General features: G+C 67.7%; 48 protein-coding genes and 2 pseudogenes. 38 read left to right on the forward strand and 12 right to left on the reverse strand.

Going from position 1 to position 52,829, the window contains the following annotated elements:
- Positions 1 to 117: 117 nt before the first annotated feature.
- A pseudogene (locus AC1RQF_RS15060) lies at positions 118 to 678 on the forward strand (LysE family transporter); the annotation flags it as partial.
- Between the two features lie 94 nt (positions 679 to 772).
- Here AC1RQF_RS15060 and AC1RQF_RS15065 read toward each other — a convergent pair.
- The 3 genes from AC1RQF_RS15065 to AC1RQF_RS15075 are packed head-to-tail and all read right to left on the reverse strand — an operon-like array spanning position 773 to position 2,524.
- Positions 773 to 967, reverse strand: coding sequence for a DUF1289 domain-containing protein (locus tag AC1RQF_RS15065; protein WP_273996506.1), 195 nt, complete (start codon positions 965 to 967; stop codon positions 773 to 775).
- 3 nt (positions 968 to 970) lie between these two features.
- Positions 971 to 2,242 carry a CDF family Co(II)/Ni(II) efflux transporter DmeF gene (gene dmeF / locus AC1RQF_RS15070; RefSeq protein WP_492872361.1) on the reverse strand — a complete coding sequence of 424 codons (1,272 nt, stop codon included), beginning with the start codon at positions 2,240 to 2,242 and terminating at the stop codon, positions 971 to 973.
- 9 nt (positions 2,243 to 2,251) lie between these two features.
- Positions 2,252 to 2,524 carry a metal/formaldehyde-sensitive transcriptional repressor gene (locus AC1RQF_RS15075; protein WP_028206235.1) on the reverse strand — a complete coding sequence of 91 codons (273 nt, stop codon included), beginning with the start codon at positions 2,522 to 2,524 and terminating at the stop codon, positions 2,252 to 2,254.
- Positions 2,525 to 2,724: 200 nt separating this feature from the next.
- Between AC1RQF_RS15075 and AC1RQF_RS15080 the strand changes: the two genes are divergently transcribed.
- Complete coding sequence (locus AC1RQF_RS15080; RefSeq protein WP_492872362.1) at positions 2,725 to 2,910, forward strand: hypothetical protein; 186 nt, start codon at positions 2,725 to 2,727, stop codon at positions 2,908 to 2,910.
- Between the two features lie 246 nt (positions 2,911 to 3,156).
- Here the strand turns inward: AC1RQF_RS15080 and acnA are convergent, their stop codons facing one another.
- The 5 genes from acnA to AC1RQF_RS15105 form a co-directional block, all read right to left on the reverse strand.
- The gene (acnA, locus tag AC1RQF_RS15085; RefSeq protein ID WP_273996503.1) at positions 3,157 to 5,874 is read right to left on the reverse strand and encodes an aconitate hydratase AcnA; all 2,718 of its coding nucleotides are present in this window, start codon (positions 5,872 to 5,874) and stop codon (positions 3,157 to 3,159) included.
- Between the two features lie 50 nt (positions 5,875 to 5,924).
- Positions 5,925 to 7,376, reverse strand: coding sequence for a bifunctional 2-methylcitrate dehydratase/aconitate hydratase (locus AC1RQF_RS15090; protein WP_492872363.1), 1,452 nt, complete (start codon positions 7,374 to 7,376; stop codon positions 5,925 to 5,927).
- Between the two features lie 16 nt (positions 7,377 to 7,392).
- Positions 7,393 to 7,902, reverse strand: a complete 510-nt coding sequence (locus AC1RQF_RS15095; RefSeq protein WP_273996501.1) for a hypothetical protein — start codon at positions 7,900 to 7,902, stop codon at positions 7,393 to 7,395.
- A 165-nt stretch (positions 7,903 to 8,067) separates the two neighbouring features.
- Entirely contained in the window at positions 8,068 to 9,072 is a 1,005-nt protein-coding gene (locus AC1RQF_RS15100) for an HpcH/HpaI aldolase/citrate lyase family protein (RefSeq protein WP_492872364.1), read from the reverse strand.
- 143 nt (positions 9,073 to 9,215) lie between these two features.
- Positions 9,216 to 10,199 carry a malate dehydrogenase gene (locus tag AC1RQF_RS15105; RefSeq protein ID WP_492872365.1) on the reverse strand — a complete coding sequence of 328 codons (984 nt, stop codon included), beginning with the start codon at positions 10,197 to 10,199 and terminating at the stop codon, positions 9,216 to 9,218.
- A 289-nt stretch (positions 10,200 to 10,488) separates the two neighbouring features.
- Here AC1RQF_RS15105 and AC1RQF_RS15110 point away from each other — a divergent pair, with 289 nt between their 5' ends.
- The 7 genes from AC1RQF_RS15110 to gltA all read left to right on the forward strand — a co-directional run bounded on the left by AC1RQF_RS15110 (position 10,489) and on the right by gltA (position 16,394).
- Complete coding sequence (locus tag AC1RQF_RS15110) at positions 10,489 to 11,316, forward strand: GntR family transcriptional regulator (RefSeq protein WP_492872366.1); 828 nt, start codon at positions 10,489 to 10,491, stop codon at positions 11,314 to 11,316.
- A 156-nt stretch (positions 11,317 to 11,472) separates the two neighbouring features.
- Positions 11,473 to 11,889 (forward strand): succinate dehydrogenase, cytochrome b556 subunit, encoded by a 417-nt coding sequence (gene sdhC, locus AC1RQF_RS15115; protein WP_273996498.1) that lies wholly within the window; start codon positions 11,473 to 11,475, stop codon positions 11,887 to 11,889.
- A gap of 4 nt (positions 11,890 to 11,893) precedes the next feature.
- Positions 11,894 to 12,262 carry a succinate dehydrogenase, hydrophobic membrane anchor protein gene (sdhD, locus tag AC1RQF_RS15120; protein ID WP_273996497.1) on the forward strand — a complete coding sequence of 123 codons (369 nt, stop codon included), beginning with the start codon at positions 11,894 to 11,896 and terminating at the stop codon, positions 12,260 to 12,262.
- A 4-nt stretch (positions 12,263 to 12,266) separates the two neighbouring features.
- On the forward strand, positions 12,267 to 14,042 hold the full coding sequence (sdhA, locus tag AC1RQF_RS15125) for a succinate dehydrogenase flavoprotein subunit (protein WP_273996496.1): 1,776 nt from the start codon (positions 12,267 to 12,269) through the stop codon (positions 14,040 to 14,042).
- A 21-nt stretch (positions 14,043 to 14,063) separates the two neighbouring features.
- Complete coding sequence (locus AC1RQF_RS15130) at positions 14,064 to 14,765, forward strand: succinate dehydrogenase iron-sulfur subunit (RefSeq protein ID WP_273996495.1); 702 nt, start codon at positions 14,064 to 14,066, stop codon at positions 14,763 to 14,765.
- A 1-nt stretch (position 14,766) separates the two neighbouring features.
- Positions 14,767 to 15,039 (forward strand): FAD assembly factor SdhE, encoded by a 273-nt coding sequence (locus AC1RQF_RS15135; RefSeq protein WP_492872367.1) that lies wholly within the window; start codon positions 14,767 to 14,769, stop codon positions 15,037 to 15,039.
- A 53-nt stretch (positions 15,040 to 15,092) separates the two neighbouring features.
- On the forward strand, positions 15,093 to 16,394 hold the full coding sequence (gltA, locus tag AC1RQF_RS15140; RefSeq protein WP_273996493.1) for a citrate synthase: 1,302 nt from the start codon (positions 15,093 to 15,095) through the stop codon (positions 16,392 to 16,394).
- A gap of 52 nt (positions 16,395 to 16,446) precedes the next feature.
- On the opposite strand, the pseudogene AC1RQF_RS15145 reads toward gltA, so the two are convergent.
- Positions 16,447 to 17,406 (reverse strand): annotated as a pseudogene (locus AC1RQF_RS15145) (cupin domain-containing protein); the annotation flags it as partial.
- A gap of 119 nt (positions 17,407 to 17,525) precedes the next feature.
- On the opposite strand from AC1RQF_RS15145, the gene AC1RQF_RS15150 reads away from it, so the two are divergent.
- The 6 genes from AC1RQF_RS15150 (at position 17,526) to AC1RQF_RS15175 (ending at position 24,161) form a co-directional block, all read left to right on the forward strand.
- Positions 17,526 to 17,873 carry a VOC family protein gene (locus AC1RQF_RS15150; RefSeq protein ID WP_492872368.1) on the forward strand — a complete coding sequence of 116 codons (348 nt, stop codon included), beginning with the start codon at positions 17,526 to 17,528 and terminating at the stop codon, positions 17,871 to 17,873.
- A 44-nt stretch (positions 17,874 to 17,917) separates the two neighbouring features.
- Positions 17,918 to 18,298 (forward strand): VOC family protein, encoded by a 381-nt coding sequence (locus tag AC1RQF_RS15155; RefSeq protein ID WP_492872369.1) that lies wholly within the window; start codon positions 17,918 to 17,920, stop codon positions 18,296 to 18,298.
- 239 nt (positions 18,299 to 18,537) lie between these two features.
- A complete protein-coding gene (locus AC1RQF_RS15160) occupies positions 18,538 to 19,422 on the forward strand; it encodes an ABC transporter six-transmembrane domain-containing protein (protein ID WP_492872370.1) in 885 nt (294 codons plus the stop codon).
- Between the two features lie 349 nt (positions 19,423 to 19,771).
- A complete protein-coding gene (locus AC1RQF_RS15165; protein ID WP_492872398.1) occupies positions 19,772 to 21,007 on the forward strand; it encodes a DUF1479 domain-containing protein in 1,236 nt (411 codons plus the stop codon).
- A 367-nt stretch (positions 21,008 to 21,374) separates the two neighbouring features.
- Positions 21,375 to 23,699: a CHASE2 and HATPase_c domain-containing protein gene (locus AC1RQF_RS15170; protein ID WP_273996489.1), complete on the forward strand. Its 2,325-nt coding sequence runs from the start codon at positions 21,375 to 21,377 to the stop codon at positions 23,697 to 23,699.
- A gap of 120 nt (positions 23,700 to 23,819) precedes the next feature.
- Positions 23,820 to 24,161, forward strand: a complete 342-nt coding sequence (locus AC1RQF_RS15175; RefSeq protein ID WP_273996488.1) for a zinc ribbon domain-containing protein YjdM — start codon at positions 23,820 to 23,822, stop codon at positions 24,159 to 24,161.
- 159 nt (positions 24,162 to 24,320) lie between these two features.
- On the opposite strand, the gene AC1RQF_RS15180 is transcribed toward AC1RQF_RS15175, so the two are convergent.
- Positions 24,321 to 27,167: a glycosyl hydrolase family 18 protein gene (locus AC1RQF_RS15180; protein WP_492872371.1), complete on the reverse strand. Its 2,847-nt coding sequence runs from the start codon at positions 27,165 to 27,167 to the stop codon at positions 24,321 to 24,323.
- Between the two features lie 295 nt (positions 27,168 to 27,462).
- On the opposite strand from AC1RQF_RS15180, the gene gbpA reads away from it, so the two are divergent.
- From gbpA to AC1RQF_RS15250, 14 genes are all read left to right on the forward strand, one after another.
- Positions 27,463 to 28,926: an N-acetylglucosamine-binding protein GbpA gene (gbpA, locus tag AC1RQF_RS15185; protein ID WP_492872372.1), complete on the forward strand. Its 1,464-nt coding sequence runs from the start codon at positions 27,463 to 27,465 to the stop codon at positions 28,924 to 28,926.
- Between the two features lie 256 nt (positions 28,927 to 29,182).
- Positions 29,183 to 29,617, forward strand: a complete 435-nt coding sequence (gspG, locus tag AC1RQF_RS15190; RefSeq protein WP_273996485.1) for a type II secretion system major pseudopilin GspG — start codon at positions 29,183 to 29,185, stop codon at positions 29,615 to 29,617.
- On the forward strand, positions 29,592 to 30,116 hold the full coding sequence (locus tag AC1RQF_RS15195; protein ID WP_273996484.1) for a lytic transglycosylase domain-containing protein: 525 nt from the start codon (positions 29,592 to 29,594) through the stop codon (positions 30,114 to 30,116). The genes gspG and AC1RQF_RS15195 overlap by 26 nt, the downstream gene beginning before the upstream one ends.
- 2 nt (positions 30,117 to 30,118) lie before the next feature.
- Positions 30,119 to 31,315 carry a type II secretion system F family protein gene (locus tag AC1RQF_RS15200; protein ID WP_492872373.1) on the forward strand — a complete coding sequence of 399 codons (1,197 nt, stop codon included), beginning with the start codon at positions 30,119 to 30,121 and terminating at the stop codon, positions 31,313 to 31,315.
- Positions 31,316 to 31,372: 57 nt separating this feature from the next.
- Entirely contained in the window at positions 31,373 to 33,016 is a 1,644-nt protein-coding gene (locus tag AC1RQF_RS15205; RefSeq protein ID WP_273996482.1) for a GspE/PulE family protein, read from the forward strand.
- Positions 32,997 to 33,749, forward strand: a complete 753-nt coding sequence (locus tag AC1RQF_RS15210; protein WP_492872374.1) for a hypothetical protein — start codon at positions 32,997 to 32,999, stop codon at positions 33,747 to 33,749. The genes AC1RQF_RS15205 and AC1RQF_RS15210 overlap by 20 nt, the downstream gene beginning before the upstream one ends.
- Positions 33,746 to 34,276 carry a hypothetical protein gene (locus AC1RQF_RS15215; RefSeq protein WP_492872375.1) on the forward strand — a complete coding sequence of 177 codons (531 nt, stop codon included), beginning with the start codon at positions 33,746 to 33,748 and terminating at the stop codon, positions 34,274 to 34,276. The genes AC1RQF_RS15210 and AC1RQF_RS15215 overlap by 4 nt, the downstream gene beginning before the upstream one ends.
- Positions 34,273 to 34,827 (forward strand): hypothetical protein, encoded by a 555-nt coding sequence (locus AC1RQF_RS15220; protein ID WP_273996479.1) that lies wholly within the window; start codon positions 34,273 to 34,275, stop codon positions 34,825 to 34,827. The genes AC1RQF_RS15215 and AC1RQF_RS15220 overlap by 4 nt, the downstream gene beginning before the upstream one ends.
- Positions 34,824 to 35,315, forward strand: a complete 492-nt coding sequence (locus tag AC1RQF_RS15225) for a hypothetical protein (protein WP_273996478.1) — start codon at positions 34,824 to 34,826, stop codon at positions 35,313 to 35,315. Before AC1RQF_RS15220 ends, AC1RQF_RS15225 begins: the two co-directional genes overlap by 4 nt.
- Positions 35,316 to 35,361: 46 nt before the next feature.
- Positions 35,362 to 38,061: a secretin GspD/PilQ domain-containing protein gene (locus AC1RQF_RS15230; RefSeq protein ID WP_492872376.1), complete on the forward strand. Its 2,700-nt coding sequence runs from the start codon at positions 35,362 to 35,364 to the stop codon at positions 38,059 to 38,061.
- The gene (locus tag AC1RQF_RS15235; RefSeq protein WP_273996476.1) at positions 38,058 to 38,546 is read left to right on the forward strand and encodes a prepilin-type N-terminal cleavage/methylation domain-containing protein; all 489 of its coding nucleotides are present in this window, start codon (positions 38,058 to 38,060) and stop codon (positions 38,544 to 38,546) included. Before AC1RQF_RS15230 ends, AC1RQF_RS15235 begins: the two co-directional genes overlap by 4 nt.
- Positions 38,521 to 38,913: a type II secretion system protein gene (locus tag AC1RQF_RS15240; protein ID WP_273996475.1), complete on the forward strand. Its 393-nt coding sequence runs from the start codon at positions 38,521 to 38,523 to the stop codon at positions 38,911 to 38,913. Before AC1RQF_RS15235 ends, AC1RQF_RS15240 begins: the two co-directional genes overlap by 26 nt.
- A complete protein-coding gene (locus AC1RQF_RS15245; protein ID WP_273996474.1) occupies positions 38,900 to 39,424 on the forward strand; it encodes a type II secretion system protein in 525 nt (174 codons plus the stop codon). The genes AC1RQF_RS15240 and AC1RQF_RS15245 overlap by 14 nt, the downstream gene beginning before the upstream one ends.
- 17 nt (positions 39,425 to 39,441) lie before the next feature.
- The gene (locus tag AC1RQF_RS15250) at positions 39,442 to 40,125 is read left to right on the forward strand and encodes a response regulator transcription factor (protein WP_492872377.1); all 684 of its coding nucleotides are present in this window, start codon (positions 39,442 to 39,444) and stop codon (positions 40,123 to 40,125) included.
- Between the two features lie 2 nt (positions 40,126 to 40,127).
- On the opposite strand, the gene AC1RQF_RS15255 is transcribed toward AC1RQF_RS15250, so the two are convergent.
- The gene (locus tag AC1RQF_RS15255; protein ID WP_273998396.1) at positions 40,128 to 41,042 is read right to left on the reverse strand and encodes a LysR family transcriptional regulator; all 915 of its coding nucleotides are present in this window, start codon (positions 41,040 to 41,042) and stop codon (positions 40,128 to 40,130) included.
- 416 nt (positions 41,043 to 41,458) lie between these two features.
- Here AC1RQF_RS15255 and AC1RQF_RS15260 point away from each other — a divergent pair, with 416 nt between their 5' ends.
- The 8 genes from AC1RQF_RS15260 (at position 41,459) to asd (ending at position 49,436) form a co-directional block, all read left to right on the forward strand.
- Entirely contained in the window at positions 41,459 to 42,319 is an 861-nt protein-coding gene (locus tag AC1RQF_RS15260; RefSeq protein ID WP_492872378.1) for a sugar phosphate isomerase/epimerase family protein, read from the forward strand.
- Between the two features lie 66 nt (positions 42,320 to 42,385).
- The gene (locus AC1RQF_RS15265; protein WP_492872379.1) at positions 42,386 to 43,576 is read left to right on the forward strand and encodes an MFS transporter; all 1,191 of its coding nucleotides are present in this window, start codon (positions 42,386 to 42,388) and stop codon (positions 43,574 to 43,576) included.
- A 49-nt stretch (positions 43,577 to 43,625) separates the two neighbouring features.
- Entirely contained in the window at positions 43,626 to 44,396 is a 771-nt protein-coding gene (locus AC1RQF_RS15270; RefSeq protein WP_273996470.1) for an SDR family oxidoreductase, read from the forward strand.
- Between the two features lie 220 nt (positions 44,397 to 44,616).
- Positions 44,617 to 46,026 carry a 3-isopropylmalate dehydratase large subunit gene (leuC, locus tag AC1RQF_RS15275; protein ID WP_273996469.1) on the forward strand — a complete coding sequence of 470 codons (1,410 nt, stop codon included), beginning with the start codon at positions 44,617 to 44,619 and terminating at the stop codon, positions 46,024 to 46,026.
- Between the two features lie 4 nt (positions 46,027 to 46,030).
- Positions 46,031 to 46,162 (forward strand): entericidin A/B family lipoprotein, encoded by a 132-nt coding sequence (locus tag AC1RQF_RS15280; RefSeq protein ID WP_273996468.1) that lies wholly within the window; start codon positions 46,031 to 46,033, stop codon positions 46,160 to 46,162.
- A 68-nt stretch (positions 46,163 to 46,230) separates the two neighbouring features.
- Positions 46,231 to 46,881 carry a 3-isopropylmalate dehydratase small subunit gene (gene leuD / locus AC1RQF_RS15285; RefSeq protein ID WP_492872380.1) on the forward strand — a complete coding sequence of 217 codons (651 nt, stop codon included), beginning with the start codon at positions 46,231 to 46,233 and terminating at the stop codon, positions 46,879 to 46,881.
- A gap of 46 nt (positions 46,882 to 46,927) precedes the next feature.
- Positions 46,928 to 47,995: a 3-isopropylmalate dehydrogenase gene (gene leuB / locus AC1RQF_RS15290; protein ID WP_273996466.1), complete on the forward strand. Its 1,068-nt coding sequence runs from the start codon at positions 46,928 to 46,930 to the stop codon at positions 47,993 to 47,995.
- Positions 47,996 to 48,314: 319 nt separating this feature from the next.
- A complete protein-coding gene (gene asd, locus AC1RQF_RS15295) occupies positions 48,315 to 49,436 on the forward strand; it encodes an aspartate-semialdehyde dehydrogenase (protein WP_273996465.1) in 1,122 nt (373 codons plus the stop codon).
- A 105-nt stretch (positions 49,437 to 49,541) separates the two neighbouring features.
- Here the strand turns inward: asd and flgE are convergent, their stop codons facing one another.
- Positions 49,542 to 50,792: a flagellar hook protein FlgE gene (gene flgE, locus AC1RQF_RS15300; RefSeq protein ID WP_492872381.1), complete on the reverse strand. Its 1,251-nt coding sequence runs from the start codon at positions 50,790 to 50,792 to the stop codon at positions 49,542 to 49,544.
- A gap of 601 nt (positions 50,793 to 51,393) precedes the next feature.
- On the opposite strand from flgE, the gene AC1RQF_RS15305 reads away from it, so the two are divergent.
- On the forward strand, positions 51,394 to 52,829 hold a 1,436-nt coding region (locus AC1RQF_RS15305; RefSeq protein ID WP_492872382.1), incomplete at its 3' end, for a type IV pilus assembly protein FimV.

Below are 52,829 nucleotides of genomic sequence, written 5' to 3' on the forward strand. Positions count from 1 at the left end.
GCTCAACACGCTCAACACGCTCAACACGCTCAACACGCTCAACACGCTCAACACGCTCAACACGCTCAACACGCTCAACACGCTCAACGCGACGTGCCCGGCTTGTCCGCTGCGTGAAGCTTCGTGGTCGCGCGCAATGCCGTCGCCCTGTCGCGCAGGAACGGATTGGCTACGGCGGTCGGCATGGGCATCGGCTCGGTGTGCTTCAGCGGCATCGCCCTGGCGGGGCTTTACTCCCTGTTGAGCCGCGTGGAATGGTTGTACGTGGGGCTCAAGGTGGCGGGCGGCGCTTACCTGCTTTATCTGGCGGTGAAAATCTGGCGTGGAGCGGCCGCGCCGCTGTCGATCGACCCGGCATCGCCAACGACGACGGCGAGTCTGGGCAGTTCGTTCCGGACGGGCTTGAGCACGCAACTGACCAACCCGAAGACCGCCATCGTGGATGGCCGCATCTTCGCGGCGCCATTGCCGCAGACGCCGCCTCTCTGGTGCTACATCGCATTGCCGCCGCTCGTGTTCGCCGTCGAATGCGGCTGATATGCGGTCGTCGCGCTGTGTTTCTCGAACCGCGCGCTGGGGCGGTGGTATCTGGATGCGAAGCAATGGATCGACCGCGCCGCGTCGGCCGCCATCGCGGCGCCCGGGTTGCGCCTGATGCTTGCCGCGGGGCGGGGATAGCGTCCGCATCCACCCAGGCGGCGTGGGGGCGGTGCGCGATGCCGCGCGCCCGGGCCGTCCCGGGGCGGCGGCCCGGGCCCTCGCCGCGTCGACTTCATCCCTGCGGGTTCGGGGCGGCGCGCTTCACCTTGGCCTGCCGCCGGGCTCTCTCGTTGAGGATCTGGTGACGGCGATGGCCGGTCATTTTCTTCCAGCCGCGAATTTCATCGCGCGTGCGAAAACAGCCGATGCAAAGTCCGGATTTGCCGTCGAATGCGCATACGTCGATGCAAGGCGATTTGAGTCCCATGGTTCAGCCGGCGGCGTGCGCCGGATTCACTTCGACCGTCAAGTGCGACAGCGTCTTGAAGCGTTTGAGCGCGGCATGGTAGTAGCCGGGCGTTCGCTGCGACGCCGCCGTGGCCACCGAGATCGCGGCGCTCATGTGGCCCGGGCCCACGCGCCATACATGGAGGTCGAGCACGGTATCGCCGTTGTCTTCGATCACGTGGCGCACGCTCTCGGCCATGCGCCGGTCAGGGCTCATGTCGAGCAGGATGCGGCCCGTATCGCGCATCAGGCCCCACGACCAGTTCGCGATCACGAGAGCGCCGATCACGCCCGCGAGCGGGTCCATCCACAGCCAGCCGAACGCGCGCGCCAGCAGGAGGCCGACGATCGCGAGCACGGATACCGCGGCGTCCGCGATGACGTGAATGTACGCCGAGCGGATGGTGTGGTCGCGGTTTGTCGCGGCGTGAACACCCTCGTGCTCGTGCGCGTGCTCCTCGAACGCGATGCGGTGCTCGTCGCCCGCGAGGTGAACGACGGCCTCGAATGCGTGAGGTTCGGGAATCTCCTCCTTCGACTCCAGATAACCCTCGCGTTCGGCGAATGCGAAGGTTTGGCGTGTGCCGTCGGGGCGGACCGTCGTGACGGAAGCCTCGTCGGCGCCGAGTTTGGAAGGCGGTGCTTGCGGCGTGATGCGGAACACGGGCGGCACGCCGTCCTCGAAGACCGTCACGGCGAATGTGCCTGCGCGGCCGACGATGCGATGCTCCGCTGCGTCGTGGGCGTGCCCGTGACCGTGCGCATGGCCATGACCATGACCGTGACCGTGATGGCCGCCGCTCAGCAGCCAGACGCTCGCGAGATTGACCAGGAGGCCGAGCACGGCGATGGGAATCGCCTGGGCGAAGTGGATGGGCACGGGCGCGAGAAAGCGCGAGACGGCTTCGTATCCGATCAGCAGCGCGATCATGGCGAGCACGATGGCGCTGGTGAAGCCCGCGAGATCGCCGAGCTTGCCCGTACCGAATACGAAGCGCGTGTCGGCCGCATGCCTGCGCGCGTAGGTGTACGCGAGCGCGGCGATCAGCATCGCGCCGGCGTGCGTCGACATGTGCAGGCCATCGGCGACGAGCGCGAGCGAGCCGAACAGGCTGCCGCCGACGATCTCGGCCACCATCATCGCGCTGCACAGCGCAATCACCATCCAGGTCCGGCGTTCGTTGTCCTCGTGGGCGGCCCCCAGGAAGATATGGTCGTGGCCTGCCCCGAAAGCGGAATCTTCGAACGGGCTCATGTTTTCCTCTTACTTGAAGTAGCTGTGGACGACTTCGATCAGCTGCTCGGTGCCGCTGCCATGCTCGTCGTCCGGCTCGGCGTCGACGAGATGCGTCCGGATGTGGTCCTCGAGAACCACGGCCAGCAAGCCGTTCATCGCGCCGCGGCTGCTGGTGATGAGTTGGAGCACATCCATGCAGCCGCGCTCTTCTTCGAGCGCACGCTCGATCGCCTCGACCTGCCCCTTGATGCGGCGAACCCGGTTGAGGAGCTTCTGTTTCTCGCGAATCGTATGGCTCACGGCCTGCCTCCTGAATACGATAGGGGGCAATCTTACTTCGGATAGGGTAGGGAGGTATACGTTTACTTCGTGGATTCCGATTCCGCGCCTCGCGACACCTGAGGGCAGCCCGAATCGATGACGTGACGTTCTGCGAGGGACCGGGTGGGTGTCACCCGATGGCGGTGACGAGAGAGGCCCTGAGGATTGATCGGAAGGCGATGCTCGGCCTTGCAGGGGAAGCCGAGGTGCCTGCCGGTCACGCGGCAGGCGTCATCGATCGATTGTGCGACGTGGTCGGCCAGTTTGCCGCCAACGCCGAGAACCAGTTTCCGCGAGCAATCGCCGGAGATGCCCTGCGGACCATTCAAACTCGAATCGACGAGAACATCGACCTGCTCCGTTGAAGCAGCGCGGCCTTTCGATAGGGCTATGGGGGTGTCGGCAAGCGAAGCGTTCGAGGGTGGGCGGGTCAACGCCATCAAGGTCGTCGAACGCCGGGCTCATTGCCGACGCGACACGTTCTGTCTGAAGATCCGCGCTGCCTTCCCCGGTAATCCGCGATGAACCAAAAAAAAGCCCGGCGGAGCCGGGCGTCAAATCGGCCGCGCACCGCCTTGCGGAGGCACGCGGCACCTGCAAAAGCAGGGCGCTTAGGCTGCGAGCAGCGAGCGCAGCACGAACGGCAGGATCCCGCCGTGCTTGTAGTAGTCGACTTCGATCGGCGTATCGATGCGCAGCAACACCGGCACGCGCTTCGTTTCGCCGTTCTTGCGATGGATCACCAGCGTGACGTCCTGCTGCGGCTTGAACGCGTCGCCCAGATCCTCGATGTCGTAGGTCTCGTCGCCGGTGATGCCGAGCGACTGGATGCTGTCCGCACCCTTGAACTGCAGCGGCAGCACGCCCATGCCGACCAGGTTCGAACGGTGGATCCGCTCGAAGCTGCGTGCGATCACGGCCTTCACGCCGAGCAGCTGCGTGCCCTTCGCCGCCCAGTCGCGCGACGAGCCCGTGCCGTACTCTTCGCCCGCGAACACGACGGTCGGGGTGTCCGCGCCGACGTACTTCATCGCGGCGTCATAGATCGACAGCTGTTCGCCGCTCGGCTGGTGGATCGTCAGGCCGCCCTCGACGCGCGAACCGTCGGCCTTCGCCGGGATCATCAGGTTCTTGATCCGCACGTTCGCGAAGGTGCCGCGCATCATGACGTCATGGTTGCCGCGACGCGAGCCGTAGCTGTTGAAGTCGGCCTTCTGCACGCCGTTTTCCTTCAGCCACTTGCCGGCCGGCGAATCTTCCTTGATCGAGCCCGCCGGGCTGATGTGGTCGGTCGTCACCGAGTCGCCGAAGATGCCGAGCGCGCGCGCGCCCTGGACGGCGGCGATCGATGCGGCCGGCTCCATCGAGAAGTCGTTGCCGAAGAACGGCGGCTCCGCGATGTAGGTCGACTTCGGCCAGTCGTAGACTTCGCCCGTCTCGCCTTCGATCTTGCTCCAGAGGTCGCCCTTCTTGGTCAGCTTCGCGTAGTTCTCCTCGAACTTCTTCGGGTCGAGCGCGAACTTGAGCAGCGCATGGACTTCCTCGCTCGTCGGCCAGATGTCGCCGAGGTAGATGTCCTTGCCGCCCTTGCCCTGGCCGACCGGCTCGGTCATCAGGTCGCGCGTGATGTTGCCCGCGATCGCGTACGCCACGACGAGCGGCGGCGACGCGAGGAAGTTCGCGCGGATGTTCGGGTGGATCCGCGCTTCGAAGTTACGGTTGCCCGACAGCACGGCCGCCGCGACGATGTCGTTCTTGACGATCGCTTCGTTCAGTTCCGGCGTCAGGTCGCCCGCGTTGCCGATACAGGTCGTGCAGCCGTAGGCCGCGACTTCGAAGCCGAGCTTCGCGAGGTAGGGCAGGAGGCCCGTCTTCGTCAGGTATTCGGTGACGATCCGCGATCCCGGCGCGAGCGAGGTCTTGATCTTCGGGTCGACCGTGAGGCCGGCCTCGACCGCCTTCTTCGCGAGCAGGCCGGCCGCGAGCAGCACGCTCGGGTTCGACGTGTTCGTGCACGAGGTGATCGCCGCGATCAGCACGTCGCCGTTCTTCACCTTCACGTTGTTCGAGGTTTCGTACTGCGCGCCGAGGTCGTTGGCCTTCTTCGCGAAACCGTTGTCGGCGACGGGCTTCGAGAACAGGTCGGTGAAGGTCGACTTCACGTGGCCGATCTCGATGCGGTCCTGCGGACGCTTCGGGCCCGCGAGCGACGGCGCGACCGTGGCGAGGTCGAGCGTGAGGGTCTTCGTGTAGTCGATCTCGCCGGCCTTCGGGATGCCGTACAGATCCTGCGCCTTGAAGTACTTCTGGAACGCGTCGATTTCCGCCTTGGTGCGGCCCGTGCCCTTGAAGTAGTCGATGGTCTTGTCGTCGACCGGGAAGAAGCCCATCGTCGCGCCGTATTCCGGCGCCATGTTCGCGATCGTCGCGCGGTCCGGCAGCGCGAGCGTCTTGGTGCCTTCGCCGAAGAATTCGACGAACTTGCCGACGACCTTCTCCTTGCGCAGCATCTCGGTGATCGTGAGCACCAGGTCGGTGGCCGTCACGCCTTCGCGCAGCTTGCCCTTCAGCTCCACGCCGACCACGTCCGGCGTCAGGAAGTACACCGGCTGGCCGAGCATGCCGGCTTCCGCCTCGATGCCGCCCACGCCCCAGCCGACCACGCCGATGCCGTTGATCATCGTGGTGTGGCTGTCGGTGCCGACGAGCGTGTCCGGGTAGTACACGGTGTCGCCGCTGTCAGCCTTCTTGTGCACGCCGCGCGCGAGGTATTCGAGGTTCACCTGGTGGACGATGCCGACGCCCGGCGGCACGACCTTGAACGTGTCGAAGGCCTGCATGCCCCACTTCATGAACTGGTAGCGCTCGTTGTTGCGCTGGAATTCCAGCTTCATGTTCAGGTCGAGCGCGTCCTTCTGGCGGAAGTAGTCGATCTGCACCGAGTGATCGACGACGAGATCGACCGGGACCAGCGGTTCGATCTTCTTCGGGTTCTTGCCCGAGCGCTCGGCCACGCCGCGCATCGCGGCGATGTCGGCCAGGAGCGGCACGCCGGTGAAATCCTGCAGCACGACGCGCGACACGACGAACGGGATTTCGTCGACGCGCTTGCCGTTCGGCTTCCAGTTCGCGAGCTGCTCGATATGTTCTTCCGTGATCTTCTTGCCGTCGTAGTTGCGCAGCACCGATTCGAGGACGATCCGGATCGAGACCGGCAGCCGTTCGATCTTGGTCTTCAGTTCCTTGCCGAGCTTCGGCAGCGAGTAGAACTTGCCTTTACCGGAACCGGTGTCGAATTCCTTGAGGGTTTTGTGGAGGTTGTGGGCCATGGTATTTTCCTGGGTTTAAGGCGAGGAAAGAAACTCCGTACTGTTGACGGCTAGATCACGTACAGATCGACGTATTCATTGACCGGCATCGCTTCGAGCTTTGCCTGGTCCAGCGACACGTCGAGAATCGCTTGTTGCTGCTTGGGTGGGAAACGGCGCGCGAGGTTGGCGCGGAACTTCCCGACCAGCAGCGGGATGCCTTCCGCACGTCGCCGGCGGTGGCCGAGCGGGTACTCGACCGTCACCTCCGCCAGCGTCGTTCCGTCGTCGAACTCGATCGTCAGCGCGTTCGCGATCGAGCGCTTGTCCGGATCGTGATAATCCTTCGTGAACTGCGGGTCTTCCACGCAGGTGATCTTCGCGCGCAGCGCGTCGATGCGCGGGTCGCGCGCGACCTCGTCCTCGTAGTCGGCGGCCGTCAGGCGGCCGACCAGCAGCGGCACCGCGATCATGTACTGGATGCAGTGGTCGCGGTCGGCGGGGTTCGCGAGCGGCCCCGTCTTGTCGATGATGCGCAGCGCCGCTTCGTGCGTGCGCACGGTGATGCGCCGGATCGTCTCGGCCGGCCGGCCGAGCGCGGCGAGCTGCGCATGCAGCGCGAGCGCGGCCTCGGCCGCGGTCTGCGCGTGGAATTCGGCCGGAAACGCGATCTTGAACAGCACGTTCTCCATCACGTAGCTGCCGTACGGGCGCTGGAAGCGGAACGGCTGGCCGTCGAACAGCACGTCGTAGAAGCCCCAGGTCGGCGCGCTCAGCGCAGACGGATAGCCCATCTCGCCCGTGCGCGCGATCAGCGCGAGGCGCACCGCGCGCGCGGTCGCGTCGCCCGCGGCCCACGACTTGCGCGAGCCGGTGTTCGGCGCGTGCCGGTAGGTGCGCAGCGCGTGGCCGTCCACGATCGCGAGCGACACCGCGTTCAGCAGCTCGTCGCGGGAGAGGCCCAGCAGCTGGCCGACCACGGCGGTCGAGGCGAGCTTGACGAGTAGCACGTGGTCGAGGCCGACGCGGTTGAATGAATTCTCGAGTGCGAGGCAGCCCTGGATCTCGTGGGCCTTGATCATCGCGAGCAGCACCGCCTTCATCGCGAGCGGCCGGCGGCCCGCGGCGACGGCGCTGCGCGACAGCCAGTCGGCCGTCGCCAGGATCCCGCCGAGGTTGTCGGACGGATGACCCCATTCGGCGGCGAGCCAGGTGTCGTTGTAGTCCAGCCAGCGGATCATCGCGCCGAGACTGAAGGCCGCCTGCACCGGATCGAGCTGGTGCGAGGTGCCGGGCACGCGCGCGCCGTGCGGCACCACGGTGCCGGGCACGACGGGCCCGAGCAGTTTCGTGCAGGCGGGGTAGGACAGCGCCTCGAGCCCGCACCCGAGCGTATCGATCAGGCAATGGCGCGCGGTTTCGAGCGCGAGCGCACTGTCGATACGGTAGTCCAGCACGTAGTCGACGAGGTCGACCAGCACCGGGTCGAAATCGGGACGCACGTTCGGAAGCGGGGCGGACATCGGGCGGGCCGGCGGCTTAGTTGCCCGGCTTCAGTTCGTTCGACTGGGTCGGCGCCGGCGTGCCCTGCGCCATCTCGGCGGTCTTGCACTCGTCGGCGAGGCGGCTGTCGTCCTTGTCGCTGAACAGCATGCCCTTGGTCGGGATCACGACCAGCTTGAGGCCGCTCGCCGGATCGTAGAACACGTCCGCGCCCGTCGTGGTCGTCTGGCGCGGCAGCTTGTAGTTCTTGTTGGCCCAGTGCACGGTCACGATCTGGTCGCGCTTCATGTCGCCGGCGAGGTCGTACGACAGACCTTCCTTGCACGACCACTTCACCGCGCCTTCCGGCATCGGATCGACCTTGGCCGCGGCGGCCGCGCGAGCCTTCTTGCTGCGCGGGATCAGCTGCTTCTTCGGCGCCGGACGCTTGGCGGTGGCTTTCTTCGTCGCAGTCGTGGACGATGCCTGCGCGAATGCGCTCGGGGCCGTGACCAGCATCGTGGCGGACAAGGCGCCGATGGCGGTGGCGATCAGCAGTTTCTTCATGGAGTCAGAACCTTTCGTTTATCAGTTAACAAGGGCGGACGGAACGCGTGCCCGCCGGGTTGAACTGCACGCGCCCCGTAAGCGCGCAGCGGCCGCTATTTTCGCCTATTTGGCCGCACTTACAGCAAGTTTTCGACCGGTTATCGCATGCGCACAACGCCTGTCTCAACCGTGCCCGCCCGCCGCCGCGCCGAACCATGGCGCGGCCCCTGCGGGCAGCGGCCGGCCCGCCGCATGCGCGCGGCGCAGCACCGACCAGTAATAGCGGTAGCTCGCGCGGTCGTGCAGCGCGTCGCCGTGGCGCGTCGGGCCCCAGTCGGCCGCCTGCGCGGCCAGCAGGATCGCGGCGGCGAGGGCGACTTCGTCGTGGCGCGGCGCGAACGCGGCGACGATCTCGGGGATCTGCGCCGGATGGATGCTCCACATCCGCGTGAAGGCGAATTCGTCGCGTGCGCGCCGCGCGTCGTCGGCGACGACCCGCATCTCGCGCACCTCGGTGCTCACGTTGTGCGACGGCGTCTTGCCGTGCGCATGGCAGGCCGCGGCGATCTCGAGCTTCGCGCGGCGCACGAGCGGATGCTCGAACTGGCCGGGCGAGCGCATCGCGCTGTCGGGAATCGCGCCGTGGTGGGCGGAGACGAAATCCATCAGCCCGAAGCTCAGCGTCGAGACGCCCGGCAGCGCGGCGATCTGGTCGACCTGCCGGAGCGCGCCGTGCGTCTCGATCAGCACGTCGATCGGGATCGGCTGCGCGATGCCCAGCTCGCGGCGCGTGCCTTCGATGAACGCGCACATCTCGGCGGCGTCGGCCGCGCCGCCGACCTTCGGCAGCGCCAGGTGGGCAGGCGGGCGGGCCGCGCGCAGGATGGTGCGGACGTCGTCGCGCCAGTGGGGGTGGGTGAAGTCGTGGATGCGCGCGCCGACGCGGCCGAACCGGTTCGCGTCGCTGCCGAGCAAGGCGGCGACCCGCTCCGCATGGGCGGCTTCCTCGCCGACGGCGGCGCCATCCTCGCAATCGAGGGTGAGGTCGAAGACCGGCCCCAGTTCCGCCTGCAGCGCAAGCGACTTGAGCATCAATTTTTCGCTGCCCGCGTAGTGATCGCAGCAGGGCAGGATCGTGGGGGGCGAAGCGCCGTCGTACAGCACTTCAGCGGGGGTGAGCGCGGACATCGTTGTGCTTCGGATCTAGACCAGCGTGAAAAAATCGGATTCGGGCGGGCTCTGGCGGGCGCGAGGCGCCGGCAAAGCCCGTTCGGATCGGATCGGGGGCGGCGCGCCCGGGATCGCCCGGACGCGCCCGGCTTGCAACCGGCTTACTTCAGCAGGTGCGCGACGCCGTCGCGCTCTTCGAGCAGCTCGGCGAGCGTGCCGTCCATCTTCTCGCGCGAGAACGCGTCGATTTCGAGGCCTTCGACGCGCTTGTATTCGCCGTTTTCACAGACGACCGGCACGCCGTAGATGATGTCTTCGGGGATGCCGTACGAGCCGTCCGACGGGATGCCCATCGTGACCCACTTGCCGTTGGTGCCGAGCACCCAGTCGCGCACGTGGTCGATCGCCGCGTTGGCCGCCGACGCCGCCGACGACAGGCCGCGCGCCTCGATGATCGCCGCGCCGCGCTTGCCGACGGTCGGGATGAACGTATCGCGGTTCCACACGTCGTCGTTGATCAGCTTCAGCAGCGATTCGCCCTCGGCGCTCGCGAAGCGGAAGTCGGGGTACATCGTCGGCGAGTGGTTGCCCCACACGGCGAGCTTCTCGATCGACGCGACCGGCTTGCCCGACTTGGCGGCGAGCTGCGACAGCGCGCGGTTGTGGTCGAGGCGCAGCATGGCCGTGAAGTTCTTCTTCGGCAGGTCCGGCGCCGACTTCATCGCGATGTACGCATTGGTGTTGGCCGGATTGCCGACCACCAGCACCTTCACGTCGCGGCTGGCGACTTCGTTCAGGGCCGCGCCCTGGACCGTGAAGATCTCGGCATTGGCGGACAGCAGGTCCTTGCGTTCCATGCCCTTCGAGCGCGGGCGGGCGCCGACCAGCAGCGCCACGTCGGCGTCCTTGAAGGCAACCTTGGGATCGTCGGTGATCACGACGCCCGCGAGCAGCGGGAACGCGCAATCATCGAGCTCCATCACGACGCCTTTGACGGCGGCTTGGGCTTGCGGGAGGTCGAGCAGTTGCAGGATGACCGGCTGGTCCTTGCCGAGCAGGTCGCCGTTCGCGATGCGGAACAGCAGCGAGTAAGCGATCTGACCTGCGGCGCCGGTGACGGCAACGCGCTTTGCGGGCTTAGCCATTGAAAATCTCCAGGACGATGAGCGTGGGACGCTAGGAAAAACGCCATTCTATGCGCGTTATGTGTCGCGTTGCTTTTAAAGCAGGGCGGAGGAGTCGCGGATGCTGGCGCGATACGCCTGAAGACAGGACGAGGCGCGAGGCCCGGGACGCGCTTTGCAGCCCGCGAACCCTTGCTCGCCCCGGAGTGTAGGAGCCGGGCCCGCCAAAGTCAAACGGTATCTTATGTCTTATATAAGACAGATGTTTTGCCGGGAATGAACTGGACGTAAAACCCGGGTTTATGTTGAAATGCGCGCCATGACATCGAACCAGGCGAACACGGCAAATCCGGGCGGCGCGGCCGCCCCGGGCGCGGCGGCCGGCCAGGGCGGCGGCGAAGCCGCGCCCGCGCCGTCGCCTTCGCCGACTTTCAGCCCACTCTACCAGCAGATCAAGGCATTGATCACGCAGGGCCTCGAGACGGGCGAGTGGAAGCCAGGCGAGATCATCCCGAGCGAGGTCGAGCTGGCGGCCCGCTACAAGGTCAGCCAGGGCACGGTGCGCAAGGCGATCGACGAACTGGCGTCGGACAACCTGCTGGTGCGCCGGCAGGGCAAGGGCACCTTCGTCGCGACCCACAGCGAGGAGCGCGCGCAGTTCCGCTTCCTGCGCCTGCTGGCCGACGACGGCGTCGAGCACCCGCACGTGAGCCGCCTGCTCGAGTGCCGCCGGATGCGCGCGCCCGCCGAGATCGCCCGTCAACTCGACCTGAAGCCCGCCGACCCGGTCGTGCAGGTGCGCCGCCTCCTCGAATTCGACTCCGAAGTCACCGTGCTCGACGAAATCTGGCTGCCGGGCGCGATGTTCCGCGGCTTGACGTTCGAACGCCTGAGCGAGTACAAGGGGCCGCTCTACGCGATGTTCGAGAGCGAGTTCGGCACGCGCATGATCCGCGCCTCGGAGAAGATCCGCGCGGTGGCGGCGGAGCCGTGGGTGGCCGAGATCCTGAGGGTGCCTTCGGGATTTCCGCTGCTGTCGGTCGAGCGGGTGTCGTATACATACGGGGATCGGCCTGTGGAAGTGCGGAGGGGTTGGTATGTCACAACCGGGTACTACTATCAGAACGACCTGAGCTGATTCGGGTGCGGGCCGACGGCGTTCCCACGCGCCAAGCAGGTTCCGGGCCGCCTTTGTTCCGCGTCGCGCAACGATCCCGAGCGGGTTTTCGCTGCAGCGCGGTATGAAAAGGCGCTAAAATTACAGATTAGTGTGACAACATAGTAGGGGTCTAGCATGACTGATGCAGTAAGAAAACCGAGACCGGAGTACCGGAACATCGGCTTCGGCGACATCACGCTCAATTATCGGTTGCCGCTCGCAGCCAAGCTTTCGATTCTTCACCGGGTCAGCGGCGCCTTGCTGTTCCTGGCGCTTCCATTCCTGCTGTACCTCTTCGACCAGAGCCTCACCTCCGAACTCAGCTTCGAGGTATTCAAGGCCTTCCTCTCCAACATCGTCGTCAAGCTGATCGTGCTCGCGCTCGCATGGGCGTTCCTGCATCACTTCTGCGCCGGCGTCCGCCACCTGCTGATGGACGTCAGCCACGATGCGGTCACGAAGGAAAGCGGCAAGCGGACGGCGGTCGTCGTGTTCGTCGTGTCGATCGCCCTGACGGTCGTCGTCGCGCTCAAACTGTTCGGAGCATTCTAAGAATATGTCAGCCCCCAATCGAATCGGTTCGAAGCGCCTCGTCGTCGGCGCGCACTACGGCCTGCGCGACTGGCTCGCGCAGCGCGTCACCGCCACCATCATGGCGATCTACACGGTGATTCTGCTCGCCTGGTTCTTCACCGCGCGCGACTTCTCGTATGAAGGCTGGGCGTCGATCTTCTCGACCCAGTGGATGAAGCTCGCGACCTTCGTCACGCTGCTCGCGCTGTTCTATCACGCGTGGGTCGGCGTGCGCGACATCTGGATGGACTACGTGAAGCCCGTCGGCGCGCGCCTCGTGCTGCAATCGCTGACCATCGTCTGGCTGCTCGCGAGCGCGGGCTACGCCGCGCAGATTCTCTGGAGAGTTTAAAAGAATGGCTGCAATCAAAACTTCCCTGCCGCGTCGCAAGTTCGACGTGGTGATCGTCGGCGCGGGCGGCTCGGGGATGCGCGCGTCGCTGCAACTGTCGCGCGCGGGCCTGTCGGTATGCGTGCTGTCCAAGGTGTTCCCGACCCGTTCGCACACGGTTGCCGCGCAAGGCGGGATCGGCGCGTCGCTCGGCAACATGAGCGAGGACAACTGGCATTACCACTTCTACGACACGATCAAGGGCTCCGACTGGCTCGGCGACCAGGACGCGATCGAGTTCATGTGCCGTGAAGCGCCGAACGTCGTGTACGAGCTGGAACACTTCGGCATGCCGTTCGACCGCAACGCGGACGGCACCATCTACCAGCGTCCGTTCGGCGGCCACACCGCGAACTACGGCGAGAAGCCGGTCCAGCGCGCGTGCGCGGCGGCCGACCGCACCGGCCACGCGCTGCTGCACACGCTGTACCAGCAGAACGTCGCGGCGAAGACGCAGTTCTTCGTCGAATGGATGGCGCTCGACCTGATCCGCGACGCGGACGGCGACGTGCTCGGCGTGACCGCCCTCGAAATGGAAACGGGCGACGTCTACATCCTCGAAGGCAAGACCACGCTGTTCGCCACGGGCGGCGCGGGCCGGATCTTCGCGGCGTCGACCAACGCGTTCATCAACACCGGCGACGGCCTCGGCATGGCGGCCCGCTCGGGCATCGCGCTGCAGGACATGGAGTTCTGGCAGTTCCATCCGACGGGCGTGGCGGGCGCGGGCGTGCTGATCACCGAAGGCGTGCGCGGCGAAGGCGGGATCCTGCGCAACGCGAACGGCGAGCGCTTCATGGAGCGCTACGCGCCGACCCTGAAGGATCTGGCGCCGCGTGACTTCGTGTCGCGCTCGATGGACCAGGAAATCAAGGAAGGCCGCGGCGTCGGTCCGAACAAGGACCACGTGCTGCTCGACCTGTCGCACATCGGCGCCGAGACGATCATGAAGCGTCTGCCGTCGATCCGCGAGATCGCGCTGAAGTTCGCGAACGTCGACTGCATCAAGGAACCGATTCCGGTCGTCCCGACCATCCATTATCAGATGGGCGGCATCCCGACCAACATCCACGGCCAGGTGGTCGGCACGTCGCGCGACCACAAGGAGCCGGTCAACGGCTTCTACGCGGTCGGCGAATGCTCGTGCGTGTCGGTGCACGGCGCGAACCGCCTCGGCACGAACTCGCTGCTCGACCTCGTGGTGTTCGGCCGCGCGGCCGGCAACCATATCGTCGAGCACGTGAAGAACCAGCGCGACCACAAGCCGCTGCCGGCCGATGCCGCCGACTTCGCGCTCGAGCGCCTGAACAAGCTCGACAAGTCGTCGTCGGGCGAGTACACGCAGGATATCGCGAACGACATCCGCGCGACGATGCAGAAGCACGCGGGCGTGTTCCGCACCTCGGCGCTGCTCAAGGAAGGCGTCGACCAGATGGCCGGCCTGAAGGAACGTGCCGAGCACGTCCACCTGAAGGACAAGTCGAAGGTGTTCAACACCGCGCGCGTCGAGGCGCTGGAACTGGCGAACCTGATCGAAGTGGCCCGCGCGACGATGGTGTCGGCGGAGGCCCGCAAGGAAAGCCGCGGCGCGCACGCGCACAGCGACTACGAACACCGCGACGACGAGAACTGGCTGCGCCACTCGCTGTGGTACAGCGAAGGCGACCGCCTCGACTACAAGCCTGTTCAAATGAAACCGCTGACGGTCGAATCCGTGCCGCCGAAGGCACGTACGTTCTAAGCCGAGTCCAAGGAATCCGAAATGGCCAAACGCATTTTTGAAATTTACCGCTACGATCCGGACAAGGACGCCGCACCGCGGATGCAGACGTACGAGCTGGATCTCGAGCACGAGCGCATGCTGCTCGACGCGCTCGTCAAGCTGAAGGCGGTCGACGAGACGCTGTCGTTCCGCCGCTCGTGCCGCGAGGGCGTGTGCGGGTCGGACGCGATGAACATCAACGGCAAGAACGGTCTTGCCTGTCTGACGAACCTGAACGACCTGCCGCAGAAGATCGTGCTGCGCCCGCTGCCGGGCCTGCCCGTCGTGCGCGACCTGATCGTCGACATGACGCACTTCTTCAACCAGTACCACTCGATCAAGCCGTACCTGATCAACGACGCGCCGCCGCCCGAGAAGGAGCGCCTGCAGTCGCCGGAAGAGCGCGACGAACTCGACGGCGTCTACGAGTGCATTCTGTGCGCGAGCTGCTCGACGTCGTGCCCGAGCTTCTGGTGGAACCCGGACAAGTTCGTCGGCCCGGCGGGCCTGCTGCAGGCTTACCGCTTCATCGCGGACAGCCGCGACAACGCGACCGCCGAGCGCCTCGACAACCTGGAAGATCCGTACCGTCTGTTCCGCTGCCATACGATCATGAACTGCGTCGATGTGTGCCCGAAGGGCCTCAATCCGACGAAGGCGATCGGCAAGATCAAGGAACTGATGGTTCGCCGCGCGGTTTGACATGGACGATCCGTCGCACCAGTCCGACCCGCACCGCCGCGCGCGCCTTCGCTGGCGCGCGCGGCGCGGCCTGCTGGAGAACGATCTCATTTTCGAGCGTTTCTTCCGCAGCCACGAGCATGACCTCACCGATGCAGACGTGGGCGCGCTCACGCGCCTGCTCGATCTGAGCGACAACGACCTGATGGACTTGCTGCTCGCGCGCAGGGAACCAGAAGGCGACCTTGCAGGCCCGGATGTGTCCCGGCTGCTGGAGATGCTGCGCAGTGCCTGACCGCGCTGCTCCGTTATCGAATCCCGTTTCTAATTTTCGATTGAGGATGTGCCATGACTCCGTCTGATGTAAAAGCCACGCTATCGTTCAGCGATAACTCGCCGAGCGTCGAACTGCCGATCTACAAGGGCACGATGGGCCCGGATGTGATCGACATCCGCAAGCTGTACGGCCAGACCGGCAAGTTCACGTATGACCCGGGCTTCATGTCGACGGCGTCGTGCAATTCGGCGATTACCTATATCGACGGCGACAAGGGCGAGCTGCTGTATCGCGGCTACCCGATCGACAACCTCGCGCAGAACGCCGACTTCCTCGAGTCGTGCTACCTGCTGCTGAAGGGCGAACTGCCGAACGCCGCGCAGAAGAAGGAATTCGTCGACACGGTCACGAAGCACACGATGGTGCACGAGCAGATGCACTTCTTCTTCCGCGGCTTCCGCCGCGACGCGCACCCGATGGCGATCCTGGTCGCCGCGGTCGGCGCGTTGTCCGCGTTCTACCACGACTCGCTCGACATCAACGATCCGCGTCACCGCGAAGTGTCGGCGATCCGCATGATCGCGAAGCTGCCGACGCTCGTCGCGATGGCGTACAAGTACAGCACCGGCCAGCCGTTCGTGTATCCGAAGAACTCGCTGTCGTACAGCGCGAACTTCATGCACATGATGTTCTCGAACCCGTGCGAAGAGTACAAGGTCAACGACGTGCTGGTGCGCGCGCTCGACCGCATCCTGATCCTGCACGCGGACCACGAGCAGAACGCATCGACCTCGACCGTGCGTCTCGCCGGTTCGTCGGGCGCGAACCCGTTCGCGTGTATCGCGGCCGGTATCGCGTGTCTGTGGGGCCCGGCGCACGGCGGCGCGAACGAAGCCGCGCTGAACATGCTCGAGCAGATCGGCTCGCCGGACAACATCCCCGAGTTCATCAAGCAGGTCAAGGACAAGAACTCGGGCGTGAAGCTGATGGGCTTCGGTCACCGCGTCTACAAGAACTACGACCCGCGCGCGAAGCTGATGCGCGAGACCTGCTACGAAGTGCTGAACGAGCTGGGCCTGCACGACGACCCGCTGTTCAAGCTCGCGATGCAGCTCGAAAAGATCGCGCTGGAAGACGAATACTTCGTGTCGCGCAAGCTGTACCCGAATGTCGACTTCTACTCGGGCATCGTCCAGCGCGCGCTGGGCATCCCGACCTCGATGTTCACCTGCATCTTCGCGATGGCCCGCACGGTCGGCTGGATCGCGCAGTGGAACGAGATGATCGCCGATCCCGAGCAGAAGATCGGCCGTCCGCGCCAGCTGTTCATCGGCGAGGCGCCGCGCGAAGCGAAGCCGATCTCGGCGCGCTGAGCATGAGCGGGCCGCGCGCGAGCGCGGCCGGTCGCGAACACCCCGACGGTTCACGCCGTCGGGGTGTTTTTTTTGCGCGCGGCGGCGCGGTCGAGCGAGGGCGGGCGCCTTTCGAGATCGGCCGGGCCGGGCTCGGCGGCGTGCGCCGCGAAGCTCTGGCGGTAGGCGCGCGGAGTCATGCCGCGCGTCGCGCGGAACTGGCGGTTGAAGTTCGCGAGGCTCGGAAAGCCCGAGCGCGCGGCGACGAGCGCGATCGGCCAGTCGGTCGCGCTCAGTCGCCGGGCCGCGTGCGCGACGCGAAGGCGTTGCAGGTAGTCGCGGATGCGCGTGCCGACATGCTGTTCGACGCGGCGTTGCAGCGAGCGCGTCGAGCAGTGCGCGGCGGCCGCCAGTTCGGCGAGGCGCAGCGGCTCGTGGAAGCGGCGCTCCAGCACGTCGAGCACGCGCTCGAGGCGTTCCGCTTCGGGCAGCGCGTCAGGCGCGCAGGCGGTCGCGAGCGGCGTGGCCGCGGCGTCGGCCAGTTCGGCGAGCGTGTCGAGCGCGGCGGCGAGCCGCACGCGCGGCGCGGGCGAGAGCGGCGCGGGCGAGAGCGGCGCGGGCGAGAGCGGCGCGGGCGAGAGCGGCGCGGGCGAGAGCGGCGCGGGCGCAGCACCGCGCAGGCGGCCGGATCGAAGCTCAGGCCCGGCGCCGCGCGCCGCAGCAGGCTGCGCAGGCCAGCGTACTCAGGGCAGCAGTCGGCGACCCGGCGCGCCCGGTCGCCGGTGAACCACAGCACGAGGGCAACCTGCGGCGCGGCGGCGTCGAGGCGGGCGTTCGAACGCCAGGTATGCGGCAGGTTGGGCGGGACCAGCACGAGATCGTCGCCCGTGTAGTCGGCGACGTTGTCGCCGACGAAGCACCGCCCGCGGCTGTTCAGCGTGAGCGTCAGTTCGTACTCCGGGTGCTGGTGCCACTCGAACGGGATCGCCGCGAGCTTGCGGTGATAGATGCGGATCGAGCAGTCGTCCGGAATCGCGACGCGTTCTTAGGCGGTTTCATCGGCCCGGATTCCCATGACGGTTCGGATTGGGCGTGGCCTCATCGTGGAGGACCCGCGCGCGGGGAGCAATGCCGATGTTGTCATGGGCGTGCATGGGAGTCACCGACCTGGAACGGGCGTATGCGTTTTATGCGCCTTTGATCGGCGCGTTGCAACACGTGCTCGAATGCCGCGGGCCGGGCGGCATGGCCGGCTGGCTGGCCGCCGGCGCCGAGGGGCCGCTGTTCGTGAGCGGCCGGCCGTTCGACGACCGCGCGAGTGCATCCGGCAACGGCACGGCGGCGGCGTTCGACGCGGCGTCGTGCGTGCAAGTCGATCCCGGCCATGCGCCGGCGTGGGGCCGGCCGCCGGGGCCGCACGATCATTTGAAATTCCACGACGCGTGTTTTCGCGATCCCGACGGCAACACGCTGCGCGTATGCTGCCATTCACCGCAATGAAGACGGCCGGCCATCCGGCCGCGCCGACCGACAGGAGACCCGCCATGCCCGTGACAGGCTTCAGCCATTTCAACCTGCGCGCGCCGCGCGCGCTGCTCGATACGCTGTGCGCGTTCTATCGCGACGTCGTGGGGCTGGAAGCCGGGCTGCGCCCGGCGTCTTCCCGCTATGGCTTCTGGCTGTACGCGGGCGGGCGCGACGTGCTGCATATGAGCGAGACCTCGCCGGGCGACGTGCGCGCGGTCGATGTGTCGACGACCTTCGACCATATCGCGTTCGCGGCGACCGACCTCGCAACCGTCGAGCGCGTGCTGGCGGAGCGCGGCATGGCTTATCGGCGCATCGTCGATGCGACGAGCGCCCGCGTGCAGCTGTTTTTCCGCGATCCGGCGGGCAATGGCGTCGAGCTGAGCTTCGACGCGTGAGCCTCGGCGGCGCGCCACAAATCCGCACAGTCCGGGCCGGGGCGCCTGATTAGAATCAAAACATTACGATTTCATTTCAACGGATGGGCAGTCGTCATCGCGCGGCAAGGGCGACGTCCGGCTCGCGCCCGAGGGGAAGCGCGATCAGGGCGCCTCTCCGTCGCGCACCGACGGGCCGCGCCGCTCGCCGCCAGCCTGTCCCCGCCTGCCCTTTACCCGCCGGTGCTCACACCATGACGATGAATTCCCCTCCCGCGGACGCCGGCCTGTCGCCGGGCCGTCTGCTGCGCGCCATCGCGGCGCGCTACCGCTCGCGCCTCGCGCTGACCTACGGACTGACTGGCGTCGAGAACATCGCGGAACTGCTGTATCCGTCGGCGATCGGCCTCGCGATCGACGGGCTGCTGTCCGGTCGCCCGCACGGGCTCGTGCCGCTGATCGCACTGTGGTTCGCGCATCTGGTGGTCGGACTGTGCCGGCATGTGTACGACACCCGGCTGTTTACGCGCATCTATGCGCATCTGGTCGGCGACATGGTCGAGCGGCAGCGCGGCACCGGGGTCGACGACAGCCACGTGGCGGCGCGTGTCGCGCTGTCGCGCGAGGTCGTGAGCTTCTTCGAGGCCGACGTCCCCGCGATGGCGACCCACCTGATCCGGATGCTCGGCGCGGCGGCGATGCTCGCGTACTACGACTGGGTGGTCGGCGCGTTCGCGCTTGCGATGCTCGTGCCTGTCATCTGGATCAACAAGCGTTTCGCCGCGCGTGCGTACCGGCTGAACAGCGCGCTCAACAATCGCCTGGAGCGCGAGATCGGCATCGTCGTCCATGCGCCGCTGCGCGTCGTGCGACGGCACTTCGAGAAGGTGCGCTTCTGGCGCGTGCGGATCTCCGACGCGGAAGCGAGAACCTGGGGCGCGGTCGATCTCGTGATGATGGCCTTCACCTTCAGCGTGCTGCTGCGCATCGGCCACGGCGGCGCGACGGTCGGGTCGATCTATGCGGTGCTGTCGTATGTTTGGATGCTGTACGAAGCGGTCAGCCAGTTGCCGATGATCGTCCAGAGCGTGTCGCGCGTGCGTGATATCGGCGAGCGGATCGCGCACGCGCCGGGCGGCGAATGAGCGGGGCGCGTCGGCGAACGGCTCGACGCGATGCGGCGGGCACGCGCTCCAACGTGCGGTATGCCGCGCGGGCGCGCCATGTGCGCGCGCCGGGCGGCGTAACGCCATGCGACCGGCACCCGCGCCAACGTGCGGCCGGCGCGCCGTGCGGGCCCCTCGGGCGTCGGGGCGATCACGTCACGGCCGGGCCGCGCGCGATTCGCGCGGGACGCCCGCCCGCGCCGTCCCGGGCGGTGGATGCGCCGATCCGGCGGAAAAGGATCGAAACTTGGCGTAAAGCGCGCCATGCGAAGCCCCGGCATGATCTACCCTGCATCGTCCCTTGGACGACCTTCAGGAGGAGATCGACATGCGCTTCGACATCGAGGATGTGCCGGCGGCCATCCGTGCGACCAAGCAGACCTTGCGCGCCGCGCTGCCCGAGCGCACTCGGGTGTTCCGCGAACTGGAAGGCGAACTCACGCGCCAGGTCGACGAGATCCGCCGCGATGAGGCGCTTGGGCGCGACGTCATTCCCGTGCTGCATTCTGCCGACATCGCGTCGAACCGGGTCGCGCCCGGCGCGCCGGCGGCGATCCGTCGTCGCGGCGCCTGCGTGATCCGAGGCGTATTCGACGCGCAGCAGGCGCGCGACTGGAACGACGAGATCGATGCGTACGTCGACGCGAACCGCCTCGACGCGCGGCTCGCGCACCGGGCCGAGGATCGGTATTTCGGCGCGCTGGCGTCGAGCCGGCCGCAGATCTACGGCATCTACTGGTCGCGGCCGCAGGTCCTCGCGCGGCAGTCGGTCGAACTGACCCGGGTGCGGGCGTTCCTGAACGGCCTGTGGCGCGCGCACGCGGGCCTCGATCCGTCGCGCGTGCCGGCCTACGCCGATCGTCTGCGTCGCCGCCCGCCCGGATCGGCGTCGCTCGGCTTGTCGCCGCACGTCGACGGCGGCTCGGTCGAGCGCTGGCTCGGCCCGAACTTCCGGCAGGTCTACCGGCATGTGCTGGCGGGCGATTGGCGCGGCTACGATCCGTACGATCCCGCATTCCGGCCCGAGGCCGAGGAGATTCCGTCGCCCGCCGTGTGCTCGATGTTCCGCACCTTCCAGGGCTGGACCGCGCTGACGGCGCAAGGCCCGGGCGATGGCACGCTGCAGCTGATCCCAGTGGCCAATGCGATGGCCTACGTGCTGCTGCGCGCCCTGCAGGACGACGTGGCCGACGACGACCTGTGCGGCGCCCGCCCGGCGCGCGCGCTGTCGATCCTGCCCGAATGGCATGCGCTGCTGCTCGACGCGCTCGTGCCGATCCCGGCGATGCAGCCGGGGGACGCGGTGTTCTGGCATTGCGACGTGGTTCATGCGGTGGAGGACCAGCATCGCGGCAGTGGTTACAGCAACGTGATGTACATCGCGGCCGCGCCCGCCTGCGCGAAGAACAGCGCCTATGTGCGCCGCCAGTGGGCGAGCTTCGCGCGCGGCGAGAGCCCGCCGGATTTCCCCGCCGATCATTTCGAGACTGATTTCGCGGGGCGCGGCATGGCTGTCGACCTGAGCGCGCTCGGCCGCGAGCAGATGGGCGCCGAGCCGGCCTGATGCGCCGCCGGGGCGCGGGAAAAGCGGGGCGGGAGATGGTTTTAATATAAGTACTAAATCGAATTTTATTAAATCGATTAAATCCTAAAAATCGCGCCAATATGCAATCGGACTGCGTTGTCCGGCAAGATTCGGGCTTGCCCGGCGCTGCGCTTGTTCGGACTCGAACGTGCGGCCAGGCACCCGACCCGCCGCACCGGCGGGGTGCGCGTCGCAGGCGCGGCGTCGGGATTTTCCAGGCGGGGCCCCGGCGCTATATCATGCGGTGCAGGGCCCGGCCGTGCCGCTCCCGTCCCATTCCATTGGCCCGGCCCTTCGAGGCGGGCCAATGGAATGGGCCATAACAATCAGAAGAGGAACCCCGTACATGCTGCCCAGATGGTTCGATCGCATCGCGCGCCGGGTGTCCGGGGGCCGTCCATCCGGCTGGCTGCTCGCGCTGGTCCTGCTTGCGTTGACCGCGCTCGGCTATACGCCGTCGGTCGAGACGCTGTTCGCGCCGCTCGATCGCGTGCACTGGGATCTGGTTTCGCGCCACGACAACGCTGCGCACCGCGGCAAGGTCGCGGTGGTGGTCGTCGATGCGCGCACGATCGCGGCGCTCGGGGCGAGCGCCAGCTACGCGCGGGCGACGCATGCCCGCCTGCTCGAACGGCTCGACGGCGCGGCGAGCGTTGCACTCGATTTCACGCTGGTCAGCCCGAATCCGCAGGACGCGGTGCTGGCGCGCGCGATCGCGCGGCACGGGCGGGTCGTGCTGACCGAGCAGTCCAACGCCGTGGCGGGCCGCACCGACGTCGTGCTGCCGCCGGCGGCGCCGCTCGCGCGGGCGGCGGCGGCGATCGGGCAGCGCAACCTCATGCTCGGCGCCGATCACGCGGTGCAGGGCATCGTGCCGTTCCTGAAGGTCGACGCGTCGGGCACCGAGGAGCCGCACGTCGCGCTGCAGATGCTGCGCGTCGCCGGCCTGCCGTTGCCGCTCGGCGACGTGCGCCACTACGCGCAGGACCACGTGACGACGATGGGGCACATCGTGCACGATGCGCTCGCGCTGTCGTTGCCGCGCCAGTTCGATCTTCAGCAGTACTCCTATGTCGACGTGCTGGACGGACGCGTGCCGGCTTCCGCGTTCGCTGGGCGCGTCGTGTTCGTCGGCGACACCGCGACGGATCTGTCCGGCGGTCCTTACGTGCTGTCTGCGGCGGGGCGGCCCCTGAGCCGGGTGCAGGTCGATGCGCTTGCCACCGACGCGCTGCTGGGCGGCCATCTGATCCGGCGCGTGCCGTACGCGTTGCAGGTGCTGATCGGCCTCGCGGTCGCGCTCGGCATGATCGTGATCTGCACGCGCGCGTCGGGGGCCCGGCTCTACGGGCTCGCGCTCGGATGGGTCGCGTTGTTCGTCGCGAGCGCGATGGCGGTGCCGCTGGGGTGCGGCTACTGGATGCCGGCCGGCCCGACCGTGGTGATGTGCGGCGTGATCTACGCGATCTACGGCTGGCGTCGCGCGAGCGCGACGCACAGCTTCCTGCGGCGGGAGTTCGATGCGCTGCGCGCGGGCGGCGGCCGGCATCTCGCGAACCTGGCGCCGGCCGCGACGTCGGAGGCCGCGAGCCCGGCGCCGATTGACGGGATCACCGAGCTGATGCAGCAGATCCGCGCGTCGCGCACCGCGTATGTCGACCTCATCCGCGCGCTGCCTTATCCGGTGTTCGTCGAGCAAGGGGCGCAGCTCGTGCTCAGCAACGAACAGGGGCAGGAAATGCTCGCCCGCCTCTCCCGCCTCGCCGGCGCCGACGGTGACCGCGCGATGCTCGCGCTCGCGCGCGACGAGATCCGTGCGGCAAAGGCGGCGCGCGCGATCCGGACGGTCGAGCTGGAGATCGACGGCCGCATTCACATGATGATGGTGACGCCGTTCGGCGACGGCGGCGATCACGGCGATGCGGGCAGCATGATCTGCTTCGTCGACGTGCACGACATTCGCGCCGCGGCGGAGAGCGACCGCCTGACCCTGCGGAGCATGGCACACGATCTGCGCAACCCGCTCGCGACGATGCTGGCCTTGCTCGAGGAGCGCAGTGCGCGCGGCGCGGGTGCGAGCGCGGATGCGGATTTCCTCGGCGATCTGCACCGGCTCGTCGACTACAGCCTGCGCGTCGCGCAGGACTTCACGCAGCTCGCGCGCGCCGAGCATCTCGATGCGCGCAGCTATCTGCCCGTGTCGCTGAACGATCTCGCGGCGGAGGCCGTGGATCAGGTCTGGCACAGCGCGACCGCGAAGCGGATCGAGGTCGGAGGGCCGCACGACGAGGGCGAGGAACTGTTCGTGCTCGGCCATCGCGACATGCTGCTGCGTGCGCTCGTGAACCTGCTCGACAACGCGATCAAGTATTCGAGCGAAGGCACCGAGATCGACGTCCGGATCCGCCGGCAGGGCGACGAGGTTGCGCTCGGCATCGAGGATCACGGATTCGGGATTCCAGCGGCAGCGCTTCCGCGCCTGTTCGAACCATTCTTCCAGGTCGACGGCGCGCGCGCCGATGCGAGCCAGGGCGTCGGGCTCGGCCTGCCGTTCGTGCAGACCGTGATCACGCGTCATGGCGGGCGGGTGGAGGTGGAATCGGTGCTGGGCGAAGGCAGCCGCTTCACGGTGCGGCTCGCGCGCACCGAAGCTGCACGGCTCGAGGAATGAGTGAGCCGGGGGGACGCGGCGCGTGCGGCCGATCCGCGCAGCCGGTCGGGCGGGACCCGGGCCGGATGCGCGGGCGGCTATACTGGCGCGCTTTATTGGATTTCACCCGAAGGATCGCCGATGAGCACATTGCCCCCTTGCCCGAACTGCCAGGCCGACTACACGTATGAGGATGGCGCGCTGCTGGTCTGCCCGTCCTGCGCGCACGAATGGTCGGCGCAGGATGCCGCGCCGGCCGAAGCGGCCGGCCGCGTCTATCGCGATGCCGCCGGCAACCTGCTCAACGACGGCGACACCGTGACGGTCATCAAGGACCTGAAGCTGAAAGGCGGCTCCGGCGTCGTGAAGATGGGCACCAAGGTCAAGAACATCCGCCTCGTCGACAGCGATCATGACATCGATTGCAAGATAGACGGGTTCGGCGCGATGAGTCTCAAGACGGAATTCGTGCGGAAGGCGTGAGCGCGACGGTTCGGGCGTGCCAGGCGGACGGCAGGCCGCGCAAGCGCTCGCGACCCTGCCGGGTGAGAACGCTTGCATGGATTGCCCCGGGCGTGCGGGAGCCGGCTGGGCCGGCTCCCGTCTTTCACGCTGGATCATCCGTATGCACGGATGGCATCGTCATTTGCCGTTGTAGACCTCCCATGCCTGATTCCAGGCGCTGCCCTTGCCGGGTTCGTATGCCCACTTGGCCATCGAGCACCAGCCGCTGAACGGCGCGGGCTTGCAGCGGTAGAGCTTGCCGTCGTTCGACACGATGTCGCCGGCGTTGTAGCTGGCGCCTTCCTGGTATGCGGGGTGGTTGCCGCCGCCGCCGTTGCCGCCGCCGCTGCCGCCGCCGTTGCCACCGCCGTTGCCACCGCCGCTGCCGCCGCCGTTGCCGCCGCCTTCGCCCACCAGCGTCCACGCATCGTTCCACGCGAAACCCTTGCCAGGTTCATAGGCGCTCGGCGCACCCGAGCACCAGCCGCTGTACGGGAACGGCTTGCACTGGTACAGCTTGCCGAGGTTCGACACGATGTCGCCCGCCCGATACGGCGTGCCGGACTGGTATTGCGGATGCTGGCCGCCTGCACCGCCGCCGTTGTCCTGCGCCTTCACGCGCACCGCGTGCCTGGCCGTCGACGCGAGCTTGCCGTCGCTGACCGTCACCGCGAACTCGAAGGTCTGGTCGGCCTTCAGCGCCGGCGCCGTGAAGTTCAGCGTCGCGCCGTTCGGCTGTGCGCCGATGCCGTTGGGCACGGTCCACTTGAAGCTCAGCTTGTCGCCGTCCGGATCGCTCGACTTCGCGGCCGACAGCGTGACCGGCTGGTTCGCCCCGGCCGTCGTCGGGCCGCTCAGGTCGGCGACAGGCGGGCGGTTCTCGCCCGGCCCGGTCACGGGTTCCGCCTTCGCGACGATGGTCACGTCGGCGCTCGACGAGAGCCCGGCCGGATCCTTGACCGTCACGCGGAACGCGAAGCGCGTGTCCTGTTCGACCGCGGGCACCTTGACCGTGGTCTTCGCGCTGGCCGGGTCCGCGATCGTCAGCGCCGCGCCATGGATCTGTTCCCACTTGTAGGTCAGCTGGTCGCCATCGGGGTCGCGCGACTTCGATGCGTCGAGCGCCACCGTCTGCGCGCCCGTCACCGTCGCACCCGTGCCCGCGTCCGCGAGCGGCGGGCGGTTCGGCGTACCGCCGCCGCTGCCGCCGTCGTGGCCGAGGCCCTCGTGCATCGCGTTGAGGATGTCGCCGTTGTCCGCGTCGATCTCCCACGAGAACATGCCGCCCAGCCGATGCTTGCGCACATAGTCGCCCTTCGCGTGCACCGAGCGCGCATTGTCGTACGTGACGAGTTCGCCCGTGCTCTTGTTGAACACATACGGCGCCTCGGCCTGCTGGTCGTAGTGGAACTCGAAGCCGTTGATGCCCGTTTCGTTCGGGCCGATCATCTTCGCGACCATGGCCTTGTAGTCGAGGATGCCTGGCTCCCAGCCGCCGCCGATCGGCCCCGTCGCCTTGCCGGTGAACGGGTTGCCGTCGGTATAGCCGGACACGCCGGTCCAGCCGCGGCCGTAGGCCGCCGCGCCGACCACGAGCTTCTTCGGATCGACGCCCTGGTCCAGCAGGGCCTTGATCGAGTTGTCCGTCGTATACGCGGTGTCGGGCTTCCAGGCCGGCGCGTAGAGCGCGGTCTGGTGTCCCAGCTCCGTCATGCTGAACGCACCGTAGTAGTCGTACGTCATGTCGAAGATGTAGTCCATGTACTGCGTGGCGTTCTTGTAGTTCACCACGTCGATCTTGTCCTTGCCCGCGCCGATCGCCGAGGTCAGCTCGTAGGTCTTGCCGGTGTCCTTCGACACGCGGTCGAGCATCTGCCGCAGTTCCTTCATCAGCGTCACGTACAGCGCGCCGTCCGTCTGCGGATTGCCGAGCGCGCCGTTCGCGCCCTTGCCGCCGGGGAATTCCCAATCGATGTCGATGCCGTCGAAGAACTTCCAGGTGCGCAGCAACTGCTCGGCGGAATCGACGAACACCTTGCGCTTGCCCGCGTCGTGCAGGTGGAAGAACGGATCGGACAGCGTCCAGCCGCCGATCGACGGCAGGATCTTCAGGTTCGGGTTGCGCTTCTTCGCGGCCATCATCTGGCCGAGCACGCCCTTGAGCTGCGACTTGGCGGTCTGGCCCGGCAGCGTCATGCCGATCTCGCCCCAGGTGTCGTGGATCGCGACGCTGAAGTCGGGCAGCCCCGCGCAGGTCTGCTGCAGCGCGCGGAACGAATTCGGCACGTCGCGCGCGAGCGAGGCGTTGATGTCGGCGCCGCCGCAGATCGGCACGAAGCCGTACAGGATGTGCGTGAGGTTCTCGACCGGCACGTTGTCGACGTTGAACTTGCGGTCGTACACGGACCAGGTCGCGAAATAGGTGCCGACCACCGAGTCGGAGCGGTTCGCGAACGGCTTGTGGTTCTTGCTCGCGTTGTTCGGCAGCGGATCGGCGAGTTCCGGGATGGTGTCGAACACGATCACGTCGAGCGGCGCGCTGTCGGTCGAGGCGCCGTTCGCATCGACCACGCGGACCTGCATCTTCTTCACGCCCGGGGTCTTGACTCGGGTGACCACCTTGCCGCTTTGCGTGCCGCCCGGGGTGAGCTTGATCTCGGAGTCGGCATCGACGACGCCGTCGACCACCGCGAGCGCCTTCACGGCGGTGCCGTTGCTCCAGATGTCGAAGGGCAGTGGGACGTTGACGTTCTTGTTGAGCTTGACGACGTCCTTGTACGGGGCGCTGCCGGCCTTCTGCAGGTCGATCTCCACGAAGCCGTGCGGCTGCGAGGTGATTTCATAGGCCTTGAGGCTCGGCGCGCCGGGCGCGGCGAGCGCGGCGTTCGCGAAACACAGCGCGCTGGCCGCCGCGATGGTCGCGCAGATCAGCGTCTGCGCGCGCTCGTTCGTAGGCGGGTAGTGCGACGGCGAGCGAGGTTGCATGTTAAGTATCTTCAATTTGCGGGTCATCCTTGAGTGATGAAAGGCGTGTCTGGATCGACCCGCGCATTCTTTTTCAATGCGCATGCGCCGGCAAAGAATCTCAACGCTTGCTCAATCGCGGCGCCGGACGTTGATAAATCATTCAGGATGGTTGGGCGGAAGCGGGATGGCCCGCACACTGCGATCCGCATCCGGGCAATGCAGGAATGCGCGATGCATGGGCGCCGGGGCTTGCCGCCGGCATTGAGTCACGCCCGAACCCATTTCCGATCAACCGATTCCTTAAATCCATCTCATGAGCAAGCATTCAGCGAGTCGTACGCTATTCAAACTTTCGCCGTTCGTCGCATGCGCAACGATGTTCTTCGCGCAACATGCGTTCGCGCACGGCTACCTGTCCGATCCGCCGTCGCGCAACCTGCTGTGCAGCTCGAAGGCAGGCTCGCCGCAGAACGCCAACTGCGGTTCCGTCACCTACGAACCGCAGAGCGTCGAAGGCAAGCAGGGCTTCCCGCAAGCGGGCGCGCCTGACGGCCAGATCCCGAGCGGCGGCGTGGTGCAGTTCAGCGAGCTGAACGAGCAGAACGCCGTGCGCTGGAAGATCCTCGACCTGAAGCCGGGCCGGCACGATTTCAAGTGGACGTTCACTGCGCCGCACGTCACCAAGGAATTCAAGTACTACATCACGAAGCAGGGTTGGAATCCGAACGCACTGTTGACGCGTGAACAGTTCGACCTGACGCCGTTCTGCACGATCGACGGCGGGATGAAGAAGGCCAACGAGATCGGGCCGCACGGCTGCACGATCCCGTCCGATCGCACCGGCCATCACGTGATCCTGTCGACGTGGCACGTCGGCGATACGGCGGGGATGTTCTACAACGTCGCCGACGTCAACATCACGAAGGACGGCGGCGGGACCGATCCGGGCAAGCCGGGCTGGAAGGACGTCGGCGACATCATGCCGTCGCAGCACGACCTCGGGGTCGGCGACAAGGTGCATAACCGCGTGTTCGGAGCCAGCGGCGAGATCGCCGGCATGAAGACCTCGATGACGATCTCGTCGGCGCAGAACGGTGAGAAGAACATGTGGCCGATGCTGCTCGCGAAGGAAATCAATCGCACCCAGTCGGCGAAGCTGATGGCGGGCGTGAAGAACGGCGGCGCGATCGAGCCGGTGCCGGGCATGAACGACGTGTACGCGAAGGACGGCAGCGGCGTCACGCGCACCGAGACCACGGTCGAGAAGAAGCCGGAAGGCGGCATCGACGAGGGCTTCAGCATCTCCAACAACAACGAATTCAAGATCGAGAACGGCAAGGCGACCGCGAAGTTCTTCCTCAAGTTCAACCACGCGAAGGAAACCGACGTCGGCCTCAAGGTGTTCGACGGCAGCCAGAAAATGGTTGGCTCGACGAGCGCCAAGATGAAGTCGCAAGGCGATCTGTCGGTCGACATCGCGAACGCGAAGGCCGGCCCGCACACGGTCGTGGCGACCTCGCAGATCCAGGGCGGCAAGCTGGTGCAGGAATCCAGCACGTTCAAGCTGGTCGGCGATTCGGGCGGCGGCGAAGGCGCGCAGTGCGCGTCGGCGTGGGCGCAGGCCGCGGCCTACACGGGCGGCGCGAAGGTCCAGCACCAAGGTCGCACCTACGAGGCACGCTGGTGGACCCAGGGCGAGATCCCGGGCTTGCCGGCGACCACGGGCGCCGATTACACCGGCAAGGTGTGGAAGGATCTGGGCGCGTGCGCGAAGTAAGCCGCAACCGCTGATCCGGCCTGTCCGACGGGCCGCGCATCCCTGCGGGTGCGTGGCCCGTCCCCTTCCGGCGGCGCCGCGTTGAGACTTCTTTGAGCAAGTTTGAGGCGAACGCGGCGCCCCCGGAAAATAGCCTTTTCTCGTCAACCCTCGTTCACTTGTCCGGCGTGACGCATGCAACGACAGCGGCACGCGCCGCGATTCGAACGCCGGATTCCACGCGACCTCGCTCGCGTCATCACCCAGGACATCTACCGTGAAATTGAATCGTGCCGTACGTCGCGGCGTGCAACGCGGCTTTACTCTTTTGGAATTGCTTGTCGTACTTCTGATCATCGCGCTGCTGGCCGGCTACGTCGGCCCGAAGCTGTTCTCCCAGGTCGACAAGGCCAAGGTGCGCTCGACCGAGGCGCAGATGAAGACGCTCGGCGATGCGCTGACCCAGTTCCGGCTCGACACCGGCCGCTATCCGAGCGCCGACGAGGGGCTCGATGCGCTGGTCGCGCAGCCGCAGGGCGCGGATGGCTGGAGCGGGCCGTATCTGGCGAAGGCGGTGCCGAAGGACGCATGGGGCCGCGCCTATCAATGGAACGTACCGGGCCGCGACGGCGAGGCGGAAGTGGCCTCGCTCGGTCGCGACGGTCGCACGGGCGGGAGCGGCGTCGATGCGGACCTCGTTCACGGCATGTAAGAGCGGCCTGCGCGCCGCATGCCGCCGGCTGGTCGCGGCGGCGCTGCTCGCAGGCTGCGCGCCGAGCGCGCTGGCGCAGGACTGCTGGTCCCGCGCGGGCGATCGCCACGGTCTCGATCCGCTGCTGCTGGTGGCGATCGCGCAGGTTGAATCAGCGATGAATCCGCGCGCCTTCAACCGCAACCGCAACGGCACCTACGACATCGGCCTGATGCAGATCAACAGCACGCATCTGCCGCGCCTCGTGAAAGTCGGCGTGACGCGCCAGCGCCTGGTCGACGAGCCCTGTACCTCGATCGACACCGGCGCGGCGATTCTCGCGGGCTTCGTCGAGCGCCACGGCTACACCTGGAATGCGGTGGGGGCGTACAACGCCGGTTCCGCGGCGAAACGCGCCCCCGCGCGCAAGGCCTATGCGACCCGGGTGTGGGAGGTCTACCGCGAGCTGACCCTCGATCGGGCCGGCAGTCTCGCGCTGCTGGCCGAATGGCGGAGGTGAGCATGCACGCGTTCCAGGTTCGCCTGCTCGACGGCGGCAAGGTCGTCGAGCGCACCGTGCAGGCCACGGACGAGGCCGATGCGCGTGCGCAGGTTGGCGCGGCCGGCGTGGGCGCGGCCGGCATCGTCCTGCAGGTCCGGCGGCGCGGCCGCACCGGCGCGCGCGGTCGGCGGCCGGCGTTCGAACTTGCGCTGTTCCTGCAAGAGCTGTCGACCTTGCTCGATGCGGGGCTGGTGTTGATCGAGGCGCTCGAAGCCCTGCGCGACAAGACGGGCGGCGGCAAGGGCGCGAAATCCGTGATCGACCGGATCCTCGCCGTGATGGTCGAGGGCCAGCCGTTCTCGAAGGCGCTCGCGAAGCAGCCGGACGCGTTTCCCGCGCTGCTGGTCGCGACGGTCGAATCGTCCGAAGGCAGCGGCCAGCTGCCCGTGGTGCTCAAGCGTTACCAGCAGTACGAAACGCGCATCGCGCAGATCCGCAAGCGGGTGACGGGCGCGCTCGTCTATCCGGCGCTCGTGATCGGCGTCGGGGTCGGCATCCTGATGTTCATGGCGTTCTTCGTGATCCCGCGCTTCTCGGCGGTGTTCGAGACGATGAACACGCTGCCCGCGACCGCGCAGGCGATGTTGTGGTGGTCGCGTCTGCTCGAGGCGCGGGGCGCCGTGATCGGCGCGGCGCTCGTCGCGCTCGCGGCGGCGGCCGTCGCGGCGGTGCGCGGCGGGCTCGCGGGCCGCATCGGCCTGAAGCTGCTGTGGCGTCTGCCGAAGCTGCGCGACATCGCGGCGCTGTTCGCGCTGACCCGTTTCTATCGGACCGTCGGCCTGCTGATCGGTGGCGGTACGCCGGTGCTCGCCGCGCTGGAGCTGGCGGGGAAGATCCTGCCCGCGCACTTCCATGCGCGGCTGGCCGCCGCGCTCGCGGCGCTGCGCGCCGGCCGGCCCGTATCGGCCGTGCTGGCGGGGCAAGGTCTCACCACTTCGGTCGCCGAACGGTTGTTGCGGGTCGGCGAGCAGAGCGGTGATCTCGGCGGGATGTGCGAGCACATCGCGCAATTTCACGACGGCGCGCTCGATCGCGCGATCGAGATGCTCAGCAAGGTGCTCGAACCCGTGCTGATGCTGGCGGTCGGCGCGACGGTCGGCGCGGTGGTCGTGCTGCTTTACATGCCGATCTTCGAACTGGCGGGCAGCATCGGCTGACCCGGCGGGATGCGCGCGGGCCGCGCGCCATACGAAACAGAACAGGAAACACTGCACATGAAAGCGAACTCTATCGTGGAAAACTGGCGCGGCGGGGCGGCGGACGCCGGGCTCGCGCTGGCCGACTACCTCGGCCGGCAACTCGCGGCCGAGCCGGCGGGCCTGGCCGACGCGGCCGCGTCGCTCGGGCTTGCCGCGGTCGCGTCCGACGCCTTGCGCAGCGCGCCGACGCGCTTCGACCTGCTGCCGCTGCACGATGCGCTGACCCTGCGCGTGTTGCCCGTCGAACTCGAGGGCGAACCGTGCCTGGTCCTCTCGGACCCGTTCGCGCGCCGGGTGCGCGATGCGCTGTTCGCACGCTTCGCGCGCCGCGCGGTGAGGCTCGCGATGAGCCTGCCGGGCGAGGTCGAGCGGCTGCTCGGCGAAGCCGAAGCCGGGGAGCGCCTGATGGACGGTGACGTGACGGTCGACGGTCACGGCGACTCGCTCGCGCAGGCGATCGAGTCGATCACGCTGACGAGTATCGCGAAGGACGAGAGCCCGGTGATCCGGCTCGTCAACATGACGCTGTACGACGCGCTGCAAAGCCGAGCGAGCGATATCCACCTGGAGGCCGTCCCCGACGGGCTGTCGATCCGCTACCGGATCGACGGCGTGCTGCAGCCGATTCGCCGGATTCCCGGGGTGGAGGTGGCGACGCAGACGCTCGCGCGCCTCAAGGTGCTCGCGACGCTCGACATCGCCGAGAAGCGCGTGCCGCAGGACGGTCGTTTCAAGGTGGTGCTGCAGGGCCGCGAGATCGATTTCCGCGTGTCGGTGATCCCCGGCACCTACGGCGAGAACGCGGTGCTGCGGGTGCTGGACAAGTCGCAGCGCGGCGACCAGGTGAGTCTGGACATACTCGGCTTCGATGCGCGCACGGCGCAGCGGATCCGCGCGCTCGCGCATCTGCCGTACGGACTGATGCTCGTGACCGGTCCGACCGGCAGCGGCAAGTCGACCACGCTCTATGCGGTGCTGTCGGAAGTGAATACCGGCGACGACAAGATCATCACGATCGAGGACCCGGTCGAATACGAGTTGCAGGGCGTGCTGCAGATCCCGGTCAACGAGCGCAAGGGGCTGACCTTCGCGCGCGGATTGCGCGCGATCCTGCGGCACGATCCGGATACGGTGATGGTCGGCGAGATCCGCGACGAGGAGACCGCGTCGATCGCGGTGCAATCGGCGCTGACCGGCCACCGCGTGCTGTCGACGGTGCACGCGAACGACGGCTTCAGCGTGATCGATCGCTTCATCTACATGGGCGTCGAGCCTTCGACGTTTCTCGAGGCGCTCAACGGCGTGGTGTCGCAGCGGCTCGTGCGACGGATCTGCCCGGACTGCGGCGCGCCCGCGGGCGAGGGCGAGGGCGCGTCGCTCGCCGGCGCGTCGCTCGACGACCTCCAGCATCTGGTGCGGCCGGGAGCGGGTTGCGAGACCTGTCGCGGCACCGGCTATCAAGGCCGGATCGGACTGGCCGAGATCCTGCCGATGGATGCGTGCATGAAGGCGGCCCTGCTCGAACGTTCGCTCGAGAAGCGTGCGCGTGCGCTGGCCGACAGCCTCGAATACCAGTCGATGCGGGCGGCGGGCCTCGCCGCGATCCGCCAGCGCCTGACCACGTTCCAGGAGGTGCAGCGTGCGATCGCTCTTCAATGACGTCTACGTGATGGTGGACGCCGACCAGCTGCGCGTGTGGGCCGGCCCGGACGCGGATGCGCGCTGCGGCGGCGCGCCGTGCTTCGCGGCCGAGCATGGCGGCGAACCGGCCGAACTGCTCGCGCGGGCATTGGCGGACCTGCCGAAGGCGCGTCCTGCGCTGCGCAACCGCGTGCAGGTGCTGCTTGCCCATCCGTGGGCGCAGGGCGTCGTGCTGCCGTGGCAGGATGGTCTGTGCTCGTCGACCGGGTGGGACGCCTATGGGCGGGCGCTGCTCGAACCTCATGCGCCGGGCGTGCCGCTCAGCGTGCGCGTCGCGCACGTCGGCTTTGGCCGTGCGCGGCTCGCGATCGCGGTGCGCGAGGATCTTTTGGGCGCGCTGGCCGAGGCGAGCCGCGCGGCGGGCTGGACCTTGACGCGCTGTCGCGACCTGTTGTCGTTCGTGCTGCGCGAATACGCGGCGCGGCGGGTCGACGCCGACTGCCGGATCGCGCTGTTGCAGCCGGGCGCGCTGACCTGCCTGTTCCGGCGGGGCGGCGAGTGGGCCGATCTCGTCACCCTGCCGAGCCTGCGGGGCCAGCGCGTGAGCGACCTGCTCGATGCGGCGGCGCTCGTGAGCGAGGCGGATGTGACGGGGCCGATCTATCTGTACGCGCACGATGCCGCCCGCGTGGCGCCCGATTGCGGGGACGCCGTGCTGCTCGGCGACGTCGCCGACGAGGTGCCGGCATGAGACGCGCCGAAACGATCGATTTCGCGACGCCGCGCCGTCGGCTGACGCCGTGGGGCGCCGCGGCTCTGGGCGCGGCGGCCTGCGCGGCGTTGCTGGTCGCGCAAGCGTTCGCGGAGCTCGGCGGGTTGCGCGACGAGGTCGAGCGGATCGAACAGCGCATCGAGCAGCGGCAGCGCGCGGCGGAGCGCGAGCAGCGTCGTCAGAAGCAGCTGACGCCCGAGCAGAAACGCATCGAGCGCGTGATCCGCGAGCAGCGCATGCCGATAACGGGGTCCGGAATGCCGGTGGTCGACTGGATCGAACAGGCCTGGACCCCGCAGATCGCGCTGACGTCGATCGTCGTCGACAAGGCCGGCACGGAAGCGCGCATCGAAGGCGCGGCGTCCGACCTGTCGCATATCTATCTGTTCGTGTCGCGTCTGAACGATCGGCATGCGGAGCGCCGCACCGGTCTGTTGCAGCACCGGACCAAGGTGATCGACGGTCGTGCCATCTATCTCTTCAGCTTGAGCGTGGAGTCGCCATGAAACGTCTGAGTGCGATCGATACGGGCGCGCTGCGCGCGCGCCTGCACTGGGCCGTCTTTGCGGCGGGCCGCCGGCTCGGGCCGCTCGGGATGCTCGCGGGCGCCGTGCTGGCGGTGTCGCCGCTGCTGTATACGGCCCATCTGGGCCCGGAGACGGAGCGGCTCGAAGCCGCGCGCGCCGAGCACCGGCGCACGCTCGCGGCGTTGCCGAGGCCGGACGTCGCGCGCGGCGCGGGCGGCATGACGCTGCGCGACGTGCAGCAGTTGCGCAGCAGCGAGCAGGCCTATTCGGTGTTCGAGATCCTGATGAAGCATGGCGTCGAGCGCAAGCACGCGACCTACCGCCGCGAGGCCGAGGTCAAGGGCCAGTTGCGACGGCTGACGATCGGCATCGCGGCGTCGGGCACCTACCTGGCCGCGCGCGAGGCGCTGCGCGCGATCGCCGATCAGCCGATGGCGCGGATCGAGAGCGTCACGTTCGAGCGCGAGAAGATCGACAGCCCGCTGCTCGACATCACGTTGCGCATCAGCCTGCTGGGGCCGGACGCATGAGCGCCGCCATCAGGGCCTGGCGTGCGGCTGCGCTGGCCGCGCCCTTGCTGCTCGGGGCGGCGACGGGCCAGGCCGAGCCGCCGGACGCGCCGTCGCGCGTGGTGATCGAGGTGTTTCCGGCGCAGAACTGGGCCGGACTGGGCGCCGATGCGCCGCCGATCGCCGAGCCGACGCTTGCGCCCGAACTGCCGGCGCAAGTCGATCCCGATTCGTTCGGCGCGGCGGATGCCGCGCCGCCGGCCGCCGCGCCGCTGCCGTTCCGGCTGAGCGGCGAGTGGCGCGACAACGGCCGGCGCATCTTCGTGCTCGACGGCGCGCCGGGCCTGCGCCTGCTGTGCGAGCAGCGCTGCGCGCTGCGCGACGCATTGCGGCCGGGCGACGAGATCGCGCCGGGCTACCGCTTCGAAGCGGTGCGGCCGGCCGGCGTGCTGATCCGGACCGAAGACGGCGCGACGCATACGCTGCCGATGCCGGGCCGCGCGCCCTGAACCCCATTTAATCGCGTCGAGCGCTTCGGCGCATCTGGAAGACATCATGAAACGAACCGTCAGTTTGCTCGTCCTGGTCGCCGTGGTTGCGCTGACCGGTTGCGCGGGTACGCCGTTCAACCCTGCGCCGGACGCGGCCGGCTCGCCCGCGGACGAACTGGCCGCGCTGCGCACGCGGCAGCAGGCCGAGCCGGAGGACATCGATGCGCAGCTTGCGCTGGAGCGGCGCAAGCCGGACTACGTGCGCGCCGAGTTGCGGCGGGCCGAGGACGAGGCCGCGCAAGGCAATTATTCGGCCGCGATCGATCATCTCGGCAATGCGCTGGCGCAGGACCCGGGCAACCTGAAGGTGGAGCAGGACCTGCGGCGGCTCGAACGGCGCCAGCAGATGCGCGTCGAGCTGGCGCGCGCGGAGCGGCTGCGCGACAGCCGCCCGCAGGAGGCGCTCGAGATTGCGCGCGGTGTCCTGGCCGAACAGCCGAACCATGTCGAGGCGCGCCGCCTGCGCGACGCGCTGCTGCGCGAATCGCAGGCGAGCCGCACGGCGCGTCCGCAGTTGTCGGACGCGCTGCGCAAGCCGGTCTCGCTCAATTTCCGCCAGCAGCCGCTGTCGAGCATCTTCGAGGTGATCTCGCGCGTGTCCGGCGTCAACTTCGTGTTCGACCGCGACGTGCAGGTCGACCTGCCGGCCACGCTGCTCGCGGAGCGCACCACGGCGCAGGACGCGATCAACCTGCTGTTGCGCACCAACCAGCTGGACAAGAAGGTGCTCGACCGGCACACGCTGCTGATCTATCCGGCGCAGGCCGACAAGGCGCGCACCTACCAGGAGTTCGCGCTGCGCACGTTCTTCCTGTCGCACGCGGATGCGAAATCGGTGATGGCCGCGCTGCGCCAGATGATCAAGCCGAAGGACGTGTACGTGGACGAACGGATCAACGCGGTCGTGGTGCGCGATACGCCCGAGACGATCCAGGTCGCGGAACGCGTGGTGATGGGTCTCGACATCCCGCAGTCCGAGGTCACGCTCGACGTGCAGGTGCTCGAGGTGAACGTGAACGACAAGCTCGACCTCGGCGTCGAGTACCCGGGCCGGATCCAGTTCGATGCGCTCGGTGCCGGCGGCGGCTCGTCGCCGATGACGCTCGGCGACCTGCTGCGGATCAACCGCGACCGGATCGGCGTCTCGGGCGACGCGGGCGCGCTGTCGGCCGCGATCAACATGTTGCAGAAGAAGGGGCGCACCAAGACGCTCGCCAATCCGAAGATCCGGGTACGCAACCTGGAGAAGGCGAACATCAAGATCGGCGAGCGCGTGCCGATCGTCACCACGACCAATGCGAACGGCGTGGTCAGCGAGTCGGTCAGCTACCAGGACGTCGGCCTGATCCTCAAGGTGGAGCCGCGCATCAGCCTCAACGACGAAGTGAGCGTGAAGGTGAACCTGGAGGTCAGCAACATCCTGTCGAAGGAAACCACCAAGACGGGCCTCGTCGCCTATTCACTGGGCACCCGCAACGCGGAAACGCTGATGACCGCGAAGAACGGCGAGACCCAGATCCTCGCGGGCCTGGTCAAGCGCAGCGAGACCGCCGACATGGTGGGGCTGCCGGGCCTGTCGGGCCTGCCGGTGGTGGGGCGGCTGTTCGGTTCGAAGGCGACCAGCGACGAGAAGTCCGAGATCGTGCTGCTGATCACGCCGCACATCGAGCGCAATCTCGACCTGCCGGAGGCCGCGGTCTCGACCTTCCTGTCGGGCACCGAGACGCGCGTGACCACCGAGCCGCTGACGCTCGATTCGAGCTTCGAGCAGGCCGCGCCGCGGCGGGCGTCGGCGCCGGATCTCTCGGCGCCGATCGTGCCGGCCGATGCGGCCGCCGCGCGGGACGGCGGCGCGAATGACGAGGCGAATGACGACGCGGCATCGGAGCGTGGAGCCGGTCAGGCCGGCGCGGCGGGAACCACCACCGAGGTGGGAACGGCCGCCGAAGCGGGGGCGGGCGCGGTCGCAGACGAGCCGGTTGGCAGTACGCGCGGCGCGGGCATGATGCGGATGCGTGCGGATCTGCCGCTGCGCGTCACGAACGCGCGTGCGCCGCGTGTGTTGCGCACCGGCGGCGCGGCTGTCGCCGCCCGCGCGGCGGCGGTGCTGCGGACCTCCGGCGCGATGCGGGCGGTTCCGCGCGACCTGGACGGGGCGACCGCGCGGGCCGTGGCGCGTGACGGCGCGGGCGACCGCGCGACGCCGGCCCGGGACCTGCGTGCCGCAGGCCGGGACGCGACGGCGCGCGACGGCCTCGATGCGGCGCAACGGCGGCTGCGCAGGGGGGGGCTGCCGGAGGCCATCGGCGCGCTGCGCCATGCGCGTGACGCGGCGCAGCCGGAGCCCGCGCAGGTTGCGCGAGGCAACCCGGCATCGGCACGACGTCGCGCCGTTGCCCTGCACGACACCACTGGCGCGGCGAGGTTGGCCGGGGGGTGTGCGCCGGCGTTGACCGCATGCGCGGCCGTGGTTCGGGCGGCGCGGCTTGACACGATTGGCAGGTTTGCCTCGATCGACGCGGGCGGCTTCGCGCGCATCGAGGCAGGGCCGCTTGCCGAGCCATCGACGCCGGTGCGTGCGTGGCGGGGGCCCCGCGCGCTCGCGCGCGCCCCGGCTTTCGGCGGGATCGCTGGCGCGCCGCGCGCCGCGCGCGCCTATGCTGACGCGCCGGCGCTCGCCGCGCGCCTGGGCGTCCTCGCATGAGGCCCGGCGCCCGTCGCCGCACGCGCGGCTTCACGCTGATCGAACTGCTGGCGGCGCTGACCTTGCTGGCGCTGCTGGCGACGGTTGCGCTGCCGCTGACGGAGCTGGTCAAGCGCCGTGCGAACGAGGGCGAGCTGCGCCGTTCGCTGATCGTGATCCGCTCGGCGCTCGACGCCTACAAGCGCGCCTCGGACGCGGGCCGGATCGAGCGCAGCATCGACGCGAGCGGCTATCCGCCCGACCTGCGCGCGCTGGTGGAGGGCGTCGAGGACAAGCAGAGCGCGAACGGCGCGCGCCTGTATTTCCTGCGGCGGATTCCGGCGGACCCGCTGTGCGAGTGCGAGGGCAAGCCGCCGGAGGAGATGTGGGAGACGCGCAGCTACGACAGCGATCCCACCTCGTTTTCATCCGGAGCGGACGTGTTCGACGTACGCTCCCGCAACCGCAAGGAGGGGCTCAATGGCGTGCCATACAACGCGTGGTAGGCGCGGCCGGCAGCGCGGCTTCACGCTGATCGAACTGCTGGTCGTGATGGCGATCATCGCGGCGCTGACGGCGCTCGTCGCGCCGGGCTACCTGAAGCAGGGCGACCGCGCGAAGGAAACCGTGCTGCGCCACAACCTGAACACGCTGCGCGGCGCGATCGACGACTATCGCGCGGACCACGGCGGCGATCCCGACACGCTCGAATCGCTGGTCGACGGCCGCTATCTGCGCGACGTGCCGCTCGATCCGCTGACGGGCAAGCGCACCACCTGGGTGTTGCAGGCGGGCGAGGCGGCGGGCGTGCACGATGTGCGCAGTGGCGCGAAGGGGCGCGCGCTCGACGGGAGCGCCTATGAAACCTGGTAAGCCGCGCCCGGCGCGGCAGCGCGGCATCGCCTATCTTGGCGTGCTGCTGCTCGTCGCGGCGCTCGGCCTGACCGCCACCGAGGCGGCGCGGGTCTGGAAAACGGTCCAGCAGCGCGACCGCGAGGCGCAGCTGCTGTTCGTGGGCGACCAGATCCGGCAGGCGATTGCGAGCTATTACAATGCCGCGCAGGGCAGCCGCTTCCCGACCACGCTCGACGAGCTGGTCGACGATCGGCGCGGGCCGCGTCCGCTGCGGCACCTGCGGCGGGCCTACGCCGATCCGTTGGGCGGCGTCGAGTGGGGCGTGGTCGCCGCGCCGGACGGCGGCGTGATGGGCGTGTACAGCCAGGCGGCCGGCCGCCCGCTCAAGCGGCGTGGTTTTCCGGACGACTACGCGGCGTTTGACGACAAGGCGGCCTACAGCGAGTGGGTCTTCGTCTATCTGCCGTCGACGAACGGCGGCCCGGGCGGAACCGGAGCGGGCGGCGCGCCGCCGGGCGCGGGGCAGTGAATCCAAGGGAGGAAGGGATGATCGTCGGAATTCTGGAAGACATCGTGACCCAGGCGGGCACCGTGTCGGGGTGGCTGAAGAAGGCGGGCTACGAGACCGTCGTGCACCACGACGGCGAGCGCTTCATCGAGCATGTGAAGCACGCGCGCGTGGATGTGCTGCTGCTCGACTGGAACGTGCCCGGCAAGTCGGGCATCGAGGTGCTGCGCTGGGCGCGCGAGGCGTTCGGCGTGACCTTGCCGATCATCATGATGACGCAGCACGACGGCGAGGAGGACATCGTGTTCGGCCTCGACAACGGCGCGGACGACTATCTCGTCAAGCCTTTGCGCGAGCGCGAACTGGTCGCGCGGGTCACCGCGCAGGCCCGCAAGTATTATCCCGAAGTCCGCCCGGACAAGCGCATCGAGGTGGGCCGGTTCGCGCTGGATCCCGCCGCGCATGCGGCGCTCGTCGACGGCAAGCCGGTGGAGCTGTCGCAGCGGGAGTTCGAGCTCGCGATGATGCTGTTCGAGAGCGTCGGCCGGATCGTGTCGAAGGACGTGATGATCAAGCGCATCTGGGGCGGCGTCGACCGCAAGTACGACGCGACGCTCGCCACCTACATCAGCAAGCTGCGTTCGAGCCTCGGGCTGCGCTCGAAGAACGGCCTCGTGGTCTCGACCATCTACAACTACGGGTATCGGCTGGAACGGGTCTGACGTCACGCGGTCCGCTGATCGGGATCGCTCTGCCGCGCGAACAGGTTCATCTGCAGGAAGTCGACGAACGCGCGCAGCTTCGGCGACGAATGCCTGCCGGAGGGCCACAGCACGCGGAACGTCCCGAGGTTCTCCGTATACGCGGCGAGCACGATCCGCAACTCGTGCGCGGCCACGGCGTCGCGGACCACGAAATCCGGCAGGCAGGCGATGCCTTGTCCGGACCGGGCGACATGCAGCAGGGTGTCGAGATGGTTGCAGATCATCCGCACCGGCAACTGCAGATTCTCGTCGATCGAATCGACATACAACGGCCATTTCCTGAGCTTGCCCGTCGCCGGAAAGCGGTGATGGAGGCAATCGTGGTCGCGCAGCTCGACGGGGTGCTGCGGCACGCCTTTGCGCGCGAAGTAGTCGGGCGAGCCGACGAGCACCTGGCGGAACGAGCCGAGCGGGCGCGACATCAGACGCGAATCGTTCGGGGTTCCGGTACGCACGGCGGCGTCGAAACCCTCGTCGATCAGGTCGACGAGCCGGTCGGAGAAATCGATGTCGAGTTCGATTTCGGGGTAGCGCTGCATGAACGCGGCGACCACCGGCGACATCAGGTCGCCCACGAGCGGCAGGCTGAGGCGGAACTTGCCGCGCGGCGCGCGCAGCGCATGCAGCAGCTCGGATTCGGCCGCTTCCGCCTCCGCGAGGATGTGCTGGCAGCGTTTCAGATAGAGCAGGCCTTCCGCGGTCAGATTCATGCTGCGTGTACTGCGGTGCAGCAGCCTGACCCCGAGGCGTTTTTCCAGGCGCGCGATGCTCTTGCCGACCGCCGATGCCGACAACCCAAGATGCTGTCCGGCGCGGACATAACTGCGCGTCTCGGCGACCTGCACGAAGACCGTGATGCCACTCAGATTATCGATAGCCATGTGTTGCGGAATATTTTTCCGAGGACAAGGGAATCATATGTGATTTTTCAATGCGCCCGAAACTTGTAACCTAACGCGGCACTGAGCGAGGAATTGCCGCTGTCATGGCCAACGCAAACGAGGACGTTGTGAAACGAGGCGCAAGAAACGAAATCACGACGATGAAACGGCCAAGCGGCCGGGCAATGGCGAAACAGACCGGCCCGCAGCGGGCGGGCGCGCGGCTTCCGGGGCCGCGCGCCTGAGCGGGCGGTCGCAGGGCCGGTGCGCCGGAATTGCTTCTGCGATGAATGCCAATCGTGCCGCGCATGGGTTGCGATAAAAGCACGCTGGAAAGCGAATAACGCGGAATGGGTCTTTTCCGTGCCGATGCCGTTCGTCGTGGTTCATCAAATTCACCGAGGCTTTCCATGGGAAAGAATATCGATTTCATTTATTGGCCCGCCTCCACCCGGAACGGCGGGATTCGGGAACATATCGCCGCGGCCTCGGCGGGCGGATTCACCAGCATGGCGATCGCGGCCGATACCTATTTCGACGCGCGCGCTGCCGGGCTGTCGGTGCGCGACATGAAAGCGCTGGCCGGGGACGCCGGCATCGAGATCCGCCACTTCGACACGGTCACCGACTGGGCGCCCGTGCGGTTCCCGGAATTCCTGACCGGGCAGTTGAAGCGCCGCTTCGATGTCGCGCTCGATACCTGCCTGGAGATCTGCGAGGCGTTCGAGCTGAAAACGATCCTGGCCTTTCCGGGCTTCAAGGCGGGCGAGGTGGACGAGGCGATCCTGGTCGAGGGGTTCGCGCGTCTGTGCGATCGCGTCGCGCCGATGGACATCCTGGTTCAGCTGGAGTTTTCCCCGATCTTCGGCCTGCGCGACATCGCGCAGGCGTACGCGATCGTCGCGGCGGCGAATCGCGGCAATGCGAGCCTGTTGCTCGATACCTGGCACTTCCTGAAGGGCAATCCGGATTTCGATCTCCTGGAAAAGATTCCCGCGCAGCTGCTGCGGGGTGTGCAGGTGGCGGACGGCTTGACCCACTTCAAGGGCGGCGATCTGTTCGACGAAACCATCAATAACCGGAAGTTCGTCGGCGAGGGCGATTTGCCGCTCAAGAAGGTGCTCTCGATCCTGAAGGCGCGCGGCGCGCTCGACATGGTCGGCCCGGAGGTCTTTTCCGCCGACGCGGATGTGCTGTCGCCCGAGGCGGCCGGCCGTCGCGACGGCGTCACGACGAAACGGCTGTGCCTGGCGCTGGGCATCGCGTTGTGAGCGGGCGCGAGGGCCGCGGCGCGGATGCGCCGTGAATATTTGTGCAATGAACGGAGGGCCGCACTCATGGAAATTTCAACCGGGATCAAAAGAGAACGAAGCGACGCATCCAGTCTCGCGCTCATCGCGATGGCGATGACCTCGTTCGGCGTCGGCACGACCGAGACCATCGTGACCGGGCTGCTGCCCAGCATCGCGCGGGATCTGTCGGTGAGCCTGTCGAGCGCGGGCTTCCTGGTCAGCGCCTATGCCTGGGTGGTCGCGATCTCCGCTCCCACCTTGACGGCGCTGACGCTGCGTTTCTCGAAGAAGAACCTGCTGTTGCTGCTGCTGCTGATCTTCGTCGTGGCGCACGTCGTCTCCGCGCTGTCCGACAGCTACGAGGTGCTGCTGATCTCGCGCAGCATCGCGGCGGCGGTGCATGGCGTGTCGATGGGGATCGGCGTGGTGGTGTCGGCGCATCTGGTCGATGAAAGCCGCAGGGCGCAGGCGGTGGGCGTGATGCTGTCCGGCATCACGCTCGCCAACGTGGTGGGGGTGCCGCTGGGGACGTTCCTCGGCAACTTCTTCTCGGACTGGCATGCGCCGTTCTGGGCGATCGCGGCGTGGGGCGCGATCTCGATGCTGGCGCTGTGGAAGACCTTGCCCGATGACGTGAACCTGCACGTGACCTCGGTCGCGAAGGAGATGGCGGTTTTCAAGGACTACAAGATGATCATCTCCTATGCGGCGATGATCGTCGGCTTCGGCAGCACCTTCGTGGGCTTCACCTACATCGCGCCGATCCTGGAGGACATCTCGCGGTTCTCGCCGTCCAGCGTGACGTGGATCCTGCTGGTCTTCGGCGCGGGCCTGAGCCTGGGGAACGTGGTGGGCGCCAAATATTCGGACAAATGGCCGCTGCATACGGCGTTCGTCAGCCTGATATGCCTCGTGGTCCTCATGGGTTCGGTGCATCTCGTCTATACGGTGAAGTGGGCGGTGGTCGCGTACGTGTTTCTGTGGGGCGCGGCCTCCTATGCGTTCGTGCCCGCGCTGATCGTGAGAATCCTGACCCGGGCGGGGGATGCACCGAACCTCGCGTCCGCGATGAACGTCTCCGCGTTCAACGCCGGGATCGGCGGCGGCGCGCTGATCGGCAGCCTGGTGGTCAAGAGCGGCGCCCACGGCGTGGCCTTGACGCCCGCGGCGGGGGCGCTCGTGGCGGCCGCGGCGATCGTGCTGCTGTACGGGTCCGTCAAGGCCGGGCGGGATTGAACGGCGGCCTGAGGCGGCCGTGTGTGCGGGGCTTCTGCGAGGAGGCGGGATGGGATCGATGCTGGCGGGCAGGACGGCGATCATCACGGGCGCCAGTGCGGGAATCGGCCGCGAGGCGGCGAAGCTGTTCGCGCGGGAGGGGGCGGGGCTGGTGCTGGTCGCGCGCCGCGCCGAACAGCTGGCCGTGCTGGTCGACGAGATCGGCCGCGAAGGCGGGGTGGCCGTCGCGATGGCGGGCGACGTGAAGGACGAGCGTTGCGCGCAGCAGGCGGTCGAACTGGCGGTGGAGCGCTTCGGCGGGCTGGATATCGGCTTCAACAACGCGGCGACGATGGGCGTCATGGGAGCCGTGACGGAACTCGCGGCGGACGACTGGCGCGAGACGATCGAGACCAATCTGACCGGCGCGTTTTTCGCCGCGAAGCACCAGATTCCGGCGCTGCTGGCGAGCTGGCGCGGGTCGCTGATCTTCACCTCGTCGTTCGTCGGTCACTCGGTGGGGTTTCCGGGCATGGCGGCTTACGCGGCCAGCAAGGCCGCGCTCGTCGGCCTGGTGCGGACGCTGGCCGCCGAATTCAGTCCGCGCGGCTTGCGCGTGAACGCGCTGATGCCGGGCGGCACCGACACCGAGATGATCCGGGGCTCGGCCGCGAGCACCGCCGAACAGCGCGCGGGCATCGAGCAGATCCATGCGCTCAAGCGCATGGCGAATGCCGAGGAGATCGCGAAATCGGCGCTGTATCTCGCGTCGGATCTGTCGAGCTTCGTCACGGGCGCCACGCTGTTCGTGGATGGCGGCGTGTCGACCACGCGGACCTGAGCGCCGGCGGGGCGGGCTCGCGTGCGTGCCCGATCCGTCCCGCCGCTGGGCGCGATACGAGGGCCGGACTGCCGGGTAACGCTGATACAGGTATTGAAACTACCAGCCAACTCACTGTTTTTATTCGGTTTTTTCTTGCGGAGAGCGTGAATCGACGGGTTCTGCGTGGCATAATCGATCGCATCCGAACGGCTTGCAGCCACAACTACCCCGCATACCCATGGCACAGACTCTCTACGACAAATTGTGGAATTCGCACGTCGTCCATACCGAGGAAGACGGCACGACCCTGCTCTACATCGATCGCCAGCTGCTGCATGAAGTCACGAGTCCGCAGGCGTTCGAGGGGCTGAAGCTCGCGCAGCGTCCGGTATGGCGGCTCAGCGCGAACCTCGCGGTGTCAGACCACAACGTGCCCACCACGGATCGCAGCCACGGCATCGCCGATCCGATCTCGAAGCTGCAGGTCGATACGCTCGACCAGAACTGCGACAGCTACGGCATCACCCAATTCAAGATGAACGACGTGCGCCAGGGCATCGTGCACATCATCGGGCCGGAGCAGGGCGCGACGCTGCCCGGCATGACGATCGTCTGCGGCGATTCGCACACGTCGACGCACGGCGCGTTCGGCGCGCTCGCGCACGGGATCGGCACCTCCGAGGTCGAGCACGTGCTCGCCACCCAGACACTGCTGCAGAAGAAGAGCAGGAACATGCTGGTGAAGGTCGAGGGCCAGCTGCCGCGCGGCTGCACCGCGAAGGACATCGTGCTCGCGATCATCGGCAGGATCGGCACCGCGGGCGGCACCGGCTATGCGATCGAATTCGGCGGCTCGACGATCCGCGCGCTGTCGATGGAAGGGCGGATGACGGTCTGCAACATGGCGATCGAGGCGGGCGCGCGCGCCGGCATGGTCGCCGTCGACGACATCACGATCGACTACCTGAAGGGCCGCCCGTTCTCGCCGCAGGGCGTGGAATGGGATCAGGCGACGGGCTACTGGCGCACCTTCCGCTCGGACGACGGCGCGCACTTCGACCGCGTGGTCGAACTGAACGCGGCCGAGATCGTCCCGCAGGTCACCTGGGGCACGTCGCCGGAGATGGTCACGTCGATCGACGGGCGCGTGCCCGATCCGGAGCGCGAGAAGGATCCGGTCAAGCGCGATGCGATCGAGCGCGCGCTCAGCTACATGGCGCTCGAGCCGAACACGCCGATCGAGTCGATCCAGGTCGACAAGATCTTCATCGGTTCGTGCACCAACGCGCGCATCGAGGATATCCGCGCGGCCGCGTACGTCGTGAAGAAGCTCAACCGCCGGGTCGCGCCGAACGTGCGCCTCGCGATGGTGGTGCCGGGCTCGGGCCTCGTGAAGGCGCAGGCCGAGCGCGAGGGGCTCGACAAGGTGTTCATCGAGGCGGGCTTCGAATGGCGCGAGCCGGGCTGCTCGATGTGCCTCGCGATGAATGCCGACCGGCTGGAGCCGGGCGAGCGCTGCGCGTCGACGTCGAACCGCAATTTCGAGGGGCGTCAGGGCGCGGGCGGCCGCACCCACCTCGTGAGCCCGGCGATGGCCGCCGCGGCCGCGATCGAGGGCCACTTCGTCGATGTCCGCAGGCTGGGGTGAGCGCATGAAGGCAAGCAGATTCGGTCTCGCCGCGCTCGCGGGTCTCCTGTTCGCGCTGGCTGGCTGCAACACGGTCGCCGGCGTCGGCGAGGACCTGAGCGCGGCGGGCCACGCGATCAAGAAGGCGGCCGACTGACGTCGCGCCGCCGCCCCCATTCGGCTTTGCCGGCCCGCGCGGCCGGCGTCCAACCAGGTTGACGGATCATGGAAAAATTCACTGTGCATACCGGCGTCGTGGCGCCGCTCGATCGCGAGAACGTCGACACCGACGCGATCATCCCGAAGCAGTTCCTGAAGTCGATCAAGCGCACGGGCTTCGGTCCGAACGCGTTCGACGAGTGGCGCTACCTGGACCACGGCGAGCCCGGCCAGGACAATTCGACGCGCCCGCTGAACCCCGACTTCGTGCTGAACCAGCCGCGCTACCAGGGCGCGTCGGTGCTGCTCGCGCGCAAGAACTTCGGCTGCGGCAGCTCGCGCGAGCATGCGCCGTGGGCGCTGCAGCAGTACGGCTTCCGCGCGATCATCGCGCCGAGCTTCGCGGACATCTTCTTCAACAACTGCTTCAAGAACGGCCTGTTGCCGATCGCGCTGAGCGAGCAGCAGGTCGATCACCTGTTCAACGACACCTATGCGTTCGGCGGCTACCAGCTGACGATCGACCTCGACGCGCAGGTGGTGCGCGCGCCGGACGGCCGCGAGTATGCGTTCGAGGTCACCGCGTTCCGCAAGTACTGCCTGCTGAACGGCTTCGACGACATCGGCCTCACGCTGCGCCATTCGGACAGGATCCGCCAGTTCGAGGCGGAGCGGCTCGCGAAGCAGCCGTGGCTGAACCACCGCCTGATCGGCTGAGCCGGCGGCGTCGCACAGATATCCCTCATCCATCCAGGAAATTCGCATGAAGATTGCAGTGTTGCCCGGCGACGGGATCGGTCCCGAGATCGTCAAGGAAGCGGTGAAGGTGCTGAACGCGCTCGACGAGCGCTTCGAGCTCGAAGAGGCGCCCGTCGGCGGCGCGGGTTATGCGGCGAGCGGCCATCCGCTGCCGGAGGCCACGCTCAAGCTCGCGAAGGAAGCCGATGCGATCCTGTTCGGCGCGGTCGGCGACTGGAAGTACGACACGCTCGAGCGCGCGTTGCGCCCGGAGCAGGCGATCCTCGGGCTGCGCAAGCATCTCGAGCTGTTCGCGAACTTCCGCCCGGCGATCTGCTATCCGCAGCTCGTCGACGCCTCGCCGCTGAAGCCGGAACTGGTCGCGGGCCTCGACCTCCTGATCGTGCGCGAGCTGAACGGCGACATCTACTTCGGCCAGCCGCGCGGCGTGCGCGCGGCGCCGGACGGCCCGTTCGAGGGCGCGCGCGAGGGCTTCGACACGATGCGTTATTCGGAGCCGGAAGTGCGCCGCATCGCGCACGTCGCGTTCCAGGCCGCGCGCAAGCGCCAGAAGAAGCTGCTGTCGGTCGACAAGGCGAACGTGCTCGAGACCTCGCAGTTCTGGCGCGATGTCATGACCGACGTGGCGAAGGAGTACGCGGACGTCGAGCTGTCGCACATGTACGTCGACAACGCGGCGATGCAGCTCGCGAAGGCGCCCAAGCAGTTCGACGTGATCGTCACCGGCAACATGTTCGGCGACATCCTGTCCGACGAGGCGTCGATGCTGACGGGCTCGATCGGCATGCTGCCGTCGGCGTCGCTCGACAAGAACAACAAGGGCTTGTACGAGCCCTCGCACGGTTCGGCGCCGGACATCGCGGGCAAGGGCATCGCGAATCCGCTCGCGACGATCCTGTCGCTCGCGATGCTGCTGCGCTACTCGCTGAACCGCGCCGAGCAGGCCGACCGGGTCGAGCAGGCCGTGCGCAAGGTGCTGGAGCAGGGTTACCGGACGGGCGATATCGCGACGCCGGGCGGCACGCGGGTCGGCACGGCCGAGATGGGCGATGCGGTGCGCGCCGCGCTGTAACGGAACGAAGCAGGCGGCCGCCGCGGCCGCGCGGCGCGCCGGCCGGGCCTGAAAACAGGGTCTGGTCGGTTCCACGCGGCCGTTGTGCGGCCAGTTAGGTTTGTGTAGACTCAAGCGATGACGCGATTTTCCCTGATCTCCCCGGTCTTGAAACTCCACGGCGATACGGCCCGTGCGGGTGTGCGCGTCATCGTCATCAGCAAAACCATCACCACGAAAACGATCATTAAACGCTGATCGTCCGTCGTGCCCGCCTGTTTCCCCGCGCGGTCACGCGGGGACGGAAAATGGCGGGGAAGCTCCAGTCAAAGGGTTAGTCATGAACGTAGGTCTCGTAGGTTGGCGCGGCATGGTCGGCAGCGTGCTCATGCAGCGCATGCAGGAAGAAGGCGATTTCGACCTGATCGAACCGGTGTTTTTCAGCACCAGCAACACGGGCGGCAAAGCCCCGTCGTTCGCCAAAAACGAGACTACGCTGAAAGACGCGACCGACATCGACGCGCTGCGCAAGTGCGACGTCGTGATCACCTGCCAGGGCGGCGACTACACCAACGAGGTGTTCCCGAAGCTGCGCGCGGCGGGCTGGAACGGCTACTGGATCGATGCGGCGTCGGCGCTGCGGATGAAGGACGATGCGGTGATCATCCTCGATCCGGTCAATCTCGACGTGATCAAGGACGCGCTCGTCAAGGGCACGAAGAACTTCGTCGGCGGCAACTGCACGGTCAGCCTGATGCTGATGGCGCTGGGCGGCCTGTTCCGCGGGAACCTGGTCGACTGGACGACGGTGATGAGCTACCAGGCGGCATCGGGCGCGGGCGCGAAGAACATGCGCGAGCTGCTCGCGCAGATGGGCGCGCTGCATGGCGCGGTGGCGGCGCAGCTCGCCGATCCGGCGTCGGCGATCCTCGACATCGATCGCCGCGTGCTGGCCACGATGAACAGCGATGCGATGCCGACGAGCGAGTTCGGCGTGCCGCTCGCGGGCTCGCTGATCCCGTGGATCGACAAGGATCTCGGCAACGGCATGTCGAAGGAAGAGTGGAAGGGCGGGGCGGAAACCAACAAGATCCTCGGCAAGCCGGCCGTGGGCGAGCCGGGCTCGATCCCGGTCGACGGCCTGTGCGTGCGGATCGGCGCGATGCGCTGCCATTCGCAGGCGCTGACGATCAAGCTGAAGAAAGACGTGCCGCTCGACGAGATCAACGGCATCCTCGCGTCGGCGAACGACTGGGTGAAGGTCGTGCCGAACGAGCGCGAGGCGACGATGCGCGACCTGTCGCCGGCCCGGGTGACGGGCGGGCTGACCGTGCCGGTCGGCCGCCTGCGCAAGCTGGCGATGGGCGGCGAATACCTGTCCGCGTTCACGGTCGGCGATCAGCTGCTGTGGGGCGCGGCCGAGCCGCTGCGCCGCATGCTGCGCATCCTGCTCGACAAGTAAGCCTGCCGCGCATGGTCCGGCCCACTGGCCGGGCCGCCGACGCAAACGCGCCGCGCCGGCCGTGACAGAGTCACGGTCCGGCGCGGCGCGTTTTTCATGCGCGCGTCAGCGCATGTTGATCAGCGTCTGGTCGACTGCCTGCTGGGTCTTGATGGTCTGCGCGTTGGCCTGGTAGTTGCGCTGCGCGGTGATCAGGTTCACCAGTTCGCTCGTCAGGTTGACGTTCGATTCTTCGAGCGAGCTGCCGCGCAGCGTGCCGTGGTTGGTGCTGCCCGGCGCGGAGATCTGCGGCACGCCCGATGCCGCGGTCTCGATGTACTGGTTGCCGCCGATGCTCACGAGCCCGTTCGGATTGTTGAAGTTCGCGATCGCGACCTGGCCGAGCGTCGTCGTCCGGCCGTTCGAGTAGTTGCCCGTCAGCATGCCGTCCGCGCCGATCGTGAAGTTCGTCAGCGAACCGCTCGCGAACCCGTCCTGCGCGAGGTTGTTGACGCCGTTCTTGCCGCCGTACTGGGTCGTGCCCGTCAGGTTCAGCGTCAGGTTCTGCGGGTTCGCGCCGCCCGTCGTGTTCGGGATCGTGAATGCGAACTGGCCGAGGCTCGGGGTCGGCGCGGGCGGGGTGCCCGTGGTCGTGCCGGTGATCTGGCCCGACGTGTTGAAGGTAATGGTGCCGAGGTTGGTCGGCGTTTGCCCGTCCACGCCCGCATACGCCTGCCAGGTGCCGGCCGGCGCCGCGCTCTTGACGAAGTACATGTTGACCGCTTGCGCGCCGCCCAGCGTGTCGTACACCTGGACCGAGGTGTTGTAGTTGAAGGACGTGCGGGTGGCCGGATTGAACGGCGTCGTGGTCGGCAGCGCATCCTGCGAGTTCAGGTTGAACTGCGCGTTGATGTTGCTGGTCGCCTGCGGCGCGATGTTGGTGGTCGGCGCCCGCAGCGGCACGGTGGCCGACGTGTTGATCACGCCGTTCGCATCGGCCTGGTAGCCTTTCAGGTTCATCTTCTGCGAATTGATGATGTAGCCCTTCTCGTCGCGCGAGAACGTGCCGTCGCGCGAGTAGGTGGTCACGCCGTTGTTCGACATCTGGAAGAAGCCGTTGCCGTTGATCGCGACGTTCAGCGTCGAGTTGCTCGACGTGATGTTGCCCTGCGTGAATTGCTGCTGCACCCCCGCCGTCATCGTGCCGATGCCGATCTGGTTGTTGACCGCCGAGGCGATCGAGTTCGCATACATGTCGGCGAACAGTGCGCGGCTGGCCTTGAAGCCGACCGTGTTCGCGTTCGCGATGTTGTTGCCGATGGTGTCGAGGCTGGTCGACGCCCCTGCCAAGCCGCTTAAGCCTTGCTGATAGCCCATGTTCGGTCCCCGTGACGAGCTGGTGGATCAATGCAGTCATGCGACTGCGTGGTGAAAAACGCCTGGTATCTCGTGACGTCGATGCGCGCCACCGCGTGCCGGTCATTTGCAATGGTGATGGCTGGAATGCGCCGATCCTTGTTTGAATCCGATCGTAGCGACGATTAATCGTTAAATTGTGTAAATTTGTGTAATGCGGATGGATTGTAGTTGAAAGATTGTTCTCGGGAAGATGCAGGTTTGCTCTGGTAGGCTTGAAAGCCTTGCTGGGCGGGGCTTTGGTAGGAGGAATGCCCAATCCTTCGAATAGAGAGGGGAACTGGCCTCTTATCATTCGATTGAAATTCAATTCAGTGGGATGCGGCTTTGGCCGGATTGATTTTTTTAGTTTGGGCCAGAATTTTATTAACGGCGGGCGCGTCGAATTATTGACCCCCGCCAGGCTGTTTTATTGAGCCTGCGCGGTTGTTTCGAGGCGCGGCTGGCGCGGCGGCGGGAGGTCCGGCGCGTGTCCCGGACGGGACTTCGCTTCGCGACATCCGTAGGCGCAGGACGCGGCGTGCGATGTTTTGGGCGAGATTGCCGGCGGGTAAAGTAAACTGTGCGCTTACGACGCGTAGACAACCCCAAAAGCGTCGCGTGCCGCGCGATGCTTTTTCTATTTGTGCTCCGAATTTTGTGCTCTTCCAAATGTGACCCAGAGCCGCGCCAGCGCGCGGCGATCGAACCGATGACGTCTCGACTCCGTTTCCCCGCCGGCCGCGGTGCGATCGCGCTGGCCGTTGCCGCGCTGACGGCCGCGTTCGCCGCTTACGCGGCGCCTGACGCGGGCCATGCCGGCGCCGCGCCGTTGACGGTCACCGTCACCGCCGGACAATCGCTGAACGACATCGCCGTCGCCGTGACGCAGTCGCGCGATCCCGGCGTATTGGCCCGTACCGGGCGTGCGCTGTTCGACGCGAATCCGCAAGCCTTCATGAAACATGATCCGAGCCGGTTGCGGATCGGCGCGACGCTTACGGTGCCGCCGCTCGATGCGACCGGCGCCGTCGTTGCGCACGGCGCGTCGGGGGCTGCCGGTGTCGCGCCGAGTGTCGGCGCGAGCGCGCCGGCGCTCGCCTCGCATGCGCCGGGCGCGTCCACGCCGGGCGTATCCACGCCGGGCGCGTCCACTGCCGCCGGCACGTCGGCGCCGACGCCGGGCGGCGCGTCGGCCGCCGTCGCGCGAGGCGCGTCCGCGCCGGATTTGGCCGTGCCGAGCGTACCGGGTTCGGCCGCGCTGGCGTCCGGCGCATCGATTCCGGCTGGCGCCGCTTCGGGCCCGGTCCCTGGCGCGTCCGCGCCGCTTGCGGCGCCGGCCCAGGCCACGGGTGGGGAGAGCGGGCCGCATGTCTGGGCGGGCTCGATCCAGGCCGCGCCGGTCGGGGCCAGCGAGGCGGGCGCCCACGCGAATGCCGCGTCGCCCGCGGCGGATGCCGTGCGCGGTGGGGCTGCCCTGAATGGCGCGGAGGCCGCACAGGCCCGGCCGTCCAGTTTGCAGCAGTTGCTGGCGCTGAAGAATCGCGTGTTGATGGAGTTGCAGAAGCATGGGATCGGCAAGCCCGCGCCCGACGCGGCGGCGGTCGCGCCGCGCGACGCGACCGCGCCGGCGGTGAAGCCGGCAGCGCCCGCCGACATGGATTCGGCCTCGGGCGCTGCCGGGCTGCCGGCGGCGGCCGCGAGCGGCGTAGCTGCGGCGTCTGCGCCCGCGCCGGCCCCGCTGGCCGCGCAACCGGTCGCCGCGCCTGCTGCGCCGTTCAACACGGGCGCGGCGATCGCGGTCGGGGCGGCGGTTGCGGCGCTGATCGTCGGATTTGCGCTGCGCCGTCGCAAGAAGCCGGAGGAGCCGGTCGAGGACGACCGCGATCAGTCGGATTCCGAGGCGGCGCGCGGCCTTGCCGCGCCGCCGGCGTCCACCGCACCGGCGTCCACCGCACCGGCGTCCACCGCACCGGCGTCCACCGCACCGGCGTCCACCGCACCGGCGTCCACCGCACC

This window comes from Burkholderia sp. GW821-FHT14F03, from assembly GCF_058803765.1.

What these genes read in the sequence shown, in the direction of transcription:
- AC1RQF_RS15175 (WP_273996488.1), top strand. Translation starts at nt 23,820, where the DNA reads ATGAGCACATTGCCCCCTTGCCCGAACTGCCAGGCCGACTACACGTAT.
- AC1RQF_RS15195 (WP_273996484.1), top strand. Translation starts at nt 29,592, where the DNA reads ATGCGGACCTCGTTCACGGCATGTAAGAGCGGCCTGCGCGCCGCATGC.
- AC1RQF_RS15200 (WP_492872373.1), top strand. Translation starts at nt 30,119, where the DNA reads ATGCACGCGTTCCAGGTTCGCCTGCTCGACGGCGGCAAGGTCGTCGAG.
- leuB (WP_273996466.1), top strand. Translation starts at nt 46,928, where the DNA reads ATGAAGATTGCAGTGTTGCCCGGCGACGGGATCGGTCCCGAGATCGTC.
- flgE (WP_492872381.1), bottom strand. Translation starts at nt 50,792, where the DNA reads ATGGGCTATCAGCAAGGCTTAAGCGGCTTGGCAGGGGCGTCGACCAGC.
- AC1RQF_RS15250 (WP_492872377.1), top strand. Translation starts at nt 39,442, where the DNA reads ATGATCGTCGGAATTCTGGAAGACATCGTGACCCAGGCGGGCACCGTG.
- AC1RQF_RS15165 (WP_492872398.1), top strand. Translation starts at nt 19,772, where the DNA reads ATGCGCTTCGACATCGAGGATGTGCCGGCGGCCATCCGTGCGACCAAG.
- AC1RQF_RS15130 (WP_273996495.1), top strand. Translation starts at nt 14,064, where the DNA reads ATGGCCAAACGCATTTTTGAAATTTACCGCTACGATCCGGACAAGGAC.
- AC1RQF_RS15095 (WP_273996501.1), bottom strand. Translation starts at nt 7,902, where the DNA reads ATGAAGAAACTGCTGATCGCCACCGCCATCGGCGCCTTGTCCGCCACG.
- gltA (WP_273996493.1), top strand. Translation starts at nt 15,093, where the DNA reads ATGACTCCGTCTGATGTAAAAGCCACGCTATCGTTCAGCGATAACTCG.
- AC1RQF_RS15170 (WP_273996489.1), top strand. Translation starts at nt 21,375, where the DNA reads ATGCTGCCCAGATGGTTCGATCGCATCGCGCGCCGGGTGTCCGGGGGC.
- leuC (WP_273996469.1), top strand. Translation starts at nt 44,617, where the DNA reads ATGGCACAGACTCTCTACGACAAATTGTGGAATTCGCACGTCGTCCAT.
- AC1RQF_RS15110 (WP_492872366.1), top strand. Translation starts at nt 10,489, where the DNA reads ATGCGCGCCATGACATCGAACCAGGCGAACACGGCAAATCCGGGCGGC.
- AC1RQF_RS15220 (WP_273996479.1), top strand. Translation starts at nt 34,273, where the DNA reads ATGAAACGTCTGAGTGCGATCGATACGGGCGCGCTGCGCGCGCGCCTG.
- AC1RQF_RS15150 (WP_492872368.1), top strand. Translation starts at nt 17,526, where the DNA reads ATGGGAGTCACCGACCTGGAACGGGCGTATGCGTTTTATGCGCCTTTG.
- acnA (WP_273996503.1), bottom strand. Translation starts at nt 5,874, where the DNA reads ATGGCCCACAACCTCCACAAAACCCTCAAGGAATTCGACACCGGTTCC.
- asd (WP_273996465.1), top strand. Translation starts at nt 48,315, where the DNA reads ATGAACGTAGGTCTCGTAGGTTGGCGCGGCATGGTCGGCAGCGTGCTC.
- leuD (WP_492872380.1), top strand. Translation starts at nt 46,231, where the DNA reads ATGGAAAAATTCACTGTGCATACCGGCGTCGTGGCGCCGCTCGATCGC.
- sdhA (WP_273996496.1), top strand. Translation starts at nt 12,267, where the DNA reads ATGGCTGCAATCAAAACTTCCCTGCCGCGTCGCAAGTTCGACGTGGTG.
- AC1RQF_RS15160 (WP_492872370.1), top strand. Translation starts at nt 18,538, where the DNA reads ATGAATTCCCCTCCCGCGGACGCCGGCCTGTCGCCGGGCCGTCTGCTG.
- AC1RQF_RS15105 (WP_492872365.1), bottom strand. Translation starts at nt 10,199, where the DNA reads ATGGCTAAGCCCGCAAAGCGCGTTGCCGTCACCGGCGCCGCAGGTCAG.
- sdhD (WP_273996497.1), top strand. Translation starts at nt 11,894, where the DNA reads ATGTCAGCCCCCAATCGAATCGGTTCGAAGCGCCTCGTCGTCGGCGCG.
- AC1RQF_RS15155 (WP_492872369.1), top strand. Translation starts at nt 17,918, where the DNA reads ATGCCCGTGACAGGCTTCAGCCATTTCAACCTGCGCGCGCCGCGCGCG.
- AC1RQF_RS15270 (WP_273996470.1), top strand. Translation starts at nt 43,626, where the DNA reads ATGGGATCGATGCTGGCGGGCAGGACGGCGATCATCACGGGCGCCAGT.
- AC1RQF_RS15240 (WP_273996475.1), top strand. Translation starts at nt 38,521, where the DNA reads ATGGCGTGCCATACAACGCGTGGTAGGCGCGGCCGGCAGCGCGGCTTC.
- AC1RQF_RS15180 (WP_492872371.1), bottom strand. Translation starts at nt 27,167, where the DNA reads ATGCAACCTCGCTCGCCGTCGCACTACCCGCCTACGAACGAGCGCGCG.
- AC1RQF_RS15135 (WP_492872367.1), top strand. Translation starts at nt 14,767, where the DNA reads ATGGACGATCCGTCGCACCAGTCCGACCCGCACCGCCGCGCGCGCCTT.
- AC1RQF_RS15225 (WP_273996478.1), top strand. Translation starts at nt 34,824, where the DNA reads ATGAGCGCCGCCATCAGGGCCTGGCGTGCGGCTGCGCTGGCCGCGCCC.
- AC1RQF_RS15080 (WP_492872362.1), top strand. Translation starts at nt 2,725, where the DNA reads ATGCTCGGCCTTGCAGGGGAAGCCGAGGTGCCTGCCGGTCACGCGGCA.
- AC1RQF_RS15090 (WP_492872363.1), bottom strand. Translation starts at nt 7,376, where the DNA reads ATGTCCGCCCCGCTTCCGAACGTGCGTCCCGATTTCGACCCGGTGCTG.
- AC1RQF_RS15235 (WP_273996476.1), top strand. Translation starts at nt 38,058, where the DNA reads ATGAGGCCCGGCGCCCGTCGCCGCACGCGCGGCTTCACGCTGATCGAA.
- AC1RQF_RS15205 (WP_273996482.1), top strand. Translation starts at nt 31,373, where the DNA reads ATGAAAGCGAACTCTATCGTGGAAAACTGGCGCGGCGGGGCGGCGGAC.
- AC1RQF_RS15265 (WP_492872379.1), top strand. Translation starts at nt 42,386, where the DNA reads ATGGAAATTTCAACCGGGATCAAAAGAGAACGAAGCGACGCATCCAGT.
- AC1RQF_RS15260 (WP_492872378.1), top strand. Translation starts at nt 41,459, where the DNA reads ATGGGAAAGAATATCGATTTCATTTATTGGCCCGCCTCCACCCGGAAC.
- sdhC (WP_273996498.1), top strand. Translation starts at nt 11,473, where the DNA reads ATGACTGATGCAGTAAGAAAACCGAGACCGGAGTACCGGAACATCGGC.
- AC1RQF_RS15215 (WP_492872375.1), top strand. Translation starts at nt 33,746, where the DNA reads ATGAGACGCGCCGAAACGATCGATTTCGCGACGCCGCGCCGTCGGCTG.
- AC1RQF_RS15100 (WP_492872364.1), bottom strand. Translation starts at nt 9,072, where the DNA reads ATGTCCGCGCTCACCCCCGCTGAAGTGCTGTACGACGGCGCTTCGCCC.
- gbpA (WP_492872372.1), top strand. Translation starts at nt 27,463, where the DNA reads ATGAGCAAGCATTCAGCGAGTCGTACGCTATTCAAACTTTCGCCGTTC.
- AC1RQF_RS15230 (WP_492872376.1), top strand. Translation starts at nt 35,362, where the DNA reads ATGAAACGAACCGTCAGTTTGCTCGTCCTGGTCGCCGTGGTTGCGCTG.
- AC1RQF_RS15245 (WP_273996474.1), top strand. Translation starts at nt 38,900, where the DNA reads ATGAAACCTGGTAAGCCGCGCCCGGCGCGGCAGCGCGGCATCGCCTAT.
- AC1RQF_RS15065 (WP_273996506.1), bottom strand. Translation starts at nt 967, where the DNA reads ATGGGACTCAAATCGCCTTGCATCGACGTATGCGCATTCGACGGCAAA.
- dmeF (WP_492872361.1), bottom strand. Translation starts at nt 2,242, where the DNA reads ATGAGCCCGTTCGAAGATTCCGCTTTCGGGGCAGGCCACGACCATATC.
- AC1RQF_RS15280 (WP_273996468.1), top strand. Translation starts at nt 46,031, where the DNA reads ATGAAGGCAAGCAGATTCGGTCTCGCCGCGCTCGCGGGTCTCCTGTTC.